This is a genomic window from Pseudooceanicola marinus (assembly GCF_020177265.1).
In the GTDB taxonomy this organism is placed as follows: Bacteria; Pseudomonadota; Alphaproteobacteria; order Rhodobacterales; family Rhodobacteraceae; genus Pseudooceanicola; species Pseudooceanicola marinus_A.
This window is the reverse complement of the sequence record NZ_JAIVMC010000001.1, coordinates 396534-452357: the sequence shown is the minus strand read 5'-3', so window position 1 is coordinate 452357 and position 55824 is coordinate 396534. Positions and strand designations below refer to the sequence as shown.

Genomic DNA, 55824 nt, shown 5'->3' with positions numbered 1-55824 from the left:
CAGCTGGCCCGGCACCCTTGGGGAAACAACTCGGAGATGGTCGCCGCCCTCTCCTCCGAGGCGCTGCCGATCCGGCCCCTGGGGGAACGTGTCACGCGCGTCCAGAAGGTCGGGGTGATCGCAGCCCACGACTCGGCACTGATGACCGACCTTTCGGTTTGCTACCATGACACCTCCACGGGTGGAAACTGCGGGCGCTGCGAGAAGTGCGTCCGCACCCGGCTGGCGATGGTCTGTGCCGGGCTGGAACAGCAGCCAACCTTCCCCAAGACCGAACCGCTGGAGGATCTGGTGTGCAGGATCAAGGTGCGGCGGCGATCTGTTCAGGCGATGCGCGGTCAACTCGTCTTCACCTCGGATATTGAGCGGCGCCTACCGTCTGGCCCGTTGCGGGATGCGGTGTCAGAGCTTGCGGAAAGGGTTTACAAAACCCTGCTGGCCCGAGAGCCCGCACGCTGACCCCATCCACCTCTGCCCGGGGCTGCCTTTGTGCGGCCCCGATGGCAGATCGCGTTGAGCGAACAAAAGGCTCCAAGCGCACGCGAGCCAAGCACGAGCTGATCTCATTCTTTCGGGATGATTTGCCACATCGACCCACACTTCGTGGGGATTATGGCGGAGAGACAGGGATTCGAACCCTGGAGACGGTTTCCCGCCTACACACTTTCCAGGCGTGCGCCTTCGACCACTCGGCCACCTCTCCGTGGCGGTGTCTTTAGCCGGGAAGCGGCGCCGGGTGCAAGGGGCGAAAGACAAAAAACCGCAGGTTTTTTCAGTCCCTTGCAGGAGGCCCTGCGCACATGCCCCGGAAGACCCGGCCCCGGCCCATCCTGGCCTCTGCCGAAGGGGCGATCATGAGACATTTGCGGGGCTCGTCGGATCCGACGCGGGGTCAGCGGTCGCCGCCGCCCCCGTCGCCATCGCCATCGGTATCGGCGCTGCCATCGGGCAAATCGTCCTGGGTCAGGTGGGAGGGTCGCAGCGGCGTCTGCTCTGCCTTTGCCTCGCTGTCCCGCGGCGATTGGGGGGCAACCGGCTGACTGGCCAGGGGTTGCGACGCCTCGCGCAGGGTCTCGGGGTTGCGCAGCCAGATGTCCCGCTGGGCGAAGGGGATCTCGATCTTCTCTTCGCGGAACCGTTCGGCGATGCGGTGGTGCATCTCCGTCTGCACATCGAGGATCTGCGTCACGTCACGCAGGATCGCGCGAATCTCGAAATTCAGGGAGTCGCCGCCGAAGGCGGTGAAGACCACGCCGGGCGGCGGGTTCAGCAGCACCAGCGGCTGTTCCTCGGCCACGTCTTGCAGGATCTTCTGCACCTTGCGAGTGTCGCTGCCATAGGCCACCCCCACGGGCACGATCAGCCGGCCGATCAAGTTGCCCCGGGTCCAGTTCGTGACCTGGTTCGAGATCAGATCGGCATTCGGCACTATCACGTCCGTCCGGTCGAAGGTCTCGATCCGGGTCGAGCGCACGGAGATCGACCGGACGAATCCCATCTGGCCGCCCACCTCGATCCAGTCCCCTTCCGAGATCGGCCGTTCGATCAGCAGGATGATCCCGGAGACGAAGTTCGACACGATGGTCTGCAGGCCGAAGCCGACACCGACGGACAGCGCACCGGCCACGATGGCGAGCGAACTGAGGTCGATGCCCGCCGTAGTGATCGCGATCAGAGCGGCAAGGAAGATGCCGACGTAGCCGAGACCGGAGATCACGGCATTCTGGCCGCCCTTGTCCAGTTTCGTCTTAGGCAGGACGGAGGTGCGCATGGCCCCTTGCAGCAGCCGCGTCATCGCATAGCCGGCGACGAAGACCAGCACGAAGATCAGGAAGTCACCGGGCGAGATATGGGTATCGCCGATATCGAAGCCGGCGCGGAACTGCGCCCAGGCCTCGCCCAGATCGGTGCGACGGGCGCCCCAGATCAGCGCGAAGACCGGCAGCGTCGCGACCGTCAGCGCGAAGCTGAGCAGAACCGGCAGCAACGCTTCGGAGGCGCGTTCGCGGTCGCCGGTGAAGACGACGTAGATCTCTCCCACCAGCTTCTGCAGGATGAGCAGGAAGGACAGCAGCTCCAGCGAATAGAGCATGCGGAAGGTCAGCGCCTGCCCTGCCTGAAGGTAGCCCACGGCAGCCAATGCGGGGCCAAGGACGGCCAGCAGGGCTACCGTCCGTCCCAGAGCCAGGACGATCTGCTGGCGGAAGGACCGGGCGCCGTCCTCATCGTCGGGCTCCGCCCGGCCATGCAGGATGAGGAAACGCGCCACGCGAAGCAGGAACAGCCCCGTCACCACGATCAGCGGGAAGAGCAGAACGCTGCGGGTGGCGGCGTCCCAGCCTTCAAGCGTGATCGCTTCGCGGGTCAGCACGTAAAGCGCCAGGACCAGGCCCAGGACGTTGGCATAGACCCGCCCCTCGCGCAGCTGTGTCTGGCTGATCTGCAGCATCAGCCCGGCGCGTTCCGACACCGGGAAGACATAGGCGGCCAGCCAGCGGGTGAAGAAGAAGAGCGTCCCCGCCCCCACCATGGATCGCGCGATGGTCTCCCCCCGCAGGCCAAGCAGCCCACTGGTGGTGCCCGCCGCAGCCAAGATCGCAAGTCCGGTCACCGGTAGGGCGATCTGCCCCAGGGAAACAATGAAGGAGAACAGCCAGCGCGCCGCCGATTGCTTCTGGTCCAGCACCGACAAAGCCAGCCGTTCGATCCAGCCACGCCCCCGCAGCACCAGCACCATGGCCAGCAGCACTAGGAAGGCGATGACCGGCAGGTTCTGCCGGAACACCTGGCGCTGGTTCGGGTCATTCCAGTTGTCCATCACGTCGCCGGCCAGCGAGGCGGCAAAGGTGGCAACATCCTCCAGCGCGCCGGGCCAATGGCTGGGATCCAGCGGCGACGGCCCGATCTCCATCAGCGCCTGGGTCTGGCGCGCGCGCAGGTTTGCATCGATGGAGCGGATCAGCGCGTCGGCCCGGCTATAGGCGATCTCGGCTCGCCGTGCCGGGCTGGCCAGCTCTTCAAGGCGCGCAGTCAGTTCGGAACGTTGCTCCGCCAGGGCTTCCGGCTCTTCCCCCTCCTCGGGGGCTGGCCCCAGGGTGTCCAGCTGCGCCTGCACGGCACTGATGGCGGCGGAGTTCGCGGATTGCGCGGTTTCAAACCGGCTGCGCCAGTCGACGAGTTCGGCGCGCAGCTGATCGAAGGCCTCCTGCGAGGCGCGGTCGCTTTCGATCGCATCCTCCGCGCGTTGCGCGATGCTTTCCCATTCATCGTAGTCGGAAGCGACCAGCGCGGGCGGTTCGCCCGCCTCGCCCGGCGACTGCGCCGCCCCGTCCAGGGGCAGCGCAACAATGCTCAGAAAGAGGATAAAAAGAGAGGCGCAGAGCCTTGTAAGATCGGGGAAAATCCGGCTCAGGCTCATAGCCTCTCCTTAGGTCGTCAGGTCTCAGGCGTCGGTGAAGACACCGGGGATCGAGCGAGGGGATTCCGTCATCCAGGAGGGTGTCGGCAGGCCCTTTTCGCGCAGGAAGTCAGGGTTGAACAGTTTCGACTGGTATCGGGTTCCGTAGTCGCAGAGTACAGTCACGATCGTGTGGCCCGGCCCAAGTTCGCGCGCCAGGCGGACGGCGCCGGCGATGTTGATCCCCGAGGACCCGCCCAGGCACAGCCCTTCCTGCGCCAGCAGGTCGAAGACGTAAGGTAGCGCCTCCTGGTCCGGGATCTGGTAGGAGAAATCGGGCGTGAAGCCTTCCAGGTTCTTGGTGATCCGGCCCTGGCCGATGCCTTCGGTGATCGAGCCGCCCTCGGATTTCAGCTCGCCCGTGGTGTAGTAGCTGTGCAGCGCCGCGCCCATCGGGTCGGCCAGGGCCACCTTCACGCCCTTCGGCTGCAACGCCATGGCGGTGCCGACCAGTGTGCCACCCGAGCCAACGGCGGCGACGAAACCGTCGACCTTGCCGTCGGTCTGTTCCCAGATCTCCGGCCCAGTGGTTTCCAGATGGGCCTGGCGGTTGGCCACGTTGTCGAACTGGTTGGCCCAGATCACGCCCTTGCTCTCGGTCTTGGCCAGTTCCTGCGCCAGGCGCTCGGAATAGCGGACGTAGTTGTTGGGGTTCTTGTAGGGCGCTGCGGGCACCTGCACCAGCTCGGCCCCGGCCAGACGGATCATGTCCTTCTTTTCCTGGCTCTGAGTCTCGGGGATCACGATGACGGTCTTGAATCCCATCGAGGCGCCGACCAGCGCCAGGCCGATCCCGGTGTTGCCGGCGGTGCCTTCGACGATGGTCCCGCCGGGCGCCAGTTCCCCGCGCGCGATGGCGTCGCGGATGATATAAAGCGCCGCGCGATCCTTGACCGATTGGCCGGGATTGAGGAACTCCGCCTTGCCGAGGATGGTGCAGCCCGTTTCCTCGCTGACGCGCCGCAACTTGATCATGGGCGTATTTCCGACGGCTTGCGCCAGGTCCTGAGCGATATGCATCGGGTCATCCTTCCAAATTCGAGTTGGCACAGATGTATCCGTCGGAACCGTGCAACTCAAGCGGCGCCCCGCAACTCGGAACGCCTGGACGCCAGCCAGAGCAGCGTCAGGACCAGCGGCGCGTTTCTGGCCTCGCCGCTGGACACCAGTTCCATGGCGCGTTCGAAACTCAGGACGTGGGTCCGGATGTCCTCCGCTTCCTCGTCCAGCCCGCCGTGCCCACGCTGGATGTCCGGCAGGCTGCACAGGCCGACATAGCAATGGTGAAACTCGCTCAGGCAGCCGGGCGACGGGTAGCAGGAGGCGACATGGTGCAGCGCGTCGAGGTCCAGCCCGGCCTCTTCCCGCGCCTCGCGGCGGGCGCAGGTTTCGGGGCTTTCGCCGGGATCGACCCGGCCCGCGACAGGCTCCAGCATCCAGGGCACCCCCTCCCCCCGGCCGTAGGGTCCCATGCGGAACTGCTCGACCAGCAGGATGCGGTCGCGCGCAGGATCGTAGGGCAGCACGATGGCGGCATCGGGGGCCAGAAAGACCTCACGCCGGATCGGCTCGGACGGGCCGCCGGCGAAGGTCTGGTGCCGCAGGTCGTAGGTGCGGGCGATGAAATAGCCCGCGTGGTCGTCCTGCTGGTGCAATTCCTGCACCCAGGCATCGGACGGGCCGCTGGCCAGGGCGTGTTTGGCGGGGAACCGCTCTGCTGCCACGCGCGAGGCGGCCCGTGCCCGGATCTGGCCCAGGCGGAACCGCAGGGCGCCGCCGTGGTAGCGGCCGCGCAGCTTCATGATCTCATGGGCGGCGTGACAGGCCTCCTCGCCCGTCGCCTCGGCCCAGCCCTCCAGCGACCAGCGACCGGGGGCCACAGCCTGGGTGCTGTGCTCGGGCCGGAAGGCGCGCGCGGGCACTGGCTGGCCGTCGGCCTCCACCACCACCTCTGCGGGGACCAGCCCGTAGGCATCGGCATAATGGGCGATCCGCGCTGTCATCCCTTCCGAGACATCGCGCAGAAGGATGCCCTGCGTCACCGCGCCCGGATCCTGCACCAGGACCGGCCAGTCATCGCTTTCCCGCGGCGCCGCGCGATAGCCATCCAGCCGGGCCGGCTCTTCCGCCGGGCGACCGTCGGCCACGATCTGCATCATCACCGGCATGCACAGCGGGCCGTAAAGGAACAGGGTTCGGCTCATGGGATCACTTCCAGATGCGGTCGACGAGGCGGGCCATGACGGCCGACAGCAGGCCGCCTGCAAGCAGCGTTGCCAGGATATGCGGGTGCAGCAGGTTGGCGCCCCAGTTGGTCGAGATCGGGATCATGTCGAGGATCGCCTCGATCGGCCCGTCATAGCGCCGCGCCAGCGATTTGCGGAGCGCCTCGTTCCCGGCGAAGACGAAGAAGGCCACCAACAGCATCATGACCAGACCGGTCACCCCGTAGCTGATCACCTGCGATACGCTCGACCGGCGGGTGACGCGGCGACCGATGATGGTCCAGCCGGCCCAGGCGCCGATCGCGGCGCTGACCCAGGGAAAAAGCCCGAAGTCGAAGTTCTCTTCCCAGACCTGCATGACCTGGGTCGATACCAGATACCCCGTCCCGGCCAGCGTGGCCGCCGCGGCGACCTTGCCCATGGTCAGCATGCCCTGCCGTCCTTCTTCGTTAACCCTCTCCTAGGCTTCGCATTTTCGCTGTCTGGATGGCAAGCGTTCATGGCAGCGCGCTTGGCGCATACCTCTGCTGGCGCGCGGGATTAGCATCAGACTCTATCACTTTGACTATGCGCCATTAAGCCACTCTCTTCACGCGCCAGATGACTTTGGGGGCAGGTGCGCGGGCCGATGGCGATTGCCTGCCGTGCGGGCAGCTGGCAATGCCCTCGTGGCGCGGTCTCAGGCCCACGCGGCAGAGTAAGCCGCGCGGAGAGATGCTGGATTAGAAGTTGAAGAAAGTAACTTCATATCTGATGCTTAAGTGGGCAAATTAAAGTCACACATCATCCTTAAGATCCTTGTAAGCTGCCAGCGCCCGCTCCCGGCCTGCCTTCAGATCGACCAGCGGCTTTGGCCGCTCGTCATCGGGCGACAGCTCCCAGGACAGCGGTGCGGCCTCGAAGAAGGCCAGCGCATCCTCGCCCGGGTTGCCCTGTCCTTCGGCCAGCCAGCGGCGGCGATAGGCCTGATCGCGGTCGAACTTCTCCGCCTGGGTGTCCGGGTTGAAGATGCGGAAATAGGGGGCGGCGTCCGGCCCGCTGCCCGCCACCCATTGCCAGCCCATGGCGTTGGAGGCCGGGTCCCAGTCAACCAGGCAGTCCTCGAACCACTTCTGTCCGACCCTCCAGTGCACCAGCATGTGTTTCGTCAGGTAGGAGGCGACGATCATCCGCGCCCGGTTGTGCATCCGCCCCGTCACGAACAGCTCGCGCATGGCGGCATCGACGAAATCCACACCCGTGCGCCCCTGCTTCCAAGCCAGGACGCGATCGTCCTCCTCCTCGCGCCAGGCAAAGCCGTCCCATTCCTCGCGCCAGTTGCGGTCGAGGATCTGCGGCGCGTTGTACATCAGGTGATAGGCGAACTCGCGCCAGACGACCTCCTTCAGGAAGGTCTCGGCGCCCGCCTTGCCGTCCTCCATCGCGCGGCGCCCGGCGTGCCAGCATTGGTGCGGGCTGATCTCCCCCAGGGTCAGGTATTGCGACAGGTCCGAGGTGGCGCCGCTGGCGGGCACGTCCCGCCCGGCCTTGTAGCCCTCGATCCGGTCACGAATGAAGCTGCCAAGCTGGGTCTGGGCAGCCTCCTCGCCTGCCTCGACGTGGCCCGCGACCACGTCACGCCCGCGCCGCATGGGGGCCGAGAGCTTCCAGTCCGCCAGCGCCTCGCTGTCGGGCCAGCTGTCGGGCGCGGGGATCTCGGCGGGGGCGGTGAGGGTTGCGGGCACGTCGCGGTTTCGCACGGCACGCCAGAAGGGCGAGTAGACCTTGTAGTAGCCGCCCTGCCCCGTCTCCACCTCCCAGGGCTCGAACAGCAGATGCCCGGCGAAGCTGCGCGCCTCGATCCCGTCGTCGTGCAGCGCCGCCTTGACCTTGCGGTCGCGGTCCACGGCCTGCGGATCGTACAGGCGATGCCAGAAGACAGCCTCGGCGCCGGTCTCCGCGATCAGCTCCCGCAGAACGTCCAGCGCCTTGCCCGTGCGCAGGATCAGGCGCGCGCCCTTCTCCTCCAGCCGCCTGGCAAAAGCCTCCAGCCCCAGCTCCAGCCGCAGGGCGGGCGCGGCACCCAGATCGGTCACGCTCTTGTCCCGGATCACCACGGGAATCACCGGCCCGCCGCGCGCCACGGCGGCCTCCAGCGCGTCGTGGTCGGTGGTGCGCAGGTCCCGGCGGATCCAGAGCAGGGTCGGTGCAGGCATCTTGGCCCCCTTCGTCGTCTGTTCAGGGGGTTACGTAGCACGAGGGGCGCCCGGATCACTCCGGACGCCCCTCATTTTCGTCTTGGCTCACGCGACCCGCGGGTCGCGGGGCGTCACAGCTCGCGCCGCTCCGCCGCCAGGCCACGCCAGATCGCCCAGCACATCAGCAGAAGCACGATGGTGAAGGGCAGGCCGGTCGAGATGACCATGGATTGCAGCGAGGACAGACCGCCTGCCGAAAGCAGCAGCACGATGGCCACGGCGCCCTCGAAGAGGCACCAGAACACCCGCTGCGGCACCGGCGCGTCGACCTTGCCGCCCGCCGTGATCGTGTCGATCACCAGCGACCCGGAGTCCGAGGAGGTGACGAAGAACACGATGACCAGCACGATACCGATCAGCGAGGTGATCCCCGCCAGCGGCAGGTTGTCCAGCATCTTGAACAGCTGGATCGGCAGATCGGCGTCCTGGGCCGCAGTATAGCCTTCGCGCACCACCTGTTCGATGGCCACGCCGCCGAAGACGGACATCCACAGCACGCAGACCAGCGAGGGGATCAGCAGCACGCAGATGATGAACTCGCGCACCGACCGGCCGCGCGACACGCGGGCGATGAACATGCCGACGAAGGGGCTCCAGGAGATCCACCAGGCCCAGTAGAAGCTGGTCCAGCCCTGCATGAAGTTGACGTCTTCACGACCCACCGGGTTCGACAGCGCCGGCAGGTATTCGATGTAGGCCACCAGATAGTCGAGGAAACCGGTGAGGATGGCGATGGTCGGCCCTGCGATCAGCACGAAGAGCAGCAGCAGGAAGGCCAGGCCCATGTTGATCTCGGACAGGATCTTCACCCCGCCGTCGAGACCGCGCAGGACCGAGACCAGCGCCACGGCGGTGATGCCGGAGATCAGCAGCACCTCGACGGTGTCGTTGATCGGGATGCCGAACAGCTCGTTCAGGCCGGCGTTGGCTTGGGTCGCACCGAAGCCCAGAGAGGTCGCCAGGCCGAAGAGCGTGGCAAAGACCGCCAGGGTGTCGATGATGTGACCCCACCACCCCCAGACGCGATCGCCGAGGATCGGGTAGAAGGCCGAGCGGATGGTCAGCGGCAGACCCTTGTTGTAGCTGAACAGCGCCAGCGCCAGTGCGACGACGGCGTAGATCGCCCAGGGGTGCAGGCCCCAGTGGAAGATCGTCGCGGCCATGCCCAGACGGGTGGCGGCATCGGAATCGCCCTCGGCCCCGCCAAGCGGCGCCCAGTCACTGCGCATCCCGTTTTCGCCCATCGAGACACCACCCATCGAGCTGGAGAAGTGGCTCATCGGCTCCGAGACGCCGTAGAACATCAGGCCGATACCCATGCCGGCGGCAAAGAGCATCGCGAACCAGCCCAGGTAGGTGTAGTCGGGCGTGGCATCCGCGCCCCCCAGCCGGACCGAACCCAGCGGGGTGACGATCAGCAGCAGGCAGAACAGCACGAAGAGGTTGCCGGCACCGATGAAGAACCAGTCGAAGCCCTCGGTCACGGTGCTGAACAGCCAGGAGAAGGCGCTGCCGGCCTGTTCCGGCAGGGCCAGCGTGTAGAAGACGAAGGCCACGATGCACAGGCCCGAAATCAGGAAGACCGGGTTGTGGATGTCGAAGCCGAACGGCCCGAGCTGGCCGTCGATGTTGTCCTGACCGATCTCGTATTCGGTGTCGATGATATCCGCCGCGCCTTCGGGTGCGGGAATGCCCATCTCTTCCATGTCGGTCGAGGTGTCATTCTCGTTTTTGTTGTCGCTCATCGCGTTGCTCCCCTCAGCTGCGCACGATCATGACCGAGCACTTGGCGTGTCCGGCCACACGTCCGCCGTTCGACGGCCAGACGTAATCGGTGATGTTGGGAATATGGCTGGCCATGACCACCAGGTCGGCCCCGGTTTCGTCAACGGCCTTGATCAGCTCGTGGTCGATCTCGACGGCAACGTCGTGACCCACCATCATGTGGCCCGAGGCGGTCAGGCCATTGGCCTCGCCCTGCTCCTTCGCGAAGGCCTCCAGCTTGCCCCGGTACTCGTCCGGGGTATGGGCGATGGAGCCCGGCAGCGCCGAGGTGACGCCGACATAGACGATCTCCGCCCCGAAGGTCTGGGCCAGCTTGGCGGCCACCTCCAGCGATTTCGTCAGACGGTCCGCGTGGGTCAGATCCACGGGGACCATGATCTTGGAATACATTGTCGCCTCCTTGTTCGGCGGGACATGGATGGCAGGTGTTTCTGTGACACCCTCGCGCGCCCTCATGCAGTCCCGCGGTTCCTGGCAGGCCCCTGGGGCCCCGCCTCCCTGAAAGGTAACGACTCGTTAACACGTGCGTGATCGAAAGCCGATGCGATTGGGTGCAAAAACGACATTCGCATGTCGGTTTTCAGAGTCGTCTGGTTGTCATAGGCAAATTAGTCCGGCCCCCGAAAAGGAAAGAGCCTAACGGGAGGTTAACAGAGAAAAGCAGGAAAATCGCGGTCGCGATGTGTCATGGGCCAAGTCTGTGGGGCCGTGAAAGACTCCATGCGGCCCTCAGGCCTGCGGCATCAGGAAGAGGTCCGTCGCGCCAGGGTCCTCTCCGGCGGCGGTCAGCATGGCGTGGATCTGTCCGCGATGATGGGTCTGGTGGTTGAAGATATGCATCACGATCCCGGCCATGGGGCGGCGCTCCTCTCGGCCGGTGCTGCCCGAGAACCAGGTCAGATCCCCCGTCAGATCGAGGGCACCGAGACCCTCCGCCCAGAGCCGCAACCGTCCGTCCATGCGGAACCGCTCCGCCTGCCAGGCGGCCAGCGTCGGTGCCATCTTCGGGCTTTCTGCCACTCCGACGTCAGGCTTAGGCAGATCGGTCAGCCGCGACAGCCACATGGCGTCGGCCCAGAGCAGATGATTGGCCGTGCCCAGGATCGACCCGAAGAAGGCGCCCCGATCCTGGCTCAGCGCCTCCGGCGACAAGTGCGCCATCGCCTCGGCCATCTGATCGTTCTGCCAGGTGTTGTAGCGCGCCATGGTCTGGCAATAGGCGGGGGTAATCATCGCGTCACGGCCTCTCGGGTCATCCCATGACGGGATAACAGCCCGCAAATGCTCCGAATGCAAGACCGGGCCGCGCAAAGGCCCGGCGGTCTCGCCCCTCAGGTCGCATCGTGTGCAGACTGGGCACGCAGCCGGGGCCGCTCATTCCAGAGACCGCTGAGGTTTGCCCTGTATCGATATGAAAACACGACTACTTTCGCCGCCCTTCAAGCGAAACTTGAGGTGCAGTCAGCGCAGTGCCAGAGCCTCGTCGAGTACCGTCTTCACCGTCTCGCCCGGGACATCGGAGGTCACGAAGGCCTCGCCGATCCCGCGCGCCAGGATGAAGCGCAGCTTGCCGTCGACGACCTTCTTGTCCTGCGCCATCAGCGCCAGCAGGCCTTCGGCGTCCGGCAGATCGCCCTCGATGTCGCGCAGATCCACCTTCATCCCCATGTCGCGCAAATGCGCGCGCACCCGGCTGGGCGCCTCCTGGGAACACAGGCCCAATTTCGACGACAGCTCGAAGGCCAGGGCACAGCCGATGGCCACCCCTTCACCATGCAGCAGCCGGTCGGAATAGCCCGTTGCGCTTTCCAGGGCGTGGCCAAAGGTATGGCCGAGGTTCAGCAGCGCCCGATCACCCTGCTCCGTCTCGTCACGGGCCACGATGGCGGCCTTCATCTCGCAGCTGCGCTTCACCGCCATGACCCGCGCGGCCATGTCGCCCGAGGCCAGCTTGGGCCCCATCGACTCCAGCCATTCGAAGAACAGCAGGTCGCCCAGCAGGCCGTATTTCACCACCTCGCCGTAGCCCGCGAGGAAATCGCGCGGGGTCAGCGTGCCCAGCACGGCGGTATCGGCCAGCACCAAAGATGGCTGGTGGAAGGCGCCTACCAGGTTCTTGCCCTGGGCGCTGTTGATCCCGGTCTTGCCGCCGACCGAACTGTCGACCTGCGCCAGCAGGCTGGTCGGGATCTGCACGAAGCGCACGCCCCGGCGCAGCACCGCAGCCGCAAAGCCCGCGAGGTCCCCGATCACACCACCGCCGAAGGCCACGACCACGTCGGAGCGTTCCACCTTCTGTTCCAGCAGCCATTCGACTGCGCGGGTGAAATGCGGCCAGGACTTCGTCGCCTCGCCGGCTGGCAGCGTGAGGGCGACCATCTCGATGCCGGATGCCGCCAGCCCCTCGCGCAGCGCCTCCAGGTGCAGCCCCGCGACCGTCTCGTCGCTGATGACGGCAACACGGGGACGGCGCAGCAGAGGGGCGATATGGGTGCCCGCCTCGGCGATCAGGCCGGGGCCGATCTGGATGTCATAGGCGCGCGCGCCAAGCTCGACCGTCAGGGTCTCGCGGGGGGATTGGATCTCGGTCATTTCGCCTCCAGAACGTCGGGCCGCGCGGTCAGCGCCTCCACCACCTTTTCCGCCATGTCATGCACGGAATAGTCGGCCTGCGCCTTCACCGACAGGTCGGACAGCGCATAGATCGGCACCCGCGTCTCGTAGAGCTGGCGCAGGGTGGCGCGCGGGTCGGGCGTTTTCAGCAGCGGGCGGGTATCGCGGTGGCGGACCCGCGACCACAGCAGGTCCAGGTCCGCGTCCAGCCAGACCGCCACCCCACGGGAGGAGATCAGCGCGCGATTGCCTTCTGCCATGTAGGCGCCGCCGCCGGTGGACAGGATCGCCGGCGCTTCCTCCAGCAGCCGGGCGATCACCTGGCGTTCCTTCTGGCGGAAGAAATCCTCGCCGTCGCGGGCAAAGATCTCGGCGATGGTCATGTTGGCGGCGGCCTCGATCTCGGCGTCTGAATCACGGAAGCCAACGCCCAGGATCTGCGCCACAGCCTTGCCCACGGCGGTCTTTCCGGCGCCCATCATGCCCACCATCACGACGCTTTTACGCAGCTTCCAGCCCATAACCTCCACCGGGGTGCTTGACGGCAAGGGAGCGCTCTTCGGCGCCGCACTGCCTTTTGAATATTTTCGCGCCTGAATGACGTGATCTTGCGGAAAAGGCCAGTTATAAGTTGCCGAAACGACAGGCGAACGGGACAACGAATTCATGCTGCGCATCCTCAAATGGCTGCTTTATCTCGCCCTTCTGGGCGGAATCGCGCTGGTGGCCTATGCCTATCTCGGACCCTGGCTCGGGGCGGATTTCGCCCCGCCCGTGGAAGAGATCCGCGCCCCCCTGGTGCTGGATGCGGGCTGACCCAGCGGTCTTCCGCCGGTGCGGGGTGCTTGCGCTCTGTCTGGCCCCTTGGCTGATCGCCCTGCCCGCTGCCGTCGCGGCACAGGGAACGGCGGCTGATCCGCGCCTCGGCAGCGGTCCCGCCCCGGCCTACGGGCTGGAGCAGATGCGAAGGGCCGACCCTCTGGACATGACGCAGAGCCTGCCGGTAACGCAGCCCGACCGCCGCCCCCAGGCCGTGCGGGGCACGGGTGGCGAGGCGTCCGCGCCGATGTCCGCGATCGACTGGCTGGATGCGCTGCCCCAGGCCGGCATCGCCCGTCCCGGCGCGGACGGGGCCGCACCTTTCGATGACAGCGGTGACATCGCCGAAAGCGCCCTGGCGCCCGAGGTGCGCACGCTGACCCTGTCGGCCTCCGACGCGGGCGCCGTGGGCCTTTTGCCAGCCTCCGTCACCGGCCTGCCGACGTCCCTCTGGGAAGGCGCCGAAACCGCCGCGCTGATCCGCCGGATCGAGCGGCTGGAGGTGGACCGGCTGCCGGCGATGCAATCGCTGCTTTATACCCTTCTGCTGGCCGAGGCCGATCCGCCAGATACCAGCGGGCCGCAGACTGAGGACGACCCGCTGCTGCTGGCGCGCATCGACAAGCTGGCCGATCTTGGCGCGCTGGACCCGGCGATGGCGCTGATCGAACGGGCGGGCCAGACCCGCAGCCCGGCGCTGTTTTCGCGCTGGTTCGACCTGTCGCTGCTGTCGGGGCTGGAAAGCCAGCCCTGCCGCCGCATCGCAACCGATCCCGACATCGCCCCAAGCCAGTCCGCCCGGATCTTCTGCATGGCGCGCAACAGCGACTGGGACACCGCCGCGCTGCTGCTGGAGACGGCCGGCGCGCTTGGCACGCTTGAGGCATCGGAAGAACGGCTGCTGACCCGTTTCCTGCACGTCGATCTGGACGACGGCGCCGTGCCCCTGCCGCCGCCGACCGAGGTGACGCCCCTGCTCTTCCGCCTGTCGGAGGCGATCGGGGAACCGCTGCCCACCTCCGATCTGCCGCGCGCCTATGCCTATTACGACCTGCGTGGGCGGGCCGGTTGGAAAGCCGCGCTGGAGGCCGCCGAGCGGTTGGCCCGCACCGGCGCCCTGCCGGAAAACCGACTTCTTGGTCTCTATTCCGGAGGGCGCCCCTCGGCCTCGGGCGGAATCTGGGACCGGGTGGCGGCATTGCAGGCCTTCGACGCGGCCATCGGCGCGCCCCGGCCAGACAGGGCGTCGGTGCGCGAAACCTTGCCCCCCGCCTGGGAGGCGATGCAGGTCGCACGGCTGGAAACCTCCTTCGCCGCCCTCTACGCCGGTCGCCTGGCGACCTATGCGGCAGAAGGCGACGCGCCGGGCCGGATCGCCCTGCGCACGCTTCTGCTGGCGCCCAACCCGACGGATCACCTGGACGCGCTCAGCCCGCGCACGCCGACCGAGGCTTTCCTGCTGGCCCTGGCCCGGGGCCGCCCGGACCAGGTCGAGGCGCCGTCGGAACGCGCCCGCATCGTCGCGCGCGGATTTTCCGCCGAAACCGAGCTGCCGCCGCGGCTGGCGCGGCTGATCGATGACGGCCGTCTGGGCGAGGCGATCCTGGAGGCGATGCAGCTCTACAGCTTCGCCATGGAGGGCAACGTCGGCGACACCGCCCCGGCCATTGCCGCCTTCCGCGCCCTGGGACTGGAGGAGACGGCGCGCGCCGCCGCCCTGCAGATCCTGCTGCTGGACGACAGGGGCTAGGCGATGGCGTCTGCGGATCACTGGATCTCGGCCTTTCTCGACGCCCAGGCGGCGGAATCGGGGGCGGCGCACAACACCCTGCTGGCCTACGGGCGGGATCTGAAGGATGTGCAGGACTGGCTGCAGCGGCGCGGCCTGGACTGGGCCATGGCGTCCCGCGCCGATGTGGAGGCCTACCTGGTGCATTGTGACGCTCAGGGCTTCTCCCGCGCGACCCGCGCCCGGCGCCTGTCGGCGATCCGCCAGCTTTACCGCTTCGCCTATGACGAGGGGCTGCGCGCCGACAACCCGGCGATCCAGATAAAGGGCCCGGGCCGGACGAAAAGCCTGCCCAAGACCCTGTCGCTGGAGGAGGTCGACGCCCTTCTGGCCGCGGCGCCCACGCAGGGACGGCGCGCCGAAGACCGGCTCCGCAACACCTGTCTGATGGAACTGCTCTATGCCACCGGCATGCGGGTGACCGAACTGGTCTCCCTGCCCGTCGCAGCGGCTCGCGGCACGCCGGAGATGCTTCTGGTCCGGGGCAAGGGCGGCAAGGAACGGCTGGTGCCGCTCTCGGCGCCCGCGCGCGCGGCGCTCGGCGACTGGCTGCGGGCGCGCGACGCGGAACAGGAGGCCGCGCGGCTGAAGGGCGTGCCGGAATCGCGGTTCCTCTTCCCTTCCCGCTCGGCCGAGGGGCATCTGACACGGCACCGGTTCTACCTGCTGATCAAGGAGATCGCGGTGGCCGCCGGTATCTCCCCCGAGAAGGTGACACCACACCGCCTGCGCCACGCATTCGCCACCCACCTGTTGCAGAACGGCGCCGACCTGCGCGCGATCCAGAGCCTTCTGGGCCATGCCGACCTGGCCACCACCGAGATCTACACCCACGTCCTGGAAGAGCGGCTGCGCGAACTGGTCGAAGATCACCACCCGCTGGTCGCAGGATCCCGCGCGAAGGATCCGGACGGCACGACCTGATCGCCCCTGTCGTCGCCTTTTCACCGCATCCGCCGCAAGGGACGCGCGTTCGGCGGCCCGCGCCCTTGAACCCGGCGCCCGCGGTGCCCATAACCAGCCCACAGCACAGGAGAAAACATGGACGACGCTAGCTCTGCACTGATGGGCGTGGCCGCGATGGATGCGGCCTTCTGGATCACCGCCGCGGCGATCCTGGGGCTTCTGGTCTTCTCCGCCTTCTTCTCCGGCTCGGAAACCGCGCTGACGGCCGCCAGCCGCGGCAAGCTGCGGGGGCTCGCCGACAAGGGATCGCGTGGTGCGGAACGGGCGCTGGAGATCACCGAGGACAATGAGAAGCTGATCGGCTCCGTCCTGCTGGGCAACAACCTGGTCAACATCCTGGCGACTTCGCTGACCACGGCCCTGTTCACCTCCGTCTTCGGGGACAGCGGCGTGGCCATCGCCACCCTTGTGATGACCCTGCTGGTGCTGATCTTCGCCGAGGTGCTGCCCAAGACCTATGCGATCACCAATGCGGAAACCGCGGCCAGTCGCGTCTCGGGCCCCATTGCCTTCGTCATCGCCATCTTCGCCCCGGTCGTCGCCCTGGTCCGCTGGCTGGTGCGAGGCGTGCTGCGCATCTTCGGGGTTAGAACCGACCCCGACAGCCAGATCCTGGCGGTGCGCGAGGAGATCGCGGGCGCGCTGAACCTCGGCCACTCCGAAGGCGTGGTGGAGAAGGAGGACCGCGACCGGATCCTCGGCGCGCTGGATCTGGGCGAACGCACGGTGGAAGAGATCATGCTGCACCGCTCGCGGATCGAGATGATCAACGCCGCCGACAGCGCGCAGGATATCCTGTCGCAATGCCTGCATTCCAACCACACCCGCCTGCCCGTCTACGAGGGCGATCCGGAAAACATCGTCGGCACGATCCACGCCAAGGACCTGTTCCGCGCCACCTATACCCTGGCGACCAATTCCGAGAACCCGGCCGAGGCGCTGAAGGATTTCAAGATCACCGACGTGATGATGAAGCCCTACTTCATCCCCGACACCACCTCGCTGGACGAGCAGATGCGCCAGTTCCTGCACATGCGCACCCATTTCGCCCTGGTGGTGGATGAATACGGCGCCCTGCAGGGGCTGATCACGCTGGAAGACATCCTGGAAGAGATCGTCGGCGAGATCACCGACGAATTCGACCCCGCCACGGCCGAGCATACCGTGCGCAAGACCGAGGACGGCACCTTCGTCGTCGACGGCGCCATGACCATCCGCGACCTGAACCGCGCGATGGACTGGTCCCTGCCGGACGAAGAGGCCAACACCATCGCCGGCCTGGTGATCCACGAGGCGCAGACGATCCCGACCGTGGGCCAGGTCTTTTCCTTCCACGGCTTCCGCTTCGAGGTGGCCGCGCGGAAGGAAAACCGCTTGACGCGCCTGCGGATCCGGCCGCTGAACGCGGGCTGAAGCGGGGGGCGTTGCCCCCGCCGCCGGACGGCGGCGAAATGACGGGAAAGGGGGCTCTGCCCCCGCCGCCCTGCGGGCGGCTCCCCCGGAGTATTTTCGACGACGTGAAGACAGGGGCTTTGGCGCCCCGGCCTGTGGCCGGTGTGGGCTGTCAGCTGTCTTGATCGGGCTGGAGGTCGCGGGCGGCGCGGGCGATGCCCGGATCCTCATGACGTGCGAGGGCGATCAGCGCCTTCTTGATGGGCTGCGTCAGCTCTCGTCGGTCGGCGCCGTCCGACAGGATTGGTGCCAGGGTTTCGCGCGTCATCCCGGCGGTATCGAGGGGCGGCAGCCACAGCCGGTCATGGCGCGCCTCCTCGGGGGCGGTGAAGGGGCCGTCGACCGCCAGCAGGACCCGCGCGATCCGGTGCAGCATGTCCAGCGCGGTGCCCGGGTCGTTGACCCCTGGGGACAGCGCCCGCACACCGATTTCGCTGAGGCACGTCAGGCCGAAACCGGGATCCTGGTCGAAGTTGCGCAGCGACCCGATGACCACGTTGGTCGTGATCGCCTGTTCCAGCGCCTCGGCATCGCCGTCGTAGCGGGCCAGCACGTCGCCGCGGTGGATGTGGCTGCCCACGGGGTGCATCAGCCAGATATGCCCCCCGGCCTCTTCCGCCGCCGCCTGAAGCCGGTCCTGGTAGATCGTCTGGACGTAGCCGCTTTCCGGCGCGCGCAGGGGGACGGTGCTCTCGGGCACGGCGTCGGGATCCAGTGGATGGGCGCCCAGGCAGGGCGCCTCGGCGCGAAGTTGCAATGCGGCCAGGGTGCTGTCCTCGATTCGCTGGGCGGTGTTGATCAGGCTGCCCAGCATTTCCAGGTGGGAGATCCAGCGGATGATCGCCACGACGATCAGCCCGACCACCAGCAGGGTCATCCCGAAGAGAACCACCAGCCCCGGCCCGGCGAAGATGTCGAGATCGCGCAGGATGATTGCCGACAGCGCATAGAGGTAGGCGCCGACGAAGGTCGCCAGCACCGTATGCGTCGTGGTGTCCTGCAGCAGCATCTGGTGGGCGCGCGGTGTCCAGCTGGTCGAGACCATGCGATGCGCCGCCGCCATCACAGTCAGAGAGAAGGTGGTGACCGTCAGCATCGAATTGGCGATCACCGACAGGATATTGTCCACCGCGTCGCCGCCCACGAAAGGGTCGATCCCGTCGGGGATCAGCCGGGCGCCCAGCTTGGCCAGGCCCAGGGCCAGGAAGGCCAGCAAGGCGATCAGAACCACGCGCACCACCAGCCGGCGCGAGAATTCGTGCAGTTTGCGCAACAGCGAGGGCAACATGAACGGGTCTCCTTTGAACCTGATCTAGCGCGGCCCCGCAGCGGGAAAAGCGTCAGCCGTCGCAGGCGCAGCCAAGAGTAAGGCCCGCCCCCGGTGCCGCTGCCCCAGGCAGCTTTGCGCAATTGTCCGGCACGGGACCTCTTGGCTGCCTTGGTTTCAACGGCAGGCACCCTGCCCTTGCCCATTTGCGACATGCGGCGTCGGTTTCCGGCAAGCCGCACGCGCGGCTCCGCCGCCAGCATCGGGCAACCACAGGAGGCCTCCATGCAAACCACCACGCGAGTCGCGGTCATCGGGGGCGGCGTCGTCGGCTGCTCCGTCCTCTACCACCTGACCAAGCTTGGCTGGTCCGACGTCATGCTGCTGGAACGGTCCGAGCTGACCTCGGGCTCCTCCTGGCACGCGGCGGGCGGGTTCCATACGCTGAACGGCGACACCAACATGGCGGCGCTGCAGGGCTACACCATCGGCCTCTACAAGGAGCTGGAGGAGATCACGGGCCTCTCCTGCGGGCTGCACCAGACCGGCGGGCTGACCCTGGCCGACACCCAGGACCGGTTCGACATGATGCTTGCGGAACGGGCCAAGCACCGGCACATGGGCCTGCACACGGAGATCCTGACACCGGCGGAGATCAAGGAACGCTGCCCGGTCACCAATATCGACGGGGTGATCGGCGCGCTGTGGGATCCGCTGGACGGGCACCTCGATCCTTCGGGCACCACCCACGCCTATGCCAAGGCCGCGCGCCTGGGCGGGGCCACGATCCACACCCATACCAAGGTGATCGAGACGAACCCGCGCCCCGATGGCACCTGGGACGTGGTGACGGACAAGGGTACGGTGCATGCCGAACACGTGGTCAACGCCGGCGGGCTCTGGGCGCGGGAGGTGGCGGCCATGGCGGGCGTCTACCTGCCGCTCATGCCGATGGAACACCACTATATCGTCACCGACGACATCCCCGAGATCTATGAGCGTGACAGCGAGCACCCGCATGTCGTCGACCCGGCAGGCGAAAGCTACCTGCGCCAGGAAGGGCGCGGCCTCTGCATCGGTTTCTATGAGAAGAAACCGCGTGCCTGGGCGATCGACGGCACCCGCTGGGATTTCGGCCACGAACTGCTCCCCGACGACCTGGACAAGATCGGCGACAGCATCACCTTCGCCTACAACCGCTTCCCGGTTCTGCAGACCGCCGGGCTGAAGACGGTGATCCACGGTCCCTTCACCTTCGCCCCCGACGGCAACCCGCTGGTGGGTCCGGTGCCGGGGCTGCGCAACTACTGGTCCGCCTGCGCGGTCATGGCGGGCTTCAGCCAGGGCGGTGGCGTGGGCCTGATGCTGGCGCAGTGGATGATCGAAGGGGAATGCGAACGCGATACCATGGCCATGGACGTGGCCCGCTTCGGCACCTGGACAACTCCCGGTTATACCCTGCCCAAGGTGATGGAGAACTACCGCACCCGCTTCTCGGTCTCCTACCCGAATGAGGAACTGCCCGCGGCGCGCCCCTTCCGCACCACGCCGATGTACGACACCTTCGACGCCATGGGCGCCGTCTGGGGCCAGCAGTACGGGCTGGAGGTCGTCAACTACTTCGCCGAACCGGGCGAGCCGCGCTATGAGACGCCCTCGACCCGCCGCTCCGACGCCTTCCCGGCAGCGGCGCGGGAGGTGAAGGCGGTGCGCGAGGCCTGCGGCATCAACGAGGTGCAGAACTTCGGCAAATACGCGGTGACCGGGCCGGGCGCCCGCGCCTGGCTGGATCGCATCATGGCGGGTCGGATCCCCGCACCGGGCCGCATCTCCCTGTCGCCCATGCTGTCCCCCTCGGGCAAGATCATCGGTGATTTCACCATCGCCTGCCTCGGCGAGACGGAGTTCCGCCTGACAGCCTCCTACGGGGCGCAGGCCTATCACCTGCGCTGGTTCACCCAGAACCTGGATGACGGGGTCACGGTCGAGAACATCTCGGACCGCTCCACCGGGTTCCAGGTGGCGGGGCCGAAGGCGCGGGAGGTGCTGCAGGCCTGCACCCGCACGGACATCTCGGACATGGCCTTCCTCGACGTCCGTCGGCTGACCGTGGGCATGGCCGATTGCATGGTGCAGCGGGTCAGCTACACCGGCGATCTGGGGTACGAGATCTACTGCGATCCCATGGCGCAGCGCGCGCTCTGGTCGGCGCTCTGGGCGGCCGGCGAACCTCTGGGCATGCGGCCCTTCGGGATGCGGGCGATGATGTCGCTGCGCCTTGACCGGCTCTTCGGCTCCTGGCTGCGGGAATTTTCGCCCGACTACACACCCGCCGAAACTGGCCTGGACCGTTTCATCGCCTGGTCGAAGGCGGCCGACTTTATCGGACGTGCCGCGGCGGAGGCCGAACGCGCGACGGGGCCCGCGCGCCGGTTGATCGGCTTCGTCGTCGAGGCCGAGGATTGCGATGTGCATGGCTATGAGCCGATCTGGCTGAGCGGCGAGGTCGTGGGCTATTGCACTTCGGGCGGCTACTCGCACCACCTGGGCCGCTCGATCGCGCTCGGCTTCCTACCCACGGCGCAGGCGGTGCCGGGGACGGAGGTCGAGATCGAGATCCTGGGGAAAATGTGCCGCGCGACGGCGATTGGCCAGACCGACTTCGACCCGGAGGCACAGCGCATGAGAGGCTGAGGGCGGAGGGGGGGGCTCTGTCCCCCGCCTGCGGCTCCCCCCGGAGTATTTCGGACGAAGTGAAGACAGGAGGGAGGGCGCCCTTTTGGTGGCCTGCTTCGGATGAAGAGCCGTTGCGACCATCCTATGAGAAAAGTCAGACGCCTTCCAGGCACCGAACTAGGGTCTAGTTCCCCTATCTTCACTTCGGCAAAAATACTCGCGGGGGAGTCCGCCGCAGGCGGGCGGGGGCGGCAGCCCCCTACCTGCGGTCCAACTGCAACCAGATCCCCGTGCGGCTGCGCACCGTCAGATGCGCCACCGGCTCCGGCGGTCGTCGCGCAACAGGGGCGACGCGGACCCGGCGCAGGATCTCGGCCATCAGCAACGGCCCTTCCAACATGGCGAACCCCGCGCCCGTGCAGACCCGGGCGCCCGCGCTGAAGGGGATGAAGGCCTCGCGCAGGCAGCTGCGCCCATTCTCCGTCTGCCAGCGGGCCGGGTCGAAATCGTCCGGTTTCTCCCACAGGCGTTCGTGACGGTGCAGGTGCCAGGGGCTGAGGACGATCTGGCTGCCCTTCGGCACGTCGCGGTCGCGGAAATGTTCGGGACAGGCGGCCTCGCGCACCATCATCGGCACCGGCGGATAGAGGCGCAGCGCCTCGCGGAAGACGTCGCGAGTCAGGCGCAACTTCGCCATTTCCGGAAACTCCAGATCCCCCGCCTGTCCGACCTCCTCCGCCACCCGATCTTGCCAGTCAGGGAACAGCGCCAGGAGGTAGAGCGTCCAGCCGAGCGCCGAGGCCGAGGTTTCGTGCCCCGCTAGAAAGAAGATCGCCACCTGGTCCACCATCTCCTCGGTGGTGAAGATCTCCCCCGTTTCCGGATCCGGCGTGGTCATGATCTTGGTGGCCAGATCGTCGGGGGCGGTGCCGACGGCGATCTCCTGCAGCCGGGCCTCGCAAAGCCCGCGGATCAGGGCGCGGATCTCGGCGCCTGCGCGTTTGGCCTCGCGCGGGATGAACCGCGGCATCCAGCGCGGCAGGGGCACGAAAGCGGCCAGGTTGAGGATCGGCTGGGCGCGCTGGTAGTCGCGGAAGCGACGGAAGACGCGGGCCGCGACCTCATGCTCGATCGGGATGGAGAAGAGCGTGCGGAAGATCACGTCGGCGGCAGCGTGGCTGGCCTCCTCCTCGATTTCCACCTCCTGCCCCGCCTGCGCCGCCAGCCGGTCGGCGCAGGCCAGGGCGGCGGCCTGCATCGCCGGAAAGGTATCGCGCAGCCGGCCTCCTTCGAAGGCCGGGTCGATGATCCGGCGCTGACGTTCCCAGGTCGCGCCGTTGGTCAGGAAGACCGAGTTGCCCAGCACCGGGCGCAGCCCCTCGCCCACGCGGTTCGACTTGGGAAAATCGCGGGGGCGGTCCTTCAGCACCGTCTTCACCAACTCCGGCTGGTTCGCCAGGAAGGAGCGGAAGAAGGGCGTGCGGAACTCGGCCATCCAGGCACGGTAGAGGCGCGCGGGCTGCGCCGAGAGGATGTCGGCGCGAAAGAGCTTCGCATAACGCCAGAGCGAGACGCGATGCGGGCGCGACGGGGGCTTCGGCGGTCTCATGACAGGCTCCGGAAGCGGTTCACGGGCCGGGTGATCCGGCTTTTCGACGGCGCCCGCCCGGCGAAGCGGCCGGCCAGCGTCCGCGGCCCGGCGGTGATGCGGAAGTAATCGTAGTCGCCGGGCCGGTCGAAGGCGCAGAGGTACTGGAAGTGCAGCCGGAAGAAGCGGCGTTTCAGCTGTTGCCAGCGTTCGGGGCTGAGCGTCTGGGTGAAGGCGGCGGAGATCACCAGCGGCCCGCGCTGGTCCGGTGTCGAGACGCCGGAGACCGCCACCGGATCACAGAGCGCGAAGGCGCAGCCGTCCCCCGGCGCAGTCACGTCGAGCCAGAACAGATCGTCGCGGGCCGAGAGAAAGGCCAGGTCGGCGCGCAGGCGTACCGCGCGCGGCAGGAAGCTGACCATGGGCACGACCTGTCCCAGGGACAGGAAGGACAGCGCCGGCCCCTCTTCGGGCCGTTCGCCCGCCCGGACCAGGTCCGACAGGATCGATACCGCCAGATGCGCGCCGGAACTGTGGCCGACCACCAGCACCTCGTCGACTTCGCCCTGCAGAGCCGCGGCGATCTGGGCGCGAAAGTTGGCCATGCGCGCCTCCAGCGCGGGCGGGTTGGCGCCGCGGTAGCGGGCCGAGAAGGCGTAGTCGTGCATCAGGTAATAGGCAAAGAACTTGCCATCCTTGCGCTTGAACCAGCGCAGGATCGCGGCGGCCAGCGCGACGCCCGCAACGATCCCGGCCACCGGGGCCACGCCCCCTGCTCCGAGAGCCCGCGCGGCCTCGCTGACCAGAGCGCCCAGGCCCCAGCCGACGCCCAGGGCCAGCACAAGTTGCAGCAGCAGGAACCCCACCGGGTAAAGCGCGGCGATCACCGGCCCCTTGCGCAGCCGCATCAGCCGGAACAGCGCTCCGGTGGAGATATAGGCCCAGGCCGTGCGCAGAAGCTGCAGGTAGGTGGCGGCGATCCCGTGACCCATGGAGTCGCGCACGATGTCGGACCAGATCAGCACGTCGATCCGCGCCTCGACCTCGGCCCCCTCCATCCGACCCGTCACTTCCCAGCCATAGGGGCCGTCGCCGGCGGTGCGGGCGCGCAGGTCGATCTCGTAGCCCGAGATGCGCGCCTGGTCGGCCCCTTCCTTGCGGTAGAGTTCGCGGTAGCGGCGCGGGTGGATCGGGTCATAGCCGGGGATGTAGAAGACATGACGCCGGCGCACCTGGCCCAGGGGCACGGCGCCGGTCGTGGGCACGGTTTCGGTGTTGCTGCTCATGTCGCCTCTCCGGGCGTCACGATAGCGAAGGAATCGGGCCGGTGTAAGGCGTTAACCGAGCAGCGCGAGGGCAGGAAAGGTTTCCAGCAGCCAGTAGGAGAAACGGGAGAAGCCGCCCGTCAGCATCATCAGCCCGATGGTCCACAGCAGCAGGCCCATGACCCGCTCGATCTGTTCCATGTGGCGTTTCATCCAGCCCATGAGGCCGGTCAGCCGCGGCAGGAAGGCCGCCACCAGCAGGAAGGGAATGCCGAGGCCCGCCGCGTAGACCGCCAGCAGCGCCGTGCCCCGGGCCAGCGAGGCCTCCTGCGCGGCCAGGCTGAGGATCGCGCCCAGTTGCGGCCCGATACAGGGCGTCCAGCCAAAGGCGAAGGCGAGGCCCAGCACATAGGCGCCGAAGGCCGATCCGCCCTGGTCGCCCGCGTCCAGCCGCGCCTCTCGATCCAGGAAACCGATGCGATAGACGCCGACGAAATGCGCCCCGAAGATCATCACCACGATACCCGCGACCACGTTGAACCATTCCTGGTAGCGCAGGAAGACGGTGCCGATGGCCGAGGCCGCGAAGCCGAGGAACAGAAAGACCGTCGACAGGCCCAGCACGAAGAAGAGCGCCGGCAGAAGCGCCCGCGCCCGGGACCCCCGCTGGCCCAACTCGCCCAGGGATACCCCCGACATATAGGCCAGGTAGGGCGGCACGATGGGCAGGACGCAGGGGCTGAGGAAGGAAATGATCCCCGCTACTGCCGCCACCAGCATCGCCGGCAAAAGCGCGGCGTCCATGATCTCGATTCCGAACATGGGACCTGCCTAGCGTCTTCGGCGGGGGCCGTCACCTGCCATCCTGTCACAGGGGCGTGTGAGCTTGACACGGGCGCTCCGCCCCCGTCGCCTGCAGTCGAGAACTGGACAGGCGGACCGGGGCGGCCTAGGCAGGCGGGATGAGCGAGATCGTCGAGATAGATGCACGGGGGCTGCGCTGCCCCCTGCCAGTCCTTCGGGCGCAGAAGGCGCTGCGGGCCATGGCGCCCGGGGCGGTCCTGCGGCTTCGGGCCGACGATCCCATGGCGCAGATCGACATGCCGCATTTCTGTCGCGAGGCCGGCCATGACCTACTGGAGGCGCGCGAGGAGGCTGACGGCCATCTCTTCGAGATCCGGCGGGGAGTGAGAGCTTGACCACGCCCCACCCGGCGCGCAGCATCGCCCCATGAGCACGCCCATTCGCAGCATCCGCAACCTTGGCTCGGCCATGGAAACCGCCTTCGGCCGGGCCGGGATTACCTCGGCCGAGGCGCTGCGCGAGGCGGGGGCCGATGCGGCCTACCTCGCGGCCCTCCGCGCCGGAATGACGGCGCATTTCGCCGCCTACCTGTCGCTGGTCATGGGGCTGCAGGGACGCCCCTGGCAGGACGCGCGCGGCGCCGAGAAGGACGCCCTGCGCGCCCGGTACGAGGCGGTGCGCGCCCGGCTGGAGGACCCGGCGGAGGGCGAAGGCGCCCAGGGCCTGCCCCTGGGTCTGCGCCGGTTCATGAGCGAGATCGGCCTCGACCGCTGAGGGGCAGGATGCGGCCGCTCAGGCCCGCGTCCGATGCAGAACGGAACTCCCGACAGGGTTTCGCGTTGTCTTCCCAACGAACGAAACACCGCATTCGGGAGACCAAGATCATGACCATGGAACGTACCGACAGTGTGGGTGGCGATATCATCCGCGTCATCCTGGCCTTCATCCTGCCGCCGCTTGGCGTCTTCTTCCAGGTGGGCCTGGGCAAGCATTTCTGGTTCAGCATCATCCTGACCCTGCTGGGCTGGATCCCCGGCATCATCCACGCGCTCTACGTCATCCTGCGGGACTGACATGACAGCGACCGCCGCACAGATTATGGAGGGGCCGAGCCGGGCCGAGGCCCTGGCCCGGCTGCGCCGTCTCGAACGGCTGGCCGACCGGATGGACCGCGCCTTTCGCCTGCCCGGCACGAACATCCGCTTCGGCTGGGATTCCATTGTGGGTTTGCTGCCCGGTATCGGTGATACGGCGACCCTTGCCCCGGCTGCCTGGATCATCATGGAAGGCCATCGCCTGGGGCTGCCCCGCCACAGCGTGGCGCAAATGGTGGGGAATGCCGGGATCGACTGGATCGTGGGCTCCATCCCCCTCGTCGGTGATCTTTTCGACGTCGGCTGGAAGGGCAACCTGCGTAACGTGGCCCTGATCCGCCGTCACCTTGAAGGGGTTTGACTTCGGCGCGCGGACCTAACCGGCCGCGGCAAAGAAAAAGCCCCGGCGCAGCGATGCGCCGGGGCTTTCTCATGTCTGGCGATCAGATCGCGTCGTTCAGCCGACCAGTTCGAGGCCGGAGAAGTAGAAGGCGATTTCCTCTGCCGCGGTTTCCGGCGCGTCGGAGCCGTGCACGGAGTTCTCACCGACGGACTCGGCGAACTCGGCGCGGACGGTGCCCGGTGCCGCGTCGGCGGGGTTGGTGGCGCCCATCACTTCGCGGTTCTTGGCAATGGCGTTCTCGCCTTCCAGGACCTGCACGACGACCGGGGCGGAGGCCATGAACTCGCACAGTTCGCCGTAGAAGGGGCGTTCCTTGTGCACTTCGTAGAACTTGCCAGCCTGGGCTTCGGTCAGCTGGATGCGCTTCTGCGCGATGATGCGCAGGCCGGCATCTTCGAACTTGGCGTTGATCTTGCCGGTCAGGTTGCGGCGGGTGGCGTCGGGCTTGATGATCGAAAGGGTGCGTTCGATGGCCATGTCACTGTCCTCTTGTCAGTCGGGCAAGGCGCCCTTGCGCCCCGCCGGTAAAATCCGGGTCCGGGTAGCATGAGGATGCCGCTTTGAAAAGCGTGTATGTGGGCGCGGCGGCCTCCGTGGCAGGGGGGCGCTGCCCCCGGCTCCGCAAGCGGAGCCCCCCCGGAGTATTTCGGGCCAAGGTATGGGAGGAAGGCGCGTGCCTTGGGCCTGCTTTGCGCCAAGGCCCTCTTCCACCTTATACGCAGGCCGAAAATACTCCCGCAGGAGGCATCGCCCGGAACGGGCGACGGGCCCCCTGTCCTGTCTGCCCACGCCGGATGGCGGGCCAAACCGCAGGCGCCGTCGCGAAAGCATGGTTCTTCGCGGCTGCCCTGCGCGCAGCCGATTGACGCCCCTCGCGCCGGGTGTCACAGAGCGTCCATGCTGCGTATCTCCTCCATTTCCTATTCCGTCGCCGGCCGTCCCCTTCTCGAAGAGGCCTCCGCCACCATTCCCGAAGGCCACAAGGTGGGCATCGTCGGCCGCAACGGCACCGGCAAGACCACGCTGTTCCGTCTGATCCGGGGCGAGCTTACCCTGGACGGGGGCGAGATCACCCTGCCCGCCCGCGCCCGCATCGGCGGTGTCGCCCAGGAGGTGCCCGGCAACGAGGTGAGCCTGATCGACACGGTGCTGGCCTCCGACACGGAACGCGCCGCGCTGATGGCCGAGGCGGAAACCGCCACCGACAGCACGCGCATCGCCGACATCCAGACCCGGCTGGCCGATATCGACGCCTGGTCCGCCGAGGGCCGCGCGGCCAGCATCCTGAAGGGGCTGGGGTTCAACGACGCGGAACAGCAGATGCCCTGCTCCGCCTTCTCGGGTGGCTGGCGGATGCGCGTAGCGCTGGCGGGCGTGCTCTTTGCCCAGCCTGACGTGCTGCTTCTGGACGAACCGACGAACTACCTCGATCTCGAAGGCGCGCTCTGGCTGGAAAGCTACCTGGCCAGCTATCCTCACACGGTGCTGGTCATTTCCCACGACCGCGGCCTGCTGAACCGCGCCGTGGGCCATATCCTGCACCTGGAAGACAAGAAGCTGACCCTTTACACCGGCGGCTATGACACCTTTGCCAAGACCCGCGCCGCCAAGATCGCCGTGGCCGAGGCCGAGGCCAGCAAGCAGGAGGCGCGTCGCGCGCACCTGCAAAGCTTCGTCGACCGGTTCAAGGCCAAGGCGTCCAAGGCCAAGCAGGCCCAGTCCCGCGTCAAGGCGCTGGAGAAGATGACGCCGATCACCCGCCCGCAGGAAGCGGCGATGCGTCGGTTCAGCTTCCCCCAGCCCGAAGAGCTGTCGCCGCCGATCCTGAAGACCGAGGGGGTCTCGGTCGGCTACGACGGCAAGGCGGTTCTGCGGAACCTGGATCTGCGGATCGACCAGGACGATCGGATCGCCCTGCTGGGCCGCAACGGCGAGGGCAAGTCGACCCTGTCGAAGCTGCTGTCGGGCCGGCTGGAGGCCATGGGCGGCGATATCGTCAAAAGCTCGAAACTGCGGATCGGGTTCTTCGCTCAGCACCAGGTCGAGGAGCTGCACCTGGACGAGACCCCCATCGACCACGTCCGGCGCGAGCGCCCGAACGAGGCGCCGGCACAGCTGCGCGCGCGGCTGGCGGGCTTCGGCGTGGGGGCGGAACAGGCGGAAACGCTGGTCGGCAAGCTGTCGGGCGGGCAGAAGGCGCGGCTGTCGCTGCTGCTGGCGACGCTGGACGCGCCGCATATGCTGATCCTCGATGAACCTACCAACCACCTGGATATCGAAAGCCGCGAGGCCCTGGTGGAGGCGCTGACCGATTACACCGGCGCCGTGATCCTGGTCAGCCACGACATGCACCTGTTGTCGCTGGTGGCCGACCGGCTGTGGCTGGTGAAGGACGGCCGCGTGGCGCCTTATGAAGGTGATCTGGAAAGCTACCGCCAGCTTCTGCTGCAGGGCAACAAACCTGCGGAGAAGGAAAAGAAGGAGGCGGCGAAGCCCAAGCCGAAGCGCCCGTCGCGCGATCAGGTGCTGGCCCTGCGGTCCGAGGCGCGCAAGTGCGAGGATCGGGTGAAGAAGCTGGAGGAGATGGCCGACAAGCTGTCGAAGAAGCTGTCGGATCCCGCGCTTTACGAGGACGGCAAGGCCGGCGAGCTGGAGGTCTGGAACAAGAAGTACGCCGAGGTGCGCGAGGCCATGGACAAGGCGGAAACCCTCTGGATCAGCGCGCTGGAAAAACTGGAGGCGGCAGAGGCCTGACGCCGGGGGCGGCTTGCCCCGCCGCCCTGCCCCTGACATCCTGCGCGGACCAAAGGGGAGAGCATCTTGGACAGCGCCTTTCTGATCACCGCCTTCGTCACGCTATTCGTGATCATCGATCCCATCGGGCTGACGCCAATCTTCGCGGCGCTGACCCAGGGGCAGACTGCACGACGGCGGCGCGAGATTGCGCTGCGCGCCTGTCTCATCGCCTTCGGCATCCTGGCGGTCTTCGCCGTCTTCGGCGAACAGGTGCTGGGATTCATCGGGATCTCGATACCCGCCTTCCGCATCGCGGGCGGGATGCTGCTGTTTCTCACCGCGCTGGACATGCTGTTCGAACGCCGTACCAAGCGGCGCGAGGATCAGAGCGAGGCGGCGGAGGCCGAACACGACAGCCACCCCGATGACGACGCCGACCCGTCGGTCTTTCCCATGGCCATCCCGCTGATCGCGGGGCCCGGTGCCATCGCCACGGTGATCCTGCTGGCGGGCCAGAACCCCGGCTGGGCCGGGCTGGGCCTGACGCTTGCGGTGACGCTGGTGGTGGTCGCGGCGGTTTTCGTTCTGGCGCTCACCGCGGGCCTGCTGGAGCGTCTGCTGGGGCGGACGGGAATCAACGTGGTGACCCGCCTGCTGGGCATGCTGCTGGCCGCGCTGTCGGTGCAGTTCGTCCTCGACGGGCTGAAGGCTTTCGGTTTCGCGGCCGGCGCCGGGTGACAGCGGTGCCCTGCCCCCCTATATCCTGCCTATGAGTAGTATCGACATCGGTAACCTGGCCTATCTCGGGCTGATGCTGGCCGCCATTGGCGGCTATTTCTTCGTCTCGAACCGCGATCGGATCGGACAGATGGCGCGCCATGCCGTGCTCTGGGCGCTGATCTTCGTCGCGGTGATCGCCGGGATCGGGCTTTGGGATCAGGTCCGCACCACGATCCGCCCGGCGCAGACCGTGGCCGACAGCGGGCGCCAGATCACCCTGCCGCAACAGGCCGACGGGCATTACTATGCCCGGCTGGAGGTGAACGGCGCACCAATGACCTTCCTCGTCGACACCGGCGCCACCGATGTCGTGCTGACCCGTGAGGCCGCGCAGGCGGCGGGGATCGACATGGATCGGCTGATCTACTCGGGCCGCGCGGGCACGGCCAATGGCACGGTGCGCACCGCGCCCGTACGGCTGGAGACGGTGACCCTGGGTGGTGTCACGGATCGCGATGTGCGGGCGATGGTCAACGAAGGCGAACAGGACATGCCGCTTCTGGGCATGTCCTACCTGTCGCGCTTTTCCCATATCGAGATCACCGGTGGCGCCCTGCGCCTGACCCGGTGATCCGCATGGCCGGCCCGGCGGATCACTCCGCCGCGGAGGTCTCTGTGTCCTCGATCCGGGCATAGCGCGAGCCGGCGCGATTGGTGGTGACCACGTTCAGGCTCTTCAGCTTGCGGTGCAGCGCGCTGCGCTCCATCCCGACGAACTGGGCGGTCTTCGAGATGTTGCCCCCGAAGCGGTTGATCTGGGTCAGCAGGTATTCCCGCTCGAAGGCCTCGCGCGCCTCGCGCAGCGGCAGCATGGCCAAGGCGCCGGACATCACCACGCGGCTGTCGCCGTCGCCCGGGCGTTCCTCATCGGCTGGAACCTCGGCCACGTCGATCGGGGCCGTGCCCTCGCCCAGGATCAGGATCCGTTCGATCACGTTGCGCAGCTGGCGCACGTTGCCGGGCCAGGTCAGCGTCTGCATCAGCGCCGCCGCCTCGTCCGACAGCGCCCGGTTGGGCAGGCCCTGGGTGCGATGCAGCGCCTCGATGAAATGGGCGGCCAGAAGCGGGATGTCCTCGCGCCGCTCTGCCAGGGCCGGCACGGCGACCGGCACGACGTTCAAACGGTGATAGAGCTCCTGCCGGAAGTTCCCTGCCGCGATCTCTGCCTCCAGGTCGCGGGAGGTCGAGGAGAGCACACGCAGATCCACCTTGATCTTCTCGGCCCCGCCGACGCGCAGGAACTGCTGGTCGACCAGCACGCGCAGGATCTTCGACTGGGTGCCGTTCGGCATGTCCGCCACCTCGTCGAGGTAGACGATGCCGCCATCGGCCTGCTCCAGCAGCCCCGGCTCGATGCCCCGTTCGCTGCTTTCGCGCCCGAAGAGGACCTCTTCCATCCGGTCGGCTTCGATCTGGGCGCAGTTGACCACGACGAAGGGCGCATCGGCGCGGGCGGAGTTGACGTGGACATAGCGCGCCGCCACCTCCTTGCCCGACCCGGACGGGCCGGTCAGCATGACGCGGCCGTTGGATTTCGTCACCTTGTCGAGCTGGCTGACCATGGCGCGGAAGGCGGCCGATGTGCCGATCATCTCCGCGGCCTCACCGCCGCCGCGCTTCAGCGCCGAATTCTCGCGTCGCAGGCGGCTGGTTTCCATGGCCCGGCGAATGACCACCAGCAACTGGTCGATGTTGAACGGCTTCTCGATGAAGTCGTAGGCGCCCTGCTTGATCGCCGCGACCGCCAGTTCGATGTTGCCATGCCCGGAGATGATGATGATCGGCACGTCGGGGTAATCCCGCTTCACCGTCTTCAGGATGTCGATACCGTCCATCTGGCTATCCTTCAGCCAGATATCGAGGATCATCAGCGCCGGCGCCTCTTCGGTCACCTCGCCCATGCATTCGTCGGAATTGGCCGCCATGCGGGTGGCATAGCCCTCGTCCTGCAGGATGTCCGAGATCAGTTCGCGGATATCGCGCTCGTCATCCACAATGAGAATATCGCTCATCTTGTCCTCTTGCCTGTCATTCGGCGGCCTCCGGCACCGGTTGCAGTTGCAACCGGACCACAGCCATGGCCCCGCGATGCGCCCCATCCCCAAAGGGCGCCGCGTCTTCGAGGCTCAAGGTGCCGCCGTGTTCTTCAATGATCTTCTTCACGATGGGCAGGCCGAGACCCGTGCCCTTGTCCCGTGTCGTCACGTAGGGTTCAAACAGCCGCGCCCGGTCCTCCGGCAGGCCGATCCCATTGTCGGCGATGCGGATTTCGGCCACGGGCTGGCCGCTCTGGTCTTCCCGCGTCAGGCTGACGCGGATTTCGGGGGACCAGCCATCGGGGGCCCCGCGTTCGACGAGGCTCTCGGTCGCCTCGCCGGCATTCTTGATCAGGTTGGTCAGCGCCTGGCTGATCATCGTCGCGTCCAGTTCGGCCCGCAGCTGCTCATCCGGCAGATCGGCGGAGATCGCGACCTGCGGCTGTCCGGATTGCTGCAACAGGACCGCCCCGCGCAGCAGCTCCGTCAGGTCCTCGTCGCGGCGGGTCGGTTCCGGCATGCGGGCGAACTTGCTGAACTCGTCGACGATGCGGCGCAGGTCGTCGGTCTGGCGCACGATCACCTGGGTCAGGCTGTCCAGATCCGCGTCCAGCGGCGGTTCCAGGTGGCGGCCGAACTTGCGCTTGATGCGTTCCGCCGACAGTTTGATCGGGGTCAGCGGGTTCTTGATCTCATGGGCGATGCGCCGGGCCACGTCGCCCCAGGCCGCCATGCGCTGCGCCGACACGAGGTCGGTCACGTCGTCGAAGGCCACCACGTAGCCCTCGCGCTTGCCCTTGGCATTGCGCCGCGTGGACATGCGCACCAGCAGGTTCTCCAGCCGGCCGTTGCGGCTGACCTTGATCTCTTCCTGCACCACCTGGCCGCGGCTCTTGCGCAGCGTGTCGAAGAGCGGCCCGAACTCCGGCACCGCGACCGACAGGGGCCGAGCCTCATGCTGCTCGTCCCAGCCCAGCAGGGTCTCGGCGGAGCGGTTGACGAAGGTGACCCGACCTTCCACGTCCAGCCCGACAACCCCGGAAGTGACGGAGCTGAGAACGGAATCGAACAGCCGCCGCCGTGCCTCGATCTGGGCGGTATTTTCCAGCAATTCCTCACGCTGGCTCTTCAGCTCGCGGGTCATCTGGTTGAAATAGCGCGACAACTGAGAGAACTCGTCGTTGCCACTTTCCTCGTAGACGCGCACGTCTAGGTCACCGCTGCCGACCTGCTGGGCGGCCGAGGTCAGACGCCCGACGGGCCGGGACAGCCGTTCGGCAAACCACAGGCCCAGCCAGATCGCCGCCAGGATCAGGATCACCGCGAAGCCGAGGTACAGAAGCGCGAATTCGAACAGGACCCGACCGCGTTCATTCTCCAGCTGCTGGTAGAGCTGCACCGTCTCCTGCGTGTCGTCCAGAAGGTTGAGGATGGACCCGTCGACCGCCCGGGTGACATAGAGCATCCGGTCGGCGAAGCGCCGCAACGGGACCAGGGCGCGGAATTCGTTGTTGTCCCAGTCCTTGATGATGGCGATGCCCTCGTCCCGAGCGATCTGGAACTGTTCCGGCGTGGGCTGTTCATAGTTGAAGAGATAGCTGCGTTCGCCGCGCGCCCGGATCTCGCCGGTGCCGTCGATCACATAGGCCTCTTCCAGACCGCGCTGGATCTGCGACTGTCCCGAGGACAGGGCCTGCCGCAATTCGCCGTCGCCGACGAAGAAATCCGCATCTCGGATCGAGTCGAGCGCCGCACCCAGGATCTGCGCATCCTGCGCCAGGTCCTGCTGGTGCTCTTCTTCGTAGGCGCGCGCGGCGGCCAGCGAGGTGCCGACCACTTCGCGCACCCGGTCGGAAAACCAGCCTTCCAGCCCGATGTTGATGGTCAGCGCGGCGAAGATGGCGACGGAAACCGTGGGGATCAGCGCCATCAGGGTGAAGACCCCGGTCAGCCGCAGGTGCAGGCGCGAGCCCGCTGATTGCGCCCGCCGTGCCGCGATCATCCGCGCCACGCGCTGTGCCACCAGTGCGGCCACGACCATCACGTAGACGAAATCGGCCAGCAGGATCAGCCGCAGCGACATGGAAGAGCCGCCCTGATCGAGCGGCCCCAGCACCAGGAAGGTGGACAGCACCAGAACCGGCCCCAGAAGCACCAGCCCGAGGGTGGCGATATTCTGCACACGGCGTTGTCGACGCAGGCGCGTCAGCCGGTTCCAGTTCAATTGTCGTGCCCGAGAGGCCACAGGCCACTCCCACCCTGATGTGGCGCACGTTGGCGCCAACGCCATATATAGTGGCTCTGCCGAGGGTTTGTCCCCCGGCGGCCACGGTTCTGTGGCGTTTTTACATCAACTTCCGACGGCGTGTCACGCGAATATCCAGATCGGTGATCTTCTTGCGCAGGGTATTGCGGTTGATGCCAAGCAGGTCGGCGCATTTCGCCTGGTTTCCGCCCGTGGCTTCCAGCGCGATCTCGATCAGCGGAAGTTCGACCTCCTTCAGGATCCGGGCGTAAAGACCCGGCGGCGGCAGCATGTTGCCATGCAGGTCGAAATAGCGGCGCAGGTGGCGCGCGACGGAGCCCGACAGCTTCTCGCTCTCGCCCTGCCCACCCAGAAGCGGCTCGGTCTCGGGCTGGTTGCCCAGCACGCTTTCGACTTCGGTGCGGCTGATCTCGTCGGTGCGCGCGGTCAGCACCAGGCGGCGGATCGCGTTTTCCAGCTGGCGCACGTTGCCGGGCCAGGAATAGGTGCGCATCATCTCCAGAGCGTCCTCGGCGAGGTAACGGCGCATGGCGCCTTCGCGTTCGGCCCTTTGCAGGAAATGTTCCACCAGCAGCGGGATGTCGTCGACGCGCTCGCGCAGGGCGGGCACGTTGATGGTGGCGCCGGTCAGGCGATAGAACAAGTCCTGGCGCAGGCGCCCCTCTTCCATCGCGCGGTTCAGATCGGTCTGGGAGGTCGCCATGAACCGCGGCAGCGTGTCGGCGGGCCCGTCCATCATGCGCACGATGCGCGCCTGCACCTCGCCGTCGATATCCGCGATCTCGTCGAACAGCACCGTGCCGCCCTTGGCCCGCGCCAGGATCCGGGCCGGGCCCTCAAGGTCCTGCATGTCGGAGGCGGAGACCGCGACAAAGGGCAGGTTCCGGCGGTCGCTGAAGTCGTGAATGGCCTTGGCGATCAGGGACTTGCCCGTGCCGCTTTCACCCGCGATCAACACCGGCAGATCGGTATTCATCACCCGCGCAACAAGGCGGTAGAGCGCCTGCATCGACGGCGTGCGCCCGACCAGGGGCAGCTCATCGGGGCGTTCCTTGGTCTCGTCCTCGCCCGCGCCCTTGGCCGGCATCCGCTGGCGCTGTTCCAGCGCGCGGGCGGTGCGTTTCATCAGGTCCGGCAGGTCGAAGGGCTTCGGCAGGTAGTCGTAGGCCTCGGCCTCGGCCGCCTGGATGGCGGTCATGATCGTATTCTGTGCCGAGATCACGATCACTGGCAGGCCAGGCCGGTCCTGGGCGATTTTCGGCAACATTTCCAAGCCATTGCCGTCGGGCATCATCACGTCCGAGATGACCACGTCGCCCTTGCCCTCGGCGACCCACCGCATCAGCGTGGTCAGCGACGAGGTCGCGTGCACCTTGCAGCCCGCGCGCGTCAGCGCCTGGGTCAGAACCGTGCGGATCGTGCGGTCGTCATCTGCAACCAGAACCGTGCCATCCATCACTCAGTCTCCTTCTCAAGGACGTCTTTGGGTGCTCGCGGCAGGGAGATGCGGAACACCGTCTTGCCCGGAACCGAGGTGACGGAAATCCACCCTTCGTGATCCGAGATGATCTTGCTGACCAGCGCGAGGCCGAGCCCCGTGCCGTTTTCCCGCCCCGACACGAAGGGATCGAAGATGTCGCCGGCAATGTCTTCCGGCAGGCCGGGGCCGTCGTCCTCGATCTCTATCTGCAGCGGCAAGCTCTTGCCCGTGCCATCGGCGCGCCGCAGGCGGAAGGAATGTTCGAAATAGGTGTGCAGCCGGATGCGCCCGCCCTCTGGTCCGGCCGCCTGGGAGGCGTTCTTCAGCAGGTTCAGGATCACCTGCAGAAGCTGGTCTGGGTCGCTGTAGGCCTGGGGCAGCGAGGGGTCGTATTCCTCGACGATCTTCATGTTGGCGCCAAAGCCCAGAAGGGCCGAGCGACGCGCGCGGTCGAGCACGTCGTGCAGGTTCACCGCCTTGAGGTTGGGCATGGTCAGGTTGCCGAACTGTTCGACCTGCTCCAGCAGCTTCACGATGCGCCGGCTTTCGCTGACGATCAGGTCCGTCAGCTCCATGTCCTCCTTGGAGAGGTTCATCGACAGCAGCTGCGCCGCGCCGGTGATCCCCGCCAGCGGGTTCTTGATCTCATGGGCCAGCATCTCGGCCATGCCGATGGCCGACTTGGCGGCCGATTTCACGCTGTGATCCTGGGTCATCCGCCCCGCCAGCTCTCTCGGGCTGATCAGGAAGATCATGTAGCCCGCCCGGTCGTTCAGCGGCGAGATCTGCAGGTTGCAATGCAGCGGCGCCCGCTCCCCCGTGCCCACGTCCACGTCGTTGACGAAAAGCGGCGAGGCGGTGGTGCGGGCGCGCTGGAAGGCCTCTTCCAGCGGGCTGTCGATCATCACCCGTTCCCAGACCTTTTGGCCGCGGATGGACTTGGCAGAGGTGTTCAGGAACCCCTCGGCTGCCGCATTGATCGAGACGATGGCATCCTCTGGATCCAGCAGCAGCGCCGGGACGGGAAGAGAGGCCCAGACGGGCGTGTCTTCCACGTCGGCGATGGCGGCGATGGTTTCCTCGGAATCGAACGGGTTGGACCGCGTATTCATGCGGCGCGTACCTCCGGTTGGGCCTGGGGGCGGGGGCCGTCGGCCAGCGCCTCCGGCAAAAGGGAAAGAACCGCTGCCGGGTCAGGCTCGCGCAGGACGCGGCCGCGCAGGTCGGCGGGGGTGTCGGCGGTGTCCATGTACCAGCCCAGGTGCTTGCGCAGCACCCGGTGGCCCAGATCGGTGCCGTAGAAGTCGAGGCCGGCCTCGTAGTGGGCGGCGACCATGTCGATGAAGGCGGAGGCTTCCGGCGCCGGACGCGGGGCGCGCCCAGCCAGCAGGTCTTGCAACTGCGCCAGCAGCCAGGGACGGCCCTGCGCGCCGCGTCCCACCATGATGCCGTCGGCGCCCGACAGGCGCAGCGCGGCACGGGCGCTGTCGGCATCGGTAATGTCGCCGTTGGCCACCACGGGGATCGCCACGGCCTCTTTCACCGCGCGGATCGCGGACCAGTCGGCGCGGCCCTTGTAGAACTGGCACCGTGTGCGCCCGTGGACGACCACCATGCGCACGCCCGCCGCTTCGGCCCGGCGCGCCAGCTCGGGCGCATTGATCGTGTCGTCGTCCCAGCCCAGGCGCATCTTCAGGGTGACAGGGACGGAGACCGCCTCGGCCACCGCCTCGACCAGAGTCAGCGCGTGATCCAGATCGCGCATCAAGGCCGAGCCCGACAGGCCGCCCACGACCTTCTTCGCCGGACAGCCCATGTTGATGTCGATGATCCGGGCGCCCTGCCCTTCGACCATCCGCGCGGCCTCGCCGATCCAGTAGGTGTCGCGCCCGGCCAGCTGCACGGAGGTGGCAGCATCGCCGAAACCCAGCTCGGCCCGTTCCCGGGTGCCGGGCTTGGCCTGGACCATTTCCTGGCTCGCCACCATCTCGGACACGACCAGATCGGCGCCGAACCGGGCGACCAGGTCACGGAACGGACGATCGGTGATCCCGGCCAGCGGGGCCAGGCAAACCGGAGGGTGATCGCTGTGGAAGAGTGCGGTGACGGACATGCCTAAACCTTGAGCAACAGCTTATGCGTTAGACCAGAACTGCGGGGCAAACAACAAATCACGCCGAAATATCGCCTGACCGGGGCGTCCAATGCCAGTTTTTTCAGCATGACCCTGCGGGGCGCCCCATTGCCCCGACCGGGCCCAGAGCCTATTCCTGCGCGTCAGGAATAGCAAAAGAAGGGGTGCCGGGATGGGCAACGCCGCCATCATCGTGGCCGCCGGGCGCGGCACCCGCGCCGGGGGGCACCTGCCGAAGCAATGGCAGCCCTTGGCCGGGCGACGGGTGGCCGACTGGACCCTTGACGCGATGATCCGCGCGGGGCTGTCGCCCATCGTGGTGGTTCTGCACCCCGACGATATGGACCTGCCCCTGCCCGCGGACGTCGTGAGAGTGGCGGGCGGGGCCACGCGCGACGCCTCGGTCCGCGCAGGCCTGGCCGCGCTGGACCCGGCAGCGACTGCCAACGTGCTGATCCACGATGTCGCGCGCCCTTGCGTCCCCGGCCCCGTCATCGCCGAGGTCATCGCCGCGCTGGAGGCCGGCGCCGAGGCTGCGGCCCCCGGCCTGCCCGTCACCGACGCCCTGTGGCACGGCGACGCGGGCCATGTGACCGGCACTGCCCCGCGGGACGGTCTGTTCCGCGCCCAGACCCCGCAGGGGTTCCGGCTGCAGCCGCTGCTGGCCGCTCATGCGGCCCATCCGGGCGGCGCGGCGGATGACGTCGAGGTGGCCCGCGCCGCCGGGATCCGGGTTGCCATCACCCCCGGGTCGGAGGACAACCTGAAAATCACCCACCCCGGCGACTTCGACCGGGCCGAAGCGATACTGAGAGGCACGATGGATATTCGACTGGGCAATGGCTACGACGTGCATGCCTTCACCGAGGGCGATCATGTCTGGCTTTGTGGCGTGAAAATCCCCCACGACGCGGCCTTGCTGGGCCATTCCGACGCCGATGTCGGCATGCACGCGGTGACCGACGCGATCTATGGCGCCCTCGCCGAGGGCGATATCGGCCGCCATTTCCCGCCCAGCGATCCCCAGTGGAAAGGCGCTGCCAGCCATATCTTCCTTGAGCACGCGGTGAAACTGGCCGCCGAGAAGGGCTTCGCCATCTCCAACGTCGATTGCACGCTGGTCTGCGAGGCGCCCAAGGTCGGCCCGCATGCCGCGGCGATGCAGGCCCGCATGGCCGAGATCATGGGGCTGGATCCCGCGCGCATCTCGGTCAAGGCGACGACCTCGGAACGGCTGGGGTTCACCGGCCGCAAGGAAGGCATCGCCTCCATCGCCACCGCTTGCCTGATCAAGGCCTGACAGGAGTATCTGATGAAAACCTCCCACCTGATCGCCACCGTGGGTGGCACCGGCCACCTGAAACCGGCCTCCGGCACCTGGGGTAGCGCCGCCGGGCTGCTGTTGGCCTGGGGGCTGCACGCCCTGGGCGGGCCGGCCCTGCTGATCGCCGCGCTGGTCTTCGTCTGGTTCGCGGGCCTCTGGGCCGTGAAGGCCGAAACCCTGGGCAAGGCAAACCACGACCCGTCGGAGATCGTGGTGGACGAGGTGGTGGGCATCTGGATCGCCTTCCTGCCCGTGTCGATCGGCGCCGCCCATGTGGGCGCACCGCTGACCGCGCTCTGGCCCGGCTGGGTCGCGGCCTTCCTGGGCTTCCGCCTGTTCGACATCTGGAAACCCTGGCTGGTTGGCCGGGCGGACCGGCGCAACGACGCCCTGGGCGTGATGCTGGACGACGTGATCGCGGGGATCTTCACCGCCGTGCTGGTGATCGCGCTGGCCGCCTTCTCTCATCTGGTGCTGATGGCATGAGTCGTGACCTCGCCGTTCGCGTCCTGAACGCTTGCCGCGCGGCGGAGCTGAAACTGGCCACCGCCGAAAGCTGCACTGGCGGGTTGATCGCTGCCGCGCTGACCGACATCGCCGGGTCCTCCGACGTGGTCGAGGGCGGCGTCGTCAGCTACTCGGTCGCGGTGAAACGGAAGGTCCTCGGAGTCTCGGCGCAGACGCTCGACGACTTTGGCGTGGTGTCTGAAGAGGTCGCACAGGAAATGGCCGAGGGCGCCTGGTCACATTTGGGCGCCGACCTGGGGGTGGCGACGACGGGCGTTGCGGGCCCCGGCCCCTCGGGCGACGATCCGGAGGGGCGCGTCTGTTTCGCGGTCTCCGGCCCGGTCTACACCCGCACGGAGACGGTCGACTTCGGCGCCATCGGGCGCGAGGCCGTGCGCGCCCAGGCCACGGCGCATGCGCTGCACATGCTGCTGGACACGGTCGAACAGCTGGCCCGTTGAGGGCCAGCCGCGCCGATCAGCCGTAAAGTTCGGCGGCGCGACGTTCGAACGCGCGCACGATGCGCTGCATCGCCTCGTTGAAGACCACGCCGATGATCCCCTGCAGGACCGCGTTCTTGAACTCGAAATCGACGAAGAAATCGACCTCGCAGCCGCCGCCGTCTGCGTCGCGGAAGGCCCAGTTCGACTTCATGTAGCGGAAGGGACCGTCGAGGTATTCCGTGTCGATCTTCATCTGCTCCGGCCAGAGGACGACGCGGCTGCCGAATTTCTCCCGGAAGACCTTGAAGGAGATCACCAGGTCGGCGTCCATCACCTCGTGATCGCCTTTGGGCGTCACCTTCCGGATCCGCGCGGCGGCGCACCAGGGCAGGAATTTCGGATAGGATCCCACATCGGCCACCAGATCGTACATCTGTTGGGCGGTATAGGGCAGTTTGCGGGTCTCGGAATGGGTCGGCATATCTTCCCGGCGATTGCGGCACGGTTCGGGTTTTTACTGGTCGTTTCCTGTCTTACACTAGGGCGGGACATTCAAGGGGGAAGACCGTGTCGCGTCCATATGTCATCGACGAAATGATTTCCGCAAAGGCAATCGCCGCCCGGATCGAGGAACTTTGCCGCGAGATTCGCGCGACCTTCCCGGCGGATGAGCGGCTGGTGGTGGTGGGGCTGCTGCGCGGCTCCTTCGTGTTCATCGCGGATCTGGTGCGGGAACTCTCGGACCGCGACGTGGAGGTCGATTTCATCGAGGCCTCCTCCTACGGCAACTCCATGGAAAGCTCGCGAGAGGTGCGCATCCTGAAGGACCTGCGCGGCGAGATCGAGGGGCGCAACGTGCTGGTGGTCGAGGATATCGTCGATACGGGCTATACCCTGAGCCACGTCATCCACCTGCTGCAATCGCGCCATCCCAAGCGTTTGAAGACCGTGGCCCTGCTGGACAAGCCGTCGCGCCGCGAGGTGGATTTCAAGGCCGACTGGACCGGGTTCGAGATCCCTGACGAATTCGTCGTGGGCTACGGAATCGACTACGCGCAATGCAATCGCAACCTGCCCTGCATCGGCAAGGTGCGGTTCACGGATTGATCGGGCGGTGAGCTACACCTGGCTCCTCCGGGCGGTCCGCTGGGCACGCAATCCGCCATCTGAAAAGCGCGTGCTGCTGGTGCTGGCCGTGGTCGCGATCTGCCTGGCGATCTGGGGTCTGGAACAGCTCTTCGGCTTCCCCGACTGGCTGGTGCCAGAGCATGTGCGCGGCGGTGGCGCCCTGCGCTGAGGGGGCTGTCGCTACGGCGGCGTATTGCGGGTCACGGGAACGTCAGGCGAAGGGGCTTGCCTGAGCCGGTGACTGGAGTAACCCTTGGTCAAGGGCCTGGCGCCCGCCCCCTGACAAGGAAGCCATGCATGCGCAAAGCCCTTACATCCGTCATCGCCCTTGCCGTGGTGGCCGCCGGCGCCGGCTGGATCCTGACCGCCCCCGACCATGTCGAACCCGAGGATTTCGCCGGGCTGACGGGGGATGCCGCGCGGGGCGAGGCGATCTTCTACGCCGGGGGCTGTGCCTCATGTCATTCCGCACCGGGGGCGGAGGGCGAGGACAAGCTGCTGCTGGTCGGCGGGCGCGCCTTCGAAACGCAGTTCGGCACCTTCTACGCGCCCAACATCAGCCCAGACGAGGAGGCCGGCATCGGCGCCTGGACCGAGCTGGAGCTGGCCGACGCGATGATCAAGGGCACCTCGCCCTCGGGGCAGCACTACTACCCCGCCTTCCCCTATTCCTCCTACGCGCGGGCGCGGCCCGAGGACGTGGTGGATCTGCATGCCTACCTGCAGACCCTGCCCGCGGCCGACACGCCCAACCGGGACCATGACGTCGGGTTTCCCTTCAACATCCGCCGGGCGCTTGGCGTCTGGAAGCTGCTGTTCTTCCGCGAGGACTACCAGATGGAGGTCGTCGACAGCGACACCCTGGCGCGCGGGCGCTACCTGGTCGAGGCGCTCGGCCATTGCGCCGAATGCCATACGCCACGCAATGCCCTGGGCGGGATGGATCGGGCGCGCTGGCTGGGCGGGGCGGAAAACCCGTCGGGCCAGGGCAGCATTCCCAACATCACTTCCGGCGCGCTGGACTGGTCCGAGGCGGATATCGCGGAGTACCTGTCGTCGGGCTTCACCCCCGACTTCGACGTCGTGGGCGGTGAGATGGCCGATGTGGTGGCCAATACCAGCCAGTTGACGGATGACGACCGGCTGGCGATCGCACGCTACCTGAAAACGGTGCCGGCGGTGGAGTGAGCGGAGGGGGCGCTGCCCCCTCTGGCGCGAGGCGCGCCATTCACCCCCGGAGTATTTCCAGCCAAAGTATAGAAAAAGGGCCGGCACCCATGGGCCGGCCCTGTCGCATCAGTGGTCTGAAGCGGGTCTCAGCCCAGGCCGAGCTTTTTCAGGCGCGCCTCGCGCAGACGGGCGAAGTCATCGCCGGCGTGGTAGGACGAGCGGGTCAGCGGCGTGGCAGAAACCATCAGGAAGCCCTTGTTGTAGGCCGCCTTCTCGTAGGACTTGAACTCATCGGGCGTGATGAATTTCGCCACCGCATGGTGTTTCGGCGTCGGCTGCAGGTATTGGCCGATGGTCATGAAATCCACATCGGCGGCGCGCATGTCGTCCATCACCTGCAGGACCTGCGGACGTTCCTCGCCCAGGCCGACCATGATGCCGGACTTGGTGAAGATCGTCGGATCCAGCTCTTTCACCCGTTGCAGCAGGCGCAGCGAATGGAAGTAACGCGCGCCCGGGCGGACCTCCTGGTAGAGGCCGGGCACGGTTTCCAGGTTGTGGTTGAAGACATCCGGTTTCGCCTCGACCACCACTTCCAGCACCTCCGGGGCGCATTTCAGGAAGTCGGGGGTCAGGATCTCGATCGTCGTGCCGGGCGAGCGATGGCGCACCGCGCGGATGGTCTGGGCGAAGTGATCGGCGCCGCCGTCGTCCAGATCATCGCGGTCCACCGAGGTGATGACCACGTGATTCAGCCCCAGCTTCTCCACCGCATGGGCCACGCGGCCCGGCTCGAAGACGTCGAGGTTTTCGGGACGGCCCGTGGCGATGTTGCAGAAGGTGCAGCCACGGGTACAGATGTCACCCATGATCATCATCGTGGCGTGGCCCTGGCTCCAGCATTCACCGGCATTGGGGCAACCCGCCTCTTCGCAGACGGTGACCAGGCGGTTTTCCCGCATGATCTTCTTCGTCTCCATGTATTCCTTCGAGGTCGGCGCCTTGACGCGGATCCAGTCCGGCTTCTTCGGCTGGGCATTGTCCGGGCGATGCGCCTTCTCGGGATGACGCTGCTCGGGGATCTTGAGATCACGCATGGGTTCTTGCTCCTTCTCCGGGCTGGGAGGTAGCATATCTGAGCCATGATGAAAGAACCAGAAGTGCATGGCTTCGTTGCAGCACATGCAAGGGGGCCATGCAGATGCAGAAACCCGCTGCACAGGAAACCCGCAAGACCCTGCTCAATCTCGACAATTTCCACAAGGTATTCCGCCGCAGCGCGGAAAGCGCCTTGCACGGCACTTGGAACCATTCTAGGAAATCCGGGAAAACCGAGACCTCCTCATAAAGGATGATGCCATGCAACCCGGATCCAAGCTCCCCAACGTCACCTTCCGCACCCGCGTTCGCGATGAAAGCATCGGCGGCGACAACCCCTTCAAGTGGGAAGACAAGACCACCGCCGACTATTTCGCCGGCAAGCGCGTGATCCTGTTCTCGCTGCCCGGTGCCTTCACCCCCACCTGTTCCACCTACCAGCTGCCCGGCTTCGAGAACAACTTCGAGAAGTTCAAGGACCTCGGCATCGAGAACATCTACTGCATGTCGGTCAACGACAGCTTCGTGATGAACCAGTGGAAGAAGGCCCAGGGCATCGAGAACGTCGACGTGATCCCCGATGGTTCGGGTGAATTCACCCGCCGCGTCGGCATGCTGGTGCACAAGGACAACCTCGGCTTCGGCCTGCGCTCCTGGCGCTATGCCGCCGTCATCAACGACGGCGTCGTCGAAGCCTGGTTCGAAGAGCCCGGCATCTGCGACAACCACGGTGAGGACCCCTACGGCGAATCCTCCCCCGAGAACCTGCTGAAGTACCTGGAAGAGAAGAAAGCCGCGGCCTGATCGGCCTCGCCTCTTTTCCGATGATTTGCCGAAGGGCGCGGGCGACCGCGCCCTTTTGCTTTGCGCCCGGCCCAAATCCCGTCGGCGGGTCAGATCCGGGCGCGCACCTCCCCGGTCAGCCGGGCGCCGACGCCCGACAGGATCTCCGCCAGGGCACGGAACCAACCATCGTCGGGGGAGGAAGCGCGGCGCACCAGGGCAATCTGGCGGTAGGGTTCGGGGGCCGAGAAGCGCCGCAGCGCCAGCCCCGTGGCCTCGCGGTCGATCGCCAGTTCCGGCAGCAGAGTCAGGCCGAACCCCGCCGCCACCAGCCGCGACAGGGTGGCCAGCGAGGCCGCGCCAGTATTGATCTGCGCATGCCCCCTGCCCCGCCCGCAGACCTCCAGCGCCTGGTCGGTCAGGCAATGCCCGTCCTCCAGCAGCATCAGCTGTGCCGCGCCGATGTGATCGGGCCGCAGCCGGTCGTGGCGATCGCCGAGCGCGTCCAGCCGGGGCTGGGTGCCGGCCAGGACGAAGCGATCCTCGAACAGAGGTTCCGCGACCAGGCCCGTCATCTCGTCATAGGGCAGCGCGATCACCGCGGCATCCAGGCGCGCCGCGCGCAGGTCGTCCATCAGACGGGCCGTCTTTCCCTCCTGGACCTGCACCGAAAGCCCGATGTCCTCGGCCCGGATCGCCGCCAGGGCCGAGGGCAGCAGGTAGGGCGCGATGGTGGAGATCAGGCCCAGGCGCAACTCCCCCGCCAGCCCGCCGTTCCAGCGAGCCAGGTCGTGCAGCACCTGAACCTCCGCCATGATGCGATCCGCCTGGGACAGCACCATGCGGCCAAATGGCGTCAGCTCGATCTCCCGCGCGCGGCGTTCGACCAGCTGCGCGCCCAGGCTCTGCTCCATCTCCCGGATCTGGACCGACAAGGCGGGTTGCGACACATGGACGGCCTCGGCCGCCCGGCCGAAGTTGCGGTGCCGCGCGAGAGACTTGAAATAGGTGAGCTGACGCAGGGTGATGTTCATAAGGCAGGCTTAGCGAAAGCGCGGCCTTGCCGCCAGTTTTCATTATGTCGCGGACTGCGCGGCCGGCCTGCGAGTCGTTCGCGCTTTGACCGGGCGGCCTGTGGCGCTATCCCCGGAGCAGAGGGAAGACACGAGGAGACCGGCGATGGATTGGGCCCAGCACCGACGCGAGGCACACCAATTGGGAAGATCGCAGGAGTTCCTGCGCCAGATCGTCTACGGCGGCAACGACGGAATTGTCACCACCTTTGCCATCGTCGCCGGGTTTGCCGGGGCCCAGGCCGAGGGCGTGGCGCAGATCGGCGGGCTGGCCGTGCTGATCTTCGGTCTGGCCAATCTCTTCGCCGATGGCGTTTCCATGGGGTTGGGGGAATTCCTGTCGGGTCGCGCCCAGCACGATCTTTACCGCGCGCGCCGCGAGATGGAACTGCGCGAGATCGCCGAGAACCCCCAGCAGGAGCGCGCGGAGCTGGAAGTGATCCTGTGCCAACGCGGGCTGAACCCGGTGGAGGCCCATGCGGCGGCGGAGATCATGATCAACCACCCGCCGATCATGGCCGACCTGATGATGACCTATGAATTCGGCATGCACGACCCGGCAGAGGAGAACCCGGCGATCAACGGCGTGTTCACCTTCTGCAGCTTCATCCTCTTCGGCGCCGCGCCACTGGTGCCTTATTTCCTCTATCCTGCGACCTCGGGCACCTTCATCGGCTCGATCTGTACCTCTCTTGCGGCGCTCATGGCCCTCGGCCTGCTGCGGTGGAGCGCGACGGGAGAGCGGCTTCTGCGGTCGCTGACGGAGACGCTGGCGGTCGGGACGACCTGCGCGGTGGTGGCCTATGTCGTGGGTCTGCTCGTCGGGTAACGCTGCGGTCCGGGATCGTCGCGCCCAGGTGCTACGGGATAAAGCTTTCGGGAATTTGTTTCGTTGGACGGGACAAAGAAAGACCGGGCCACGATCATCCGCAGCCCGGTGTTAAGCTAGGTTAAGGAAACGCAAGGGGCGCCACTGCGCCCCTTGGACGGGATCAGCCGATCAGGCGGCTTTCCCCGGGCTGGGCGCCGTAGTGCCGGTTCAGCCGTTCCAGTGCGATCCGCAGGACGATCTTGCCGGAGCGCGCGGACCAGCCCATCTTCCGCTCTGCCGTCTCCAGCCCTTCCAGGTGACAGCAGCAGCGCAGCGCCACGTCGGCCAGGCCCGGTCCGAGATCCTGCAAGGCCTGCGCGACGCGGGCGCGGGCGGCCTCCGGTCCACGGGCCGGGCCGCGGGCTCCGGGCGCGCCTGCCGTGCCGGCGGTCAGGAACCGGTCCCAGTCCTGGGTCACGCTGGGACCCATCTGGGCCAGCTCGAAATCCTCGCGCAGCCGTTCGCCCGCCCTGACCAGTTCCGGACGCAGGAAGGGGGTTCCGTTCCGATCCCGGCGACGGGCCAACGCGGCCAGCGGGCTGTCACTGACACAGAGGCGACCGCGCGGCCGGTCGACGTCCTCTGCCGCCTGCGCAGCCGAGCGCATCTCGAAGGGAGCGATCCCTTCAGCGAACCCCCGCGCCGTGTTTTCCTCTTTTGCAATCAGCGTGTTGAGGGTCGACCGACCCGAGGAGGTGATGGCGTAGCGAGAGATGCGCCCCGGGCTCTTGCAGGTGATCCAGTCCTTGAGGGCCATGGCCTCCGCCAGTTCGCGCGGGATCACGTCCAGGCGTTCCGGCGTGCCGTCGATGCGGTCGCGAACCACCACCGCCTTCTGCATGTCCTGGGCCACCGCCAGGACGGTGCCATTGCGCGCCAGCTGGCGCAGAACAGGAAGCGCCTCGCGGCGCAGGGTGGGTTCGGTGATCGGGGTCTGGAGATCGTCTTGGGCGGCAGCGGTCATGATGGAACGTCCCTTTGACTGACCCGGCAGGGCCCCGTCCCCCGGCCCGCCGAGACGGGCCAGCGCGCAATCGACCAGCGGGTCGTCACGCAGGGTTTCGAGGCGCCGGATCTGGCGCAGGATGGTGGAGGGCGCACAGCCCGCCTCCCGCGCCAGTTGGCGGATGGGAACGCCGCGTTCGGTATGGACAAGGTAGTGCCGCGCCGCATCCGGCAGCCATCGGGGCAGCCGGCTGGGCGCCGATCCTTCACAGGGCTGGTTCGAGCTCATGTCGGTCTCGCAGGCAGTCGGTGCGTCAGGGGGCATGGCCCACTTATCCACAGGTAACGGCGTTAAGGTTTAATAGAGGTTAATGGTTAACCACTTCCGCAATGATTGTTTCTAAAGGATAAACTATTCTTGCCGGACCGTTCGCGGAACGGTGGCAGGACGCAACACCCGCTGCGGTTGTGCCACTCTCGGGCATCGCAATCGATGACCACGAGGACCGACATGCAGGATATCCACGCCATGCTTTCCCAGCTTCGCCGCCCCCCGCTTCTGGTGCGCGCGGCCCGCATCGCGGCAGACGACTACCGGCGCGAGGCACATCTGCCTGCCCTGCTGGGACAGGCCATGCCCGCCCGCCACGGGGCGGCGGCGCTGGCATTGATGGAGCATGAGACCGAGATCGACCGGCTGCGCCGTGATCGCGCCGCGACCTATTCGTCGCTGCGTCACGTGCGGATCCTGTCGGCCCTGATCGGCGAGGCGCGCCTGCTGGAGACCCGCGGCCAGAGCTAGAACAGAAAAGGGCCGCCCGACGGGACGGCCCTGCGCGGATGCGCGCAATTCGCACTCACAATCAGGCGCCCCTGATCAGGCGAAGGCGTCGGGCATCTCGGCCTTGCGCCGCGCAACGAAGGCGGCCAGCGCCTCGGCGATCTCGGGCTCCATGCTCGGTTGCTGGTAATCGGCCAGCAGCTTGCGCACCCGTTCCGAGGCCAGCATCTGGCTGTCACGCGCGCCCTCTTCCGACCAGGTCTCGAAGGGCTTGTTGTCCAGCACCTCCGAGCGCCAGAACGCGGTCTGGAAATGCCGCTGCGTATGGCCACAGCCGAGGTAGTGCCCGCCCGGGCCGACCTCGCGGATCGCGTCCATCGCCTGGGCTTCCTCGTCATGCGAAACCCCGGCCCCCAGCCGGTGCAGCACGCCCAGCTGATCGGCATCCAGCACGAATTTCTCGAAGGACGCCACCAGCCCGCCTTCCAGCCAGCCGCAGGCGTGCAGCATGAAGTTCACGCCCCCCATCAGGGCCGCGTTCAGCGTGTTGGCCGTCTCATAGGCCGCCTGCGCATCGGGCAATTTCGAGCCACAGAGCGCCCCGCCCGACCGGAACGGCAGCCCGAGGCGCCGCGCCAGTTGGCCCGCGCCGTAGAGGATCTGGCTGGCCTCCGGCGTGCCGAAGGTGGGCGCGCCCGAGTTCATGTCGATCGAGGTGACGAAGGCGCCCATGATGACCGGCGCACCGGGACGCACCAGCTGCGAATAGGCCACCCCCGCCAGCGTTTCCGCCAGCACCTGGGTCAGCGTACCCACCACCGAGACCGGCGCCATGGCGCCGCCGACGATGAAGGGAGAGATTATGCAGGCCTGCATGTTGGAGGCATAGACCTCCAGCGCGCCCATCATCACGTCGTCAAAGGTCAGGGGCGAGTTGATGTTGATCAGCGACGTCATCACCGGCTGGCTGGTCGCGACCTCCTCCCCGAAGAGGATCTTGCACATGTCGACGCTATCCTGGGCCCGGCTGGGATCGGTGACCGAGCCCATGAAGGGCTTGTCCGACAGGGTCATGTGGGTGTGCAGCATGTCCAGGTGCCGCTTGTTCACCGGGATGTCGGTCGGTTCGCAGACGGTACCGCCCGAATGGTGCAGCCACTTGGACATGTAGCCCAGCTTCACGAAATCGCGGAAATCCTGCATCGTGGCATAGCGGCGCCCCCCATCAAGGTCGCGCACGAAGGGCGGGCCGTAGACCGGCGCGACGACCAGGCCCTTGCCGCCGATCTCGACCGAGCGTTCGGGGTTGCGGGCCAGCTGGGTGAAGCTGCTGGGGGCGGTGGCGCAGAGCTGCCGCGCCAGGCCACGGGGGATATGCACCCGTTCGCCCTGCACGTCAGCGCCGGCCTCGCGCCAGCGGTCGAGGGCAGCGGGGTTGTTGACGAAGTTGACGCCGATTTCCTCCAGCACCGTTTCGGCGTTGGCCTCGATGGTCTCCAGCGCCTCCTGGGACAGCATCTCCATCACCGGGATGCCGCGCTGGATCACCGGCGCGCAATCCATGCTGACCGCCGTGCGGGCCGCCCGTCTGGCCGCCCCGCCGCCGCCGCGGCCCCGTCTGCGCGTGGATGCTTCGGTCATTGCGCCGTTCCTCTTTCCCGGTGTCCCCATTTTTGTAGCTCTCTGCCCGCGCCCGGCGCCCGCTGCAAGCGGCATCGGCGGGGCAAAAACGACATAACCGGCGCGGAATGCGGGGGGCCGCCGAGGGCGCACGGCGCCTCTTGCCCTCGGCCGGGGGGCGGGTAAATCTCCGCCGCAACGACGGGCGACGAAGAGGACCCAGGCGATGATCACCGGAGACAAGGCAAGGGCCGGCGCCTGGGCGGCGCTGATCGTGGCGGGGCTATTCTACCTCTACGAGTTCGTGGCCCGCATCAGCCCCAGCCTCGCGCCCGCCCAGATCGCGGCGCATTTCGGGCTGGGCAGCGGCGGGTTCTCCACCCTGTCCAGCCTCTTCTTCTGGATCTACGCGCCGATGCAGATCGTGGTCGGCCTGGCGCTGGACCGCTTCGGAGCGCGGCGTTTGGTACTGCCGGCCATCGCCTGTTGCGCGGGCGGCATGGCGCTCTTTGCGGCAAGCGACTCAGCCCTTCTGGCCGGTGCGGGGCGCCTGTTGACCGGCTTCGGCGCCTCCTTCGCCTTCGTCGGCGCCCTCTACATCGTGAACCACCGGTTTCCGCCTGCCCGCTTTGCCCTGCTGTCGGGCGTCGTGAACGCCCTGGGCATGCTGGGCACCGCCATCGGCGCCGTCTGGCTGAGCGAGCTGGTCGCCGTCGCGGACTGGCGCCCCGTCTTCACCTGGACGGCCATGGCGGGCGGGGGCCTTTTCCTGCTGGCTCTGGTGGCCCTGCACGACGGCGACGATGCGCCGGAACGCAAACCCGGCGCCCATCCCCTCGCCCCGCTGAAGCCACTGATCCGCGACCACCGGATCTGGCTCGTGGCCCTGACAGGGGCGCTGTTCTACATGCCGATCAACGTCTACGGCGGCCTCTGGGGCAAGGCGGAGATCCAGGCCGATCGCGGGCTGGCCGATGCCGCGGCGGAACTGGCGGTCTCGATGATCTTCTGGGGCATGGCCGCAGGCAGCATCGCCGCAGGCTGGCTGTCGGACCTGCTGGGGCACCGCAAGTGGCTGCTTAGCGGGGCCATCGCGCTGACCGCGCTGTTCTACGCCCTGGCGCTGTTTCTGCCCGGCCTGACGCTGGGGCCTCTGGCGGTGCTGCTGTTCCTGGCGGGGCTGACCAACGGGGCGCAGATGCTGACCTTCGCCATGGCGAAGGAGGGCCACCCGCAGGAAGTGTCGGGCACGCTGATCGCCGTGGTGAACATGGTGGGCATCGGCGGCGCGCTGGTGTTCCAGCCCCTGCTGGGCTGGCTGATCGACCTCGCGGGCGGCGCCTTTGGCCCGGCGATGCTGGTCATCCCCGGCGCGGTCCTGGCCGCCGGCCTGCTGTCGCTGGCCATCACCGAGGAGCGCCACCCCGACCACGCCGCCTGACCGGGCCATCGCCAGTGTGGCGGCCGGTCAGTGCCGGACGACCAGCACGTCGGTCGGCGGGTCGCGCAGGATCTGTTCGGTGAAACCGCCCAGAAGCGTTGGCGACAGCGGGCCCCGCCCATGGGCGCCGATGGCCAGCAGGTCGGGTTTTTCGCTGTGCATCAGACGCGACAGCATCTCATAGCGGCCATGGGGCTGGGGTTCGGGCCGGGCGACGGCCTGGGGCAGATCGGTCTCCTCCCACCAGCTGTCCAGCGCATCGCGCGCCTCCTCCAGGAAGGGATGCAGCATCTCGGGCGTGCCCGACCGGGCGACCAGCCCGCGGTAGGGCACGTGGACGGCATGAAAGGCGTGCATGGTCGCCTCGGGGGCCAGTTCCGCGGCCAGGTGCAGAGCGGCGGCGCTGGCGGGGGACATGTCGACCCCCGACAGCACCCGGGCATAGGGTGCCACCGGCGCGTTGCGCACCAGCAGGACGGGCACGCGGCTGGCGCGCACGATCCGTTCCATCGTGGTGCCGTAGAACAGGTCCCAGACCGCGCGCGGCCTGTGCACGCCCAGGACCAGCAGGTCCGCCTTCACGTCCTTCATCGTGGTCAGGATATGCGGCAGCGGATCGGCAATCTCCACCCGCAGTTCGGCGGGCTGATCGGGCGCGATGGCGTCGCAGAGCATCCGCAGCTCCTCTTCCGCCAGTTCGCGTGACCGCGCGGCCATGCCCGGCGGCAGATCCTCGTCCACCACGGTCAGCACCGTCAGTTTCGCGCCCTGTTCGGCGGCCAGCCGGTAGGCGCGGCGCAGGGCCCGTTCGGACCGCATGGACAGGTCGGTGGCAATCAGGATGGACCGGCGCATCTCTCTCCTCCTCGGGGTCTGGATCGGGGTTCTACGGGTCCAGACTAACCGCTCCGCCCCGTGGCTCAAACGCCTTTCGCGGGGCTTTGTCGCCGCAGGGGCGCCGCGCATGCGCGCTTAGGCTTGCCAGAGCGCGCGACCCGCTCTATGGCACGGCCATGAGCCAGACATCCCATGACCGCCTCCTCATCATCGACTTCGGATCCCAGGTGACGCAGCTCATCGCGCGTCGCCTGCGCGAGCTGAAGGTCTATTGCGAAATCCACCCCTACCAGAAGGTCACCGCCGACACGCTGCGCGAGTTCGCGCCCAAGGCCGTGATCTTCTCCGGCGGGCCCGACAGCGTCGTGCGCGACGGGTCCCCGCGCCCCCCGAAGGAGGTCTATGACCTCGGCGTGCCGATCCTCGGCATCTGCTATGGCCAGCAGGTCATGATGCAGGACCTGGGCGGCATGGTCGAAGCGGGCGAAAGCCACACGGCAGAATTCGGCCGCGCCTACGTGCAGCCCACGGAAGAGCGGATCGACCTGCTGAACGGCTGGTTCATGGAAGGCTCGGGCCGCGAGCAGGTCTGGATGAGCCACGGCGACCACGTCAGCAAGCTCGCCCCGGGCTTCAAGGTCTACGGCACCTCCCCCGGTGCGCCCTTCGCCATCACCGCCGACCTCGAGCGCCGCTTCTACGCGGTGCAGTTCCACCCGGAGGTGCATCACACCCCGAACGGCGCGACCCTGTACGAGAATTTCGTCAAGGACGCGGGCTTCTCCGGCGACTGGACCATGGCGGCCTATCGTGAGGAAATGATCGCCGCAATCCGTGAACAGGTCGGCGACGCCCATGTGATCTGCGGGCTGTCCGGCGGCGTTGACAGCTCTGTCACGGCGATCCTGCTGCACGAGGCCATCGGCGAACAGCTGACCTGTGTGTTCGTCGACCACGGTCTGCTGCGGCTGAACGAGGCCGAGGAAGTGGTCACGATGTTCCGCGACCACTACAACATCAACCTGATCCACGCCGATGAAAGCGACCTCTTCCTGGGCGAGCTGGAAGGCGTCAGCGATCCGGAGGTGAAGCGCAAGACCATCGGCCGTCTCTTCATCGACGTCTTCCAGAAGTACGCGGGCGAGATCGAGAACGCGACCTTCCTGGCGCAGGGCACCCTTTACCCGGACGTGATCGAGTCGGTCAGCTTCTCCGGCGGCCCTTCGGTCACGATCAAATCGCACCACAACGTCGGCGGCCTGCCCGAGAAGATGGGCCTGAAGCTGGTGGAGCCGCTGCGCGAGCTGTTCAAGGATGAGGTCCGCGCCCTTGGCACCGAGCTGGGCCTGCCGGCGTCCTTCATCGGCCGCCACCCCTTCCCCGGTCCGGGCCTGGCCATCCGCTGCCCCGGCGAGATCACCCGCGACAAACTGGAGATCCTGCGCAAGGCCGACGCCGTCTACATCGACCAGATCCGCAAGCACGGTCTTTACGACGAGATCTGGCAGGCCTTCGCCGCGATCCTGCCGATGCGCACCGTGGGCGTGATGGGCGACGGGCGCACCTACGACTACGCCCTGGCACTGCGAGCCGTGACGAGCGTGGACGGGATGACCGCAGACTACTACCCCTTCAGCCATGAATTCCTGGGCGAGACCTCGACCCGGATCATCAACGAAGTGCGCGGCATCAACCGTGTCTTCTACGATTGCACCTCGAAGCCCCCGGGGACGATCGAGCTGGAATGACGTGATCCGGGACACCGGAACGCAAAAGGCGCCACGGGAAACCGCGGCGCCTTTTGTCATGTCAGCTTGAGGCGCGTGGCCGATCAGCGGGTCGACGCCATCTCCGCGCCCTTGCGGAGGTTGCGCAACTTCTTCCAGGTGACCTCGGGGTCGATCTTGCCGTAGCCCGCGAAGGTGCCGAAGCCGCAGTCGGTGCTGGCGACCACGCGGTCTTCGCCCACGATGTCGATGAAGCGCTGCAGGCGCTGCGCCACCAGCTCGGGGCGTTCGACATAGTTGGAACAGGTGTCGATCACGCCCGGCGCCAGGATCTTGTCCTCGGGAATGTCGGCATCGCGCCAGACGGTCCATTCATGTTCGTGGCAGGGGTTCGCGCCCTCAAACAGGATCGTCGAGGGCCGCGCCGACAGCACCACGTCAATCACCTTTTCCAGGGGGATGTCGTGGTCATGCGGGCCCTCGTAGTTGCCCCAGCACAGGTGCATCCGCATCCGGTCGGCGGGCAGGCCCTCGGTTGCGGCGTTCAGCGCCTCGACGTTCATCGCGGCGATCTTGACGAACTCGTCCTGGTCCATGTCCTGGTAGCCGGTGTGCGACGACATGGCGAGGTCGGGGCAGTCGAACTGGATGTCCAGCCCCGCGTCCAGAATCGCCTCGTATTCGGGGCGCATCGCGTCGACCAGCGCGGCCAGGTAGGCTTCGTGGTCGGGATAGTATTTATTCACCTGGAAGGCGGTGATCAGCCCCGGCGAGGCGGCGTTCATGAAGGCGCGGGTGCCCTGCCCCTCGGCCTCCAGCGCGGTCTTGAACCGGCGGATGTCATCCAGCGCGGGCTGCAGGTTCACCAACTTGATCTCGCCCACGCAGGAGGCACGAGTGAACTCCTGGCTGCCCATGATCGCGCTCAGCTTCTTGGCCAGGTTCGGATGCGCGGCAAGGTCCTTGGCGGGCTTGCGGTCGATATGGCCGCCGAATCCCGACAGGCGTTCCTGCATGTAGGTGGAATAGCCCACCTTGCCCAACTCGCCGTCCGACACGATGGACACGCCGGCCTCACGCTGGTGGCGCACCGCCTCCTCGATGGCGGCCTGCACGGCGGCCTCAAACTCGGCCTCGTCATAGGCCTCGCCCTTGTCCTTGGCGATCAGAAGCGCCGACAGGGCGTCGCCGCGTGGCAGGCTGCCGACATGGGTGGTCTCAATGGTCATGGTCTGTCCAATCCTCTCCCTGAGTTTGTCGGCAACAGACCATCAAGGGTCGGAAAAGACAACCGGATGAGGGGAACGGGCCAGGCGGAACTGCACCGGGTGGGCAAAATGCAGACGCCCCGCGCGGTGGCACGGGGCGTCCAAGGTTGGGTGCGATGGTCGGGGCGCGAGGTCAGAACCGCATGCCGGCGGTCAGCAGAAGGCCCGCCTTGTCGTTCTCGTCGTACTGCCCTTCGATGCGCAGCGCCCAGGGGCGATCCGCGCCGGCCAGCTCGACCCCCAGGGTCAGCTGCGCGACCGAACCGTCCGCGCCGGTGGAAAAGCGGGTGGTGCCGTCGCCCAGGGTCATCGTCACGTCCTCACCGTCGGTGAACAGCACGTCGGCGCCGATGAAGGGCGTGATCGCCGTGCCGTCCGGCAAGGTACGGGTCAGCCGCGCCTCGGCCGAAACGTAGCCGGTGGTCACATCGCGGTCCCCGAAGGTCGCGCCGCCCAGGCCCGACACGCGGAAGGCGTCGATGCTCTGGCGTTCGATCCCGGCGCGCGCTGTGAAGGCCAGTCCACCTGCCGTCGCCGCCGTGGTAACCGCTCCCGCCAGGCCGAAGCTGCGGGTGTCCGCAGAGCCGTCACCACTGGCCGTGGCCGCGCTGTCGAGATCCAGCGTGCCGAAGCCCAGGTAGGCCATCCCGGCCAGCGTGGTGCCGCCCGGAAGCGCCGCCGCCGAGGTCAGGCCCAGCAGAACCGCATCGCTGGTCAGGTCATGCCCGGCGGAAACCGTGGTGGCCGCACGACCATAGGACAGGAACAGGCCAACCCCGTCGAAATCGCGCCCCAGGGTCAGGCGCCCCGATCCGTCCCCGTCGAAGACAGCGGCGGAGCCGGAGACCCACCAGGCCGGCGCGCCCAGGGTGCCCTCGGCGAAGGAGAAGGCCCCGGCGCTGCCGGCGCCCTCGCCCAGTGGCAGCAGGACGGATT

General features: G+C 67.2%; 53 protein-coding genes and 1 tRNA gene (2 of these 54 running past the window's edge). 25 read left to right on the top strand and 29 right to left on the bottom strand.

The window, feature by feature from the left end; all coding sequences use genetic code 11:
* On the top strand, window positions 1-459 hold the 3' portion of the coding sequence (locus LC066_RS02135; RefSeq protein ID WP_224896340.1) for a hypothetical protein. It extends 717 nt beyond the left edge of the window; 459 of the gene's 1176 nt are visible here — the last part of the coding sequence; its start codon lies off the left edge, out of view; the stop codon is at window positions 457-459.
* 154 nt (window positions 460-613) lie between these two features.
* Here the strand turns inward: LC066_RS02135 and LC066_RS02130 are convergent.
* The 11 genes from LC066_RS02130 to LC066_RS02080 form a co-directional block, all read right to left on the bottom strand.
* A tRNA-Ser gene (locus LC066_RS02130) sits at window positions 614-703 on the bottom strand.
* Between the two features lie 189 nt (window positions 704-892).
* Window positions 893-3418 carry a DUF3772 domain-containing protein gene (locus LC066_RS02125; RefSeq protein ID WP_224896339.1) on the bottom strand — a complete coding sequence of 842 codons (2526 nt, stop codon included), beginning with the start codon at window positions 3416-3418 and terminating at the stop codon, window positions 893-895.
* 24 nt (window positions 3419-3442) lie between these two features.
* Window positions 3443-4477, bottom strand: coding sequence for a cysteine synthase A (locus tag LC066_RS02120; protein WP_085886755.1), 1035 nt, complete (start codon window positions 4475-4477; stop codon window positions 3443-3445).
* Between the two features lie 56 nt (window positions 4478-4533).
* Window positions 4534-5661 (bottom strand): NUDIX domain-containing protein, encoded by a 1128-nt coding sequence (locus LC066_RS02115; RefSeq protein ID WP_224896338.1) that lies wholly within the window; start codon window positions 5659-5661, stop codon window positions 4534-4536.
* 4 nt (window positions 5662-5665) lie between these two features.
* Entirely contained in the window at window positions 5666-6112 is a 447-nt protein-coding gene (locus LC066_RS02110; protein WP_224896337.1) for a TrgA family protein, read from the bottom strand.
* Window positions 6113-6458: 346 nt separating this feature from the next.
* The gene (locus tag LC066_RS02105; protein ID WP_224896336.1) at window positions 6459-7877 is read right to left on the bottom strand and encodes a cryptochrome/photolyase family protein; all 1419 of its coding nucleotides are present in this window, start codon (window positions 7875-7877) and stop codon (window positions 6459-6461) included.
* Window positions 7878-7990: 113 nt separating this feature from the next.
* Complete coding sequence (locus tag LC066_RS02100) at window positions 7991-9664, bottom strand: BCCT family transporter (protein WP_224896335.1); 1674 nt, start codon at window positions 9662-9664, stop codon at window positions 7991-7993.
* 13 nt (window positions 9665-9677) lie between these two features.
* Entirely contained in the window at window positions 9678-10094 is a 417-nt protein-coding gene (locus tag LC066_RS02095; protein WP_222474436.1) for a universal stress protein, read from the bottom strand.
* 339 nt (window positions 10095-10433) lie between these two features.
* A complete protein-coding gene (locus LC066_RS02090) occupies window positions 10434-10937 on the bottom strand; it encodes a DinB family protein (RefSeq protein WP_224896334.1) in 504 nt (167 codons plus the stop codon).
* Between the two features lie 228 nt (window positions 10938-11165).
* The gene (gene aroB, locus LC066_RS02085; RefSeq protein WP_224896333.1) at window positions 11166-12296 is read right to left on the bottom strand and encodes a 3-dehydroquinate synthase; all 1131 of its coding nucleotides are present in this window, start codon (window positions 12294-12296) and stop codon (window positions 11166-11168) included.
* A complete protein-coding gene (locus LC066_RS02080; protein WP_224896714.1) occupies window positions 12293-12838 on the bottom strand; it encodes a shikimate kinase in 546 nt (181 codons plus the stop codon). Before LC066_RS02080 ends, aroB begins: the two co-directional genes overlap by 4 nt.
* Window positions 12839-12983: 145 nt before the next feature.
* Here LC066_RS02080 and LC066_RS02075 point away from each other — a divergent pair, with 145 nt between their 5' ends.
* The 4 genes from LC066_RS02075 to LC066_RS02060 all read left to right on the top strand — a co-directional run bounded on the left by LC066_RS02075 (window position 12984) and on the right by LC066_RS02060 (window position 17304).
* On the top strand, window positions 12984-13133 hold the full coding sequence (locus tag LC066_RS02075; protein ID WP_198431897.1) for a hypothetical protein: 150 nt from the start codon (window positions 12984-12986) through the stop codon (window positions 13131-13133).
* A gap of 25 nt (window positions 13134-13158) precedes the next feature.
* Window positions 13159-14886 (top strand): hypothetical protein, encoded by a 1728-nt coding sequence (locus LC066_RS02070; protein WP_224896332.1) that lies wholly within the window; start codon window positions 13159-13161, stop codon window positions 14884-14886.
* Window positions 14887-14889: 3 nt separating this feature from the next.
* Window positions 14890-15849, top strand: coding sequence for a site-specific tyrosine recombinase XerD (locus LC066_RS02065; protein ID WP_224896331.1), 960 nt, complete (start codon window positions 14890-14892; stop codon window positions 15847-15849).
* Window positions 15850-15966: 117 nt separating this feature from the next.
* A complete protein-coding gene (locus tag LC066_RS02060) occupies window positions 15967-17304 on the top strand; it encodes an HlyC/CorC family transporter (RefSeq protein WP_222474430.1) in 1338 nt (445 codons plus the stop codon).
* 151 nt (window positions 17305-17455) lie between these two features.
* Here the strand turns inward: LC066_RS02060 and LC066_RS02055 are convergent, their stop codons facing one another.
* On the bottom strand, window positions 17456-18631 hold the full coding sequence (locus LC066_RS02055) for a DUF2254 domain-containing protein (protein ID WP_224896330.1): 1176 nt from the start codon (window positions 18629-18631) through the stop codon (window positions 17456-17458).
* 264 nt (window positions 18632-18895) lie between these two features.
* Here LC066_RS02055 and LC066_RS02050 point away from each other — a divergent pair, with 264 nt between their 5' ends.
* Entirely contained in the window at window positions 18896-21304 is a 2409-nt protein-coding gene (locus LC066_RS02050) for a GcvT family protein (protein ID WP_224896329.1), read from the top strand.
* A 241-nt stretch (window positions 21305-21545) separates the two neighbouring features.
* Here LC066_RS02050 and LC066_RS02045 read toward each other — a convergent pair whose 3' ends face one another.
* The 3 genes from LC066_RS02045 to LC066_RS02035 are packed head-to-tail and all read right to left on the bottom strand — an operon-like array spanning window position 21546 to window position 24961.
* Window positions 21546-22895 carry a cytochrome P450 gene (locus LC066_RS02045; RefSeq protein ID WP_224896328.1) on the bottom strand — a complete coding sequence of 450 codons (1350 nt, stop codon included), beginning with the start codon at window positions 22893-22895 and terminating at the stop codon, window positions 21546-21548.
* Entirely contained in the window at window positions 22892-24160 is a 1269-nt protein-coding gene (locus tag LC066_RS02040) for a hypothetical protein (RefSeq protein WP_224896327.1), read from the bottom strand. Before LC066_RS02040 ends, LC066_RS02045 begins: the two co-directional genes overlap by 4 nt.
* 51 nt (window positions 24161-24211) lie before the next feature.
* On the bottom strand, window positions 24212-24961 hold the full coding sequence (locus tag LC066_RS02035; protein WP_222474425.1) for a cytochrome c biogenesis CcdA family protein: 750 nt from the start codon (window positions 24959-24961) through the stop codon (window positions 24212-24214).
* A 140-nt stretch (window positions 24962-25101) separates the two neighbouring features.
* Here LC066_RS02035 and LC066_RS02030 point away from each other — a divergent pair, with 140 nt between their 5' ends.
* The 4 genes from LC066_RS02030 (at window position 25102) to LC066_RS02015 (ending at window position 26398) form a co-directional block, all read left to right on the top strand.
* Window positions 25102-25338: a sulfurtransferase TusA family protein gene (locus LC066_RS02030; RefSeq protein ID WP_224896326.1), complete on the top strand. Its 237-nt coding sequence runs from the start codon at window positions 25102-25104 to the stop codon at window positions 25336-25338.
* A 31-nt stretch (window positions 25339-25369) separates the two neighbouring features.
* Window positions 25370-25717 carry a TfoX/Sxy family DNA transformation protein gene (locus tag LC066_RS02025; RefSeq protein ID WP_224896325.1) on the top strand — a complete coding sequence of 116 codons (348 nt, stop codon included), beginning with the start codon at window positions 25370-25372 and terminating at the stop codon, window positions 25715-25717.
* 110 nt (window positions 25718-25827) lie between these two features.
* Entirely contained in the window at window positions 25828-26016 is a 189-nt protein-coding gene (locus LC066_RS02020; protein ID WP_224896324.1) for a YqaE/Pmp3 family membrane protein, read from the top strand.
* Between the two features lies 1 nt (window position 26017).
* Entirely contained in the window at window positions 26018-26398 is a 381-nt protein-coding gene (locus LC066_RS02015) for a DUF4112 domain-containing protein (protein ID WP_224896323.1), read from the top strand.
* A gap of 96 nt (window positions 26399-26494) precedes the next feature.
* On the opposite strand, the gene ndk is transcribed toward LC066_RS02015, so the two are convergent.
* The gene (gene ndk, locus LC066_RS02010) at window positions 26495-26917 is read right to left on the bottom strand and encodes a nucleoside-diphosphate kinase (protein WP_085886734.1); all 423 of its coding nucleotides are present in this window, start codon (window positions 26915-26917) and stop codon (window positions 26495-26497) included.
* Window positions 26918-27337: 420 nt separating this feature from the next.
* Between ndk and LC066_RS02005 the strand changes: the two genes are divergently transcribed.
* The 3 genes from LC066_RS02005 to LC066_RS01995 all read left to right on the top strand — a co-directional run bounded on the left by LC066_RS02005 (window position 27338) and on the right by LC066_RS01995 (window position 30527).
* Window positions 27338-29194: an ABC-F family ATP-binding cassette domain-containing protein gene (locus LC066_RS02005; protein WP_224896322.1), complete on the top strand. Its 1857-nt coding sequence runs from the start codon at window positions 27338-27340 to the stop codon at window positions 29192-29194.
* A gap of 66 nt (window positions 29195-29260) precedes the next feature.
* Window positions 29261-29914, top strand: coding sequence for a MarC family protein (locus LC066_RS02000; protein WP_224896321.1), 654 nt, complete (start codon window positions 29261-29263; stop codon window positions 29912-29914).
* A gap of 31 nt (window positions 29915-29945) precedes the next feature.
* Window positions 29946-30527, top strand: a complete 582-nt coding sequence (locus tag LC066_RS01995; protein ID WP_224896320.1) for a TIGR02281 family clan AA aspartic protease — start codon at window positions 29946-29948, stop codon at window positions 30525-30527.
* A gap of 22 nt (window positions 30528-30549) precedes the next feature.
* On the opposite strand, the gene LC066_RS01990 is transcribed toward LC066_RS01995, so the two are convergent.
* From LC066_RS01990 to dusB, 5 genes are read right to left on the bottom strand one after another with little or no spacing between them, the layout of a single operon-like run.
* Window positions 30550-31968: a sigma-54-dependent transcriptional regulator gene (locus LC066_RS01990; protein WP_224896319.1), complete on the bottom strand. Its 1419-nt coding sequence runs from the start codon at window positions 31966-31968 to the stop codon at window positions 30550-30552.
* Window positions 31969-31984: 16 nt separating this feature from the next.
* Window positions 31985-34282, bottom strand: a complete 2298-nt coding sequence (locus tag LC066_RS01985; protein ID WP_224896318.1) for a sensor histidine kinase NtrY-like — start codon at window positions 34280-34282, stop codon at window positions 31985-31987.
* Window positions 34283-34337: 55 nt separating this feature from the next.
* Window positions 34338-35714, bottom strand: coding sequence for a response regulator (locus LC066_RS01980; protein WP_224896317.1), 1377 nt, complete (start codon window positions 35712-35714; stop codon window positions 34338-34340).
* Complete coding sequence (locus LC066_RS01975; RefSeq protein ID WP_224896316.1) at window positions 35714-36850, bottom strand: two-component system sensor histidine kinase NtrB; 1137 nt, start codon at window positions 36848-36850, stop codon at window positions 35714-35716. The genes LC066_RS01980 and LC066_RS01975 overlap by 1 nt, the downstream gene beginning before the upstream one ends.
* Window positions 36847-37851: a tRNA dihydrouridine synthase DusB gene (gene dusB / locus LC066_RS01970; protein ID WP_224896315.1), complete on the bottom strand. Its 1005-nt coding sequence runs from the start codon at window positions 37849-37851 to the stop codon at window positions 36847-36849. Before dusB ends, LC066_RS01975 begins: the two co-directional genes overlap by 4 nt.
* 193 nt (window positions 37852-38044) lie before the next feature.
* On the opposite strand from dusB, the gene LC066_RS01965 reads away from it, so the two are divergent.
* Genes LC066_RS01965 through LC066_RS01955 form a run of 3 tightly spaced genes read left to right on the top strand, consistent with a single transcriptional unit; the run spans window position 38045 to window position 40164 of the window.
* Window positions 38045-39172: a bifunctional 2-C-methyl-D-erythritol 4-phosphate cytidylyltransferase/2-C-methyl-D-erythritol 2,4-cyclodiphosphate synthase gene (locus LC066_RS01965; protein WP_224896314.1), complete on the top strand. Its 1128-nt coding sequence runs from the start codon at window positions 38045-38047 to the stop codon at window positions 39170-39172.
* Window positions 39173-39184: 12 nt separating this feature from the next.
* On the top strand, window positions 39185-39682 hold the full coding sequence (locus LC066_RS01960) for a phosphatidylglycerophosphatase A (protein ID WP_222474411.1): 498 nt from the start codon (window positions 39185-39187) through the stop codon (window positions 39680-39682).
* Window positions 39679-40164 carry a CinA family protein gene (locus LC066_RS01955; protein WP_224896313.1) on the top strand — a complete coding sequence of 162 codons (486 nt, stop codon included), beginning with the start codon at window positions 39679-39681 and terminating at the stop codon, window positions 40162-40164. Before LC066_RS01960 ends, LC066_RS01955 begins: the two co-directional genes overlap by 4 nt.
* Window positions 40165-40180: 16 nt before the next feature.
* Here LC066_RS01955 and LC066_RS01950 read toward each other — a convergent pair whose 3' ends face one another.
* Complete coding sequence (locus LC066_RS01950; protein WP_224896312.1) at window positions 40181-40627, bottom strand: type II toxin-antitoxin system RatA family toxin; 447 nt, start codon at window positions 40625-40627, stop codon at window positions 40181-40183.
* 113 nt (window positions 40628-40740) lie between these two features.
* Here LC066_RS01950 and hpt point away from each other — a divergent pair, with 113 nt between their 5' ends.
* The 3 genes from hpt (at window position 40741) to LC066_RS01935 (ending at window position 42462) form a co-directional block, all read left to right on the top strand.
* Window positions 40741-41253, top strand: coding sequence for a hypoxanthine phosphoribosyltransferase (gene hpt, locus LC066_RS01945; RefSeq protein ID WP_224896712.1), 513 nt, complete (start codon window positions 40741-40743; stop codon window positions 41251-41253).
* Window positions 41254-41260: 7 nt separating this feature from the next.
* On the top strand, window positions 41261-41443 hold the full coding sequence (locus LC066_RS01940) for a hypothetical protein (protein WP_224896311.1): 183 nt from the start codon (window positions 41261-41263) through the stop codon (window positions 41441-41443).
* Window positions 41444-41571: 128 nt separating this feature from the next.
* Complete coding sequence (locus LC066_RS01935) at window positions 41572-42462, top strand: cytochrome c (protein WP_224896310.1); 891 nt, start codon at window positions 41572-41574, stop codon at window positions 42460-42462.
* Window positions 42463-42590: 128 nt separating this feature from the next.
* Here LC066_RS01935 and lipA read toward each other — a convergent pair whose 3' ends face one another.
* Window positions 42591-43541, bottom strand: coding sequence for a lipoyl synthase (lipA, locus tag LC066_RS01930; protein ID WP_222474407.1), 951 nt, complete (start codon window positions 43539-43541; stop codon window positions 42591-42593).
* Window positions 43542-43645: 104 nt separating this feature from the next.
* Between lipA and LC066_RS01925 the strand changes: the two genes are divergently transcribed.
* Window positions 43646-43792 carry a hypothetical protein gene (locus tag LC066_RS01925; RefSeq protein ID WP_224896309.1) on the top strand — a complete coding sequence of 49 codons (147 nt, stop codon included), beginning with the start codon at window positions 43646-43648 and terminating at the stop codon, window positions 43790-43792.
* An 11-nt stretch (window positions 43793-43803) separates the two neighbouring features.
* Window positions 43804-44346, top strand: a complete 543-nt coding sequence (locus tag LC066_RS01920; RefSeq protein WP_224896308.1) for a peroxiredoxin — start codon at window positions 43804-43806, stop codon at window positions 44344-44346.
* Between the two features lie 89 nt (window positions 44347-44435).
* Here LC066_RS01920 and LC066_RS01915 read toward each other — a convergent pair whose 3' ends face one another.
* Window positions 44436-45359, bottom strand: coding sequence for a hydrogen peroxide-inducible genes activator (locus LC066_RS01915; RefSeq protein ID WP_224896307.1), 924 nt, complete (start codon window positions 45357-45359; stop codon window positions 44436-44438).
* A 145-nt stretch (window positions 45360-45504) separates the two neighbouring features.
* Here LC066_RS01915 and LC066_RS01910 point away from each other — a divergent pair, with 145 nt between their 5' ends.
* Window positions 45505-46227, top strand: coding sequence for a VIT1/CCC1 transporter family protein (locus LC066_RS01910; protein WP_224896306.1), 723 nt, complete (start codon window positions 45505-45507; stop codon window positions 46225-46227).
* A 163-nt stretch (window positions 46228-46390) separates the two neighbouring features.
* Here the strand turns inward: LC066_RS01910 and LC066_RS01905 are convergent, their stop codons facing one another.
* A complete protein-coding gene (locus LC066_RS01905) occupies window positions 46391-47503 on the bottom strand; it encodes a DUF6456 domain-containing protein (RefSeq protein ID WP_224896305.1) in 1113 nt (370 codons plus the stop codon).
* A 204-nt stretch (window positions 47504-47707) separates the two neighbouring features.
* Between LC066_RS01905 and LC066_RS01900 the strand changes: the two genes are divergently transcribed.
* The gene (locus tag LC066_RS01900) at window positions 47708-48016 is read left to right on the top strand and encodes a DUF6477 family protein (protein WP_318246698.1); all 309 of its coding nucleotides are present in this window, start codon (window positions 47708-47710) and stop codon (window positions 48014-48016) included.
* Between the two features lie 75 nt (window positions 48017-48091).
* On the opposite strand, the gene LC066_RS01895 is transcribed toward LC066_RS01900, so the two are convergent.
* A complete protein-coding gene (locus LC066_RS01895; RefSeq protein ID WP_224896304.1) occupies window positions 48092-49636 on the bottom strand; it encodes a trimethylamine methyltransferase family protein in 1545 nt (514 codons plus the stop codon).
* Window positions 49637-49841: 205 nt separating this feature from the next.
* Here LC066_RS01895 and LC066_RS01890 point away from each other — a divergent pair, with 205 nt between their 5' ends.
* Window positions 49842-51056, top strand: a complete 1215-nt coding sequence (locus tag LC066_RS01890; protein ID WP_224896303.1) for an MFS transporter — start codon at window positions 49842-49844, stop codon at window positions 51054-51056.
* Window positions 51057-51083: 27 nt separating this feature from the next.
* Here the strand turns inward: LC066_RS01890 and LC066_RS01885 are convergent, their stop codons facing one another.
* Window positions 51084-51911, bottom strand: a complete 828-nt coding sequence (locus tag LC066_RS01885; protein WP_224896302.1) for a universal stress protein — start codon at window positions 51909-51911, stop codon at window positions 51084-51086.
* A 158-nt stretch (window positions 51912-52069) separates the two neighbouring features.
* On the opposite strand from LC066_RS01885, the gene guaA reads away from it, so the two are divergent.
* Complete coding sequence (guaA, locus tag LC066_RS01880) at window positions 52070-53641, top strand: glutamine-hydrolyzing GMP synthase (protein ID WP_224896301.1); 1572 nt, start codon at window positions 52070-52072, stop codon at window positions 53639-53641.
* 83 nt (window positions 53642-53724) lie between these two features.
* On the opposite strand, the gene LC066_RS01875 is transcribed toward guaA, so the two are convergent.
* Together LC066_RS01875 and LC066_RS01870 are read right to left on the bottom strand one after the other, a co-directional pair.
* Window positions 53725-54849 carry a cobalamin-independent methionine synthase II family protein gene (locus LC066_RS01875; RefSeq protein ID WP_224896300.1) on the bottom strand — a complete coding sequence of 375 codons (1125 nt, stop codon included), beginning with the start codon at window positions 54847-54849 and terminating at the stop codon, window positions 53725-53727.
* A gap of 172 nt (window positions 54850-55021) precedes the next feature.
* A protein-coding gene (locus LC066_RS01870; protein WP_224896299.1) for an autotransporter outer membrane beta-barrel domain-containing protein crosses the window boundary here: on the bottom strand, window positions 55022-55824 show its end. The gene runs 1633 nt beyond the window's last position; only the last 803 of its 2436 coding nucleotides appear in the window; its start codon lies beyond the right edge, outside the window; the stop codon is at window positions 55022-55024.

What these genes read in the sequence shown, in the direction of transcription:
- LC066_RS01950 (WP_224896312.1), bottom strand. Translation starts at nt 40,627, where the DNA reads ATGCCGACCCATTCCGAGACCCGCAAACTGCCCTATACCGCCCAACAG.
- LC066_RS02110 (WP_224896337.1), bottom strand. Translation starts at nt 6,112, where the DNA reads ATGCTGACCATGGGCAAGGTCGCCGCGGCGGCCACGCTGGCCGGGACG.
- LC066_RS02060 (WP_222474430.1), top strand. Translation starts at nt 15,967, where the DNA reads ATGGACGACGCTAGCTCTGCACTGATGGGCGTGGCCGCGATGGATGCG.
- LC066_RS01980 (WP_224896317.1), bottom strand. Translation starts at nt 35,714, where the DNA reads ATGGATGGCACGGTTCTGGTTGCAGATGACGACCGCACGATCCGCACG.
- LC066_RS02100 (WP_224896335.1), bottom strand. Translation starts at nt 9,664, where the DNA reads ATGAGCGACAACAAAAACGAGAATGACACCTCGACCGACATGGAAGAG.
- lipA (WP_222474407.1), bottom strand. Translation starts at nt 43,541, where the DNA reads ATGCGTGATCTCAAGATCCCCGAGCAGCGTCATCCCGAGAAGGCGCAT.
- LC066_RS02015 (WP_224896323.1), top strand. Translation starts at nt 26,018, where the DNA reads ATGACAGCGACCGCCGCACAGATTATGGAGGGGCCGAGCCGGGCCGAG.
- LC066_RS01935 (WP_224896310.1), top strand. Translation starts at nt 41,572, where the DNA reads ATGCGCAAAGCCCTTACATCCGTCATCGCCCTTGCCGTGGTGGCCGCC.
- dusB (WP_224896315.1), bottom strand. Translation starts at nt 37,851, where the DNA reads ATGTCCGTCACCGCACTCTTCCACAGCGATCACCCTCCGGTTTGCCTG.
- LC066_RS02005 (WP_224896322.1), top strand. Translation starts at nt 27,338, where the DNA reads ATGCTGCGTATCTCCTCCATTTCCTATTCCGTCGCCGGCCGTCCCCTT.
- LC066_RS01990 (WP_224896319.1), bottom strand. Translation starts at nt 31,968, where the DNA reads ATGAGCGATATTCTCATTGTGGATGACGAGCGCGATATCCGCGAACTG.
- LC066_RS01955 (WP_224896313.1), top strand. Translation starts at nt 39,679, where the DNA reads ATGAGTCGTGACCTCGCCGTTCGCGTCCTGAACGCTTGCCGCGCGGCG.
- LC066_RS02125 (WP_224896339.1), bottom strand. Translation starts at nt 3,418, where the DNA reads ATGAGCCTGAGCCGGATTTTCCCCGATCTTACAAGGCTCTGCGCCTCT.
- LC066_RS01925 (WP_224896309.1), top strand. Translation starts at nt 43,646, where the DNA reads ATGCAGAAACCCGCTGCACAGGAAACCCGCAAGACCCTGCTCAATCTC.
- LC066_RS02065 (WP_224896331.1), top strand. Translation starts at nt 14,890, where the DNA reads ATGGCGTCTGCGGATCACTGGATCTCGGCCTTTCTCGACGCCCAGGCG.
- LC066_RS01920 (WP_224896308.1), top strand. Translation starts at nt 43,804, where the DNA reads ATGCAACCCGGATCCAAGCTCCCCAACGTCACCTTCCGCACCCGCGTT.
- LC066_RS01885 (WP_224896302.1), bottom strand. Translation starts at nt 51,911, where the DNA reads ATGCGCCGGTCCATCCTGATTGCCACCGACCTGTCCATGCGGTCCGAA.
- LC066_RS02115 (WP_224896338.1), bottom strand. Translation starts at nt 5,661, where the DNA reads ATGAGCCGAACCCTGTTCCTTTACGGCCCGCTGTGCATGCCGGTGATG.
- LC066_RS01900 (WP_318246698.1), top strand. Translation starts at nt 47,708, where the DNA reads ATGACCACGAGGACCGACATGCAGGATATCCACGCCATGCTTTCCCAG.
- LC066_RS02045 (WP_224896328.1), bottom strand. Translation starts at nt 22,895, where the DNA reads ATGAGACCGCCGAAGCCCCCGTCGCGCCCGCATCGCGTCTCGCTCTGG.
- LC066_RS02080 (WP_224896714.1), bottom strand. Translation starts at nt 12,838, where the DNA reads ATGGGCTGGAAGCTGCGTAAAAGCGTCGTGATGGTGGGCATGATGGGC.
- LC066_RS01910 (WP_224896306.1), top strand. Translation starts at nt 45,505, where the DNA reads ATGGATTGGGCCCAGCACCGACGCGAGGCACACCAATTGGGAAGATCG.
- LC066_RS02105 (WP_224896336.1), bottom strand. Translation starts at nt 7,877, where the DNA reads ATGCCTGCACCGACCCTGCTCTGGATCCGCCGGGACCTGCGCACCACC.
- LC066_RS02040 (WP_224896327.1), bottom strand. Translation starts at nt 24,160, where the DNA reads ATGAGCAGCAACACCGAAACCGTGCCCACGACCGGCGCCGTGCCCCTG.
- LC066_RS01965 (WP_224896314.1), top strand. Translation starts at nt 38,045, where the DNA reads ATGGGCAACGCCGCCATCATCGTGGCCGCCGGGCGCGGCACCCGCGCC.
- LC066_RS01890 (WP_224896303.1), top strand. Translation starts at nt 49,842, where the DNA reads ATGATCACCGGAGACAAGGCAAGGGCCGGCGCCTGGGCGGCGCTGATC.
- LC066_RS01875 (WP_224896300.1), bottom strand. Translation starts at nt 54,849, where the DNA reads ATGACCATTGAGACCACCCATGTCGGCAGCCTGCCACGCGGCGACGCC.
- LC066_RS02030 (WP_224896326.1), top strand. Translation starts at nt 25,102, where the DNA reads ATGAGCGAGATCGTCGAGATAGATGCACGGGGGCTGCGCTGCCCCCTG.
- LC066_RS02020 (WP_224896324.1), top strand. Translation starts at nt 25,828, where the DNA reads ATGACCATGGAACGTACCGACAGTGTGGGTGGCGATATCATCCGCGTC.
- LC066_RS01995 (WP_224896320.1), top strand. Translation starts at nt 29,946, where the DNA reads ATGAGTAGTATCGACATCGGTAACCTGGCCTATCTCGGGCTGATGCTG.
- LC066_RS01895 (WP_224896304.1), bottom strand. Translation starts at nt 49,636, where the DNA reads ATGACCGAAGCATCCACGCGCAGACGGGGCCGCGGCGGCGGCGGGGCG.
- LC066_RS02035 (WP_222474425.1), bottom strand. Translation starts at nt 24,961, where the DNA reads ATGTTCGGAATCGAGATCATGGACGCCGCGCTTTTGCCGGCGATGCTG.
- ndk (WP_085886734.1), bottom strand. Translation starts at nt 26,917, where the DNA reads ATGGCCATCGAACGCACCCTTTCGATCATCAAGCCCGACGCCACCCGC.
- LC066_RS02090 (WP_224896334.1), bottom strand. Translation starts at nt 10,937, where the DNA reads ATGATTACCCCCGCCTATTGCCAGACCATGGCGCGCTACAACACCTGG.
- aroB (WP_224896333.1), bottom strand. Translation starts at nt 12,296, where the DNA reads ATGACCGAGATCCAATCCCCCCGCGAGACCCTGACGGTCGAGCTTGGC.
- LC066_RS01905 (WP_224896305.1), bottom strand. Translation starts at nt 47,503, where the DNA reads ATGAGCTCGAACCAGCCCTGTGAAGGATCGGCGCCCAGCCGGCTGCCC.
- LC066_RS02050 (WP_224896329.1), top strand. Translation starts at nt 18,896, where the DNA reads ATGCAAACCACCACGCGAGTCGCGGTCATCGGGGGCGGCGTCGTCGGC.
- LC066_RS02075 (WP_198431897.1), top strand. Translation starts at nt 12,984, where the DNA reads ATGCTGCGCATCCTCAAATGGCTGCTTTATCTCGCCCTTCTGGGCGGA.
- LC066_RS02095 (WP_222474436.1), bottom strand. Translation starts at nt 10,094, where the DNA reads ATGTATTCCAAGATCATGGTCCCCGTGGATCTGACCCACGCGGACCGT.
- LC066_RS01960 (WP_222474411.1), top strand. Translation starts at nt 39,185, where the DNA reads ATGAAAACCTCCCACCTGATCGCCACCGTGGGTGGCACCGGCCACCTG.
- LC066_RS02055 (WP_224896330.1), bottom strand. Translation starts at nt 18,631, where the DNA reads ATGTTGCCCTCGCTGTTGCGCAAACTGCACGAATTCTCGCGCCGGCTG.
- LC066_RS02120 (WP_085886755.1), bottom strand. Translation starts at nt 4,477, where the DNA reads ATGCATATCGCTCAGGACCTGGCGCAAGCCGTCGGAAATACGCCCATG.
- guaA (WP_224896301.1), top strand. Translation starts at nt 52,070, where the DNA reads ATGAGCCAGACATCCCATGACCGCCTCCTCATCATCGACTTCGGATCC.
- LC066_RS01915 (WP_224896307.1), bottom strand. Translation starts at nt 45,359, where the DNA reads ATGAACATCACCCTGCGTCAGCTCACCTATTTCAAGTCTCTCGCGCGG.
- LC066_RS01985 (WP_224896318.1), bottom strand. Translation starts at nt 34,282, where the DNA reads ATGGCGTTGGCGCCAACGTGCGCCACATCAGGGTGGGAGTGGCCTGTG.
- LC066_RS02025 (WP_224896325.1), top strand. Translation starts at nt 25,370, where the DNA reads ATGAGCACGCCCATTCGCAGCATCCGCAACCTTGGCTCGGCCATGGAA.
- LC066_RS01975 (WP_224896316.1), bottom strand. Translation starts at nt 36,850, where the DNA reads ATGAATACGCGGTCCAACCCGTTCGATTCCGAGGAAACCATCGCCGCC.
- hpt (WP_224896712.1), top strand. Translation starts at nt 40,741, where the DNA reads ATGATTTCCGCAAAGGCAATCGCCGCCCGGATCGAGGAACTTTGCCGC.